Source organism: Cupriavidus sp. YAF13 (genome assembly GCF_052113425.1).
Classification (GTDB): Bacteria; Pseudomonadota; Gammaproteobacteria; order Burkholderiales; family Burkholderiaceae; genus Cupriavidus.
This window is the reverse complement of sequence record NZ_JBFRDD010000003.1, coordinates 230,687-286,781: the sequence shown is the minus strand read 5'-3', so window position 1 is coordinate 286,781 and position 56,095 is coordinate 230,687. Positions and strand designations below refer to the sequence as shown.

General features: G+C 65.9%; 53 protein-coding genes and 1 pseudogene (2 of these 54 cut by a window edge). 20 read left to right on the top strand and 34 right to left on the bottom strand.

Annotated features, from left to right (window positions below; translation table 11 throughout):
* Positions 1-161: the beginning of a hypothetical protein gene (locus AB4061_RS04750; RefSeq protein WP_441631357.1), read on the bottom strand. 898 nt of this gene lie to the left of the window's left edge; only the first 161 of its 1,059 coding nucleotides appear in the window; its start codon is at positions 159-161; the stop codon falls past the left edge of the window.
* Between the two features lie 354 nt (positions 162-515).
* Here AB4061_RS04750 and AB4061_RS04745 point away from each other — a divergent pair, with 354 nt between their 5' ends.
* A complete protein-coding gene (locus AB4061_RS04745; protein WP_441631356.1) occupies positions 516-1,577 on the top strand; it encodes a HoxN/HupN/NixA family nickel/cobalt transporter in 1,062 nt (353 codons plus the stop codon).
* A gap of 13 nt (positions 1,578-1,590) precedes the next feature.
* Positions 1,591-1,740, top strand: a pseudogene (locus tag AB4061_RS04740) (aldo/keto reductase); the annotation flags it as partial.
* 155 nt (positions 1,741-1,895) lie between these two features.
* Here the strand turns inward: AB4061_RS04740 and AB4061_RS04735 are convergent.
* The 3 genes from AB4061_RS04735 to AB4061_RS04725 all read right to left on the bottom strand — a co-directional run bounded on the left by AB4061_RS04735 (position 1,896) and on the right by AB4061_RS04725 (position 4,803).
* On the bottom strand, positions 1,896-3,260 hold the full coding sequence (locus tag AB4061_RS04735; RefSeq protein ID WP_441631354.1) for an MFS transporter: 1,365 nt from the start codon (positions 3,258-3,260) through the stop codon (positions 1,896-1,898).
* A gap of 275 nt (positions 3,261-3,535) precedes the next feature.
* The gene (locus AB4061_RS04730) at positions 3,536-3,889 is read right to left on the bottom strand and encodes a VOC family protein (protein ID WP_441631352.1); all 354 of its coding nucleotides are present in this window, start codon (positions 3,887-3,889) and stop codon (positions 3,536-3,538) included.
* Positions 3,890-3,966: 77 nt separating this feature from the next.
* Complete coding sequence (locus tag AB4061_RS04725; RefSeq protein ID WP_441631350.1) at positions 3,967-4,803, bottom strand: DUF6597 domain-containing transcriptional factor; 837 nt, start codon at positions 4,801-4,803, stop codon at positions 3,967-3,969.
* Positions 4,804-5,032: 229 nt separating this feature from the next.
* Between AB4061_RS04725 and AB4061_RS04720 the strand changes: the two genes are divergently transcribed.
* Positions 5,033-5,680, top strand: coding sequence for a metallophosphoesterase (locus AB4061_RS04720; protein ID WP_441631348.1), 648 nt, complete (start codon positions 5,033-5,035; stop codon positions 5,678-5,680).
* A 281-nt stretch (positions 5,681-5,961) separates the two neighbouring features.
* Positions 5,962-6,432, top strand: a complete 471-nt coding sequence (locus tag AB4061_RS04715; protein WP_441631346.1) for a MarR family transcriptional regulator — start codon at positions 5,962-5,964, stop codon at positions 6,430-6,432.
* 107 nt (positions 6,433-6,539) lie between these two features.
* Here AB4061_RS04715 and AB4061_RS04710 read toward each other — a convergent pair whose 3' ends face one another.
* Positions 6,540-7,457, bottom strand: coding sequence for a LysR family transcriptional regulator (locus AB4061_RS04710; RefSeq protein ID WP_441631344.1), 918 nt, complete (start codon positions 7,455-7,457; stop codon positions 6,540-6,542).
* A gap of 170 nt (positions 7,458-7,627) precedes the next feature.
* Here AB4061_RS04710 and AB4061_RS04705 point away from each other — a divergent pair, with 170 nt between their 5' ends.
* The gene (locus AB4061_RS04705; protein ID WP_441631342.1) at positions 7,628-8,608 is read left to right on the top strand and encodes a tripartite tricarboxylate transporter substrate binding protein; all 981 of its coding nucleotides are present in this window, start codon (positions 7,628-7,630) and stop codon (positions 8,606-8,608) included.
* A gap of 11 nt (positions 8,609-8,619) precedes the next feature.
* Positions 8,620-10,077: a M81 family metallopeptidase gene (locus tag AB4061_RS04700; RefSeq protein WP_441631340.1), complete on the top strand. Its 1,458-nt coding sequence runs from the start codon at positions 8,620-8,622 to the stop codon at positions 10,075-10,077.
* 105 nt (positions 10,078-10,182) lie between these two features.
* Here AB4061_RS04700 and AB4061_RS04695 read toward each other — a convergent pair whose 3' ends face one another.
* The 5 genes from AB4061_RS04695 to AB4061_RS04675 form a co-directional block, all read right to left on the bottom strand.
* Complete coding sequence (locus AB4061_RS04695) at positions 10,183-10,503, bottom strand: high-potential iron-sulfur protein (RefSeq protein WP_441631338.1); 321 nt, start codon at positions 10,501-10,503, stop codon at positions 10,183-10,185.
* 373 nt (positions 10,504-10,876) lie between these two features.
* The gene (locus AB4061_RS04690; protein WP_441631336.1) at positions 10,877-11,248 is read right to left on the bottom strand and encodes an RcnB family protein; all 372 of its coding nucleotides are present in this window, start codon (positions 11,246-11,248) and stop codon (positions 10,877-10,879) included.
* A 373-nt stretch (positions 11,249-11,621) separates the two neighbouring features.
* Positions 11,622-12,818, bottom strand: a complete 1,197-nt coding sequence (locus AB4061_RS04685; protein WP_441631334.1) for a methyl-accepting chemotaxis protein — start codon at positions 12,816-12,818, stop codon at positions 11,622-11,624.
* Between the two features lie 119 nt (positions 12,819-12,937).
* Positions 12,938-13,666 carry a FadR/GntR family transcriptional regulator gene (locus AB4061_RS04680; protein WP_441631332.1) on the bottom strand — a complete coding sequence of 243 codons (729 nt, stop codon included), beginning with the start codon at positions 13,664-13,666 and terminating at the stop codon, positions 12,938-12,940.
* 132 nt (positions 13,667-13,798) lie between these two features.
* Positions 13,799-15,121, bottom strand: coding sequence for an MFS transporter (locus tag AB4061_RS04675; RefSeq protein WP_441631481.1), 1,323 nt, complete (start codon positions 15,119-15,121; stop codon positions 13,799-13,801).
* Between the two features lie 251 nt (positions 15,122-15,372).
* Here AB4061_RS04675 and AB4061_RS04670 point away from each other — a divergent pair, with 251 nt between their 5' ends.
* The gene (locus AB4061_RS04670) at positions 15,373-15,915 is read left to right on the top strand and encodes an ureidoglycolate lyase (protein WP_441631330.1); all 543 of its coding nucleotides are present in this window, start codon (positions 15,373-15,375) and stop codon (positions 15,913-15,915) included.
* Between the two features lie 112 nt (positions 15,916-16,027).
* On the opposite strand, the gene AB4061_RS04665 is transcribed toward AB4061_RS04670, so the two are convergent.
* The 3 genes from AB4061_RS04665 to AB4061_RS04655 form a co-directional block, all read right to left on the bottom strand.
* Positions 16,028-16,984 carry a Bug family tripartite tricarboxylate transporter substrate binding protein gene (locus AB4061_RS04665; protein WP_441631328.1) on the bottom strand — a complete coding sequence of 319 codons (957 nt, stop codon included), beginning with the start codon at positions 16,982-16,984 and terminating at the stop codon, positions 16,028-16,030.
* 97 nt (positions 16,985-17,081) lie between these two features.
* Positions 17,082-17,915 (bottom strand): phosphate/phosphite/phosphonate ABC transporter substrate-binding protein, encoded by an 834-nt coding sequence (locus AB4061_RS04660; RefSeq protein ID WP_441631326.1) that lies wholly within the window; start codon positions 17,913-17,915, stop codon positions 17,082-17,084.
* Complete coding sequence (locus tag AB4061_RS04655) at positions 17,912-18,913, bottom strand: ornithine cyclodeaminase family protein (RefSeq protein ID WP_441631324.1); 1,002 nt, start codon at positions 18,911-18,913, stop codon at positions 17,912-17,914. The genes AB4061_RS04660 and AB4061_RS04655 overlap by 4 nt, the downstream gene beginning before the upstream one ends.
* A 230-nt stretch (positions 18,914-19,143) precedes the next feature.
* Between AB4061_RS04655 and AB4061_RS04650 the strand changes: the two genes are divergently transcribed.
* Positions 19,144-20,031, top strand: coding sequence for a LysR family transcriptional regulator (locus AB4061_RS04650; protein WP_183033095.1), 888 nt, complete (start codon positions 19,144-19,146; stop codon positions 20,029-20,031).
* A gap of 42 nt (positions 20,032-20,073) precedes the next feature.
* Here the strand turns inward: AB4061_RS04650 and AB4061_RS04645 are convergent, their stop codons facing one another.
* Both AB4061_RS04645 and AB4061_RS04640 read right to left on the bottom strand, forming a co-directional pair.
* Positions 20,074-21,180 carry an extracellular catalytic domain type 1 short-chain-length polyhydroxyalkanoate depolymerase gene (locus tag AB4061_RS04645; RefSeq protein ID WP_441631479.1) on the bottom strand — a complete coding sequence of 369 codons (1,107 nt, stop codon included), beginning with the start codon at positions 21,178-21,180 and terminating at the stop codon, positions 20,074-20,076.
* Between the two features lie 52 nt (positions 21,181-21,232).
* Positions 21,233-21,664 (bottom strand): CopG family transcriptional regulator, encoded by a 432-nt coding sequence (locus tag AB4061_RS04640; protein ID WP_441631477.1) that lies wholly within the window; start codon positions 21,662-21,664, stop codon positions 21,233-21,235.
* A gap of 296 nt (positions 21,665-21,960) precedes the next feature.
* Here AB4061_RS04640 and AB4061_RS04635 point away from each other — a divergent pair, with 296 nt between their 5' ends.
* On the top strand, positions 21,961-22,371 hold the full coding sequence (locus AB4061_RS04635) for a hypothetical protein (RefSeq protein WP_441631475.1): 411 nt from the start codon (positions 21,961-21,963) through the stop codon (positions 22,369-22,371).
* A 101-nt stretch (positions 22,372-22,472) separates the two neighbouring features.
* On the opposite strand, the gene AB4061_RS04630 is transcribed toward AB4061_RS04635, so the two are convergent.
* The gene (locus AB4061_RS04630) at positions 22,473-22,868 is read right to left on the bottom strand and encodes a DUF1801 domain-containing protein (protein ID WP_441631321.1); all 396 of its coding nucleotides are present in this window, start codon (positions 22,866-22,868) and stop codon (positions 22,473-22,475) included.
* A gap of 248 nt (positions 22,869-23,116) precedes the next feature.
* Between AB4061_RS04630 and AB4061_RS04625 the strand changes: the two genes are divergently transcribed.
* The 4 genes from AB4061_RS04625 to AB4061_RS04610 all read left to right on the top strand — a co-directional run bounded on the left by AB4061_RS04625 (position 23,117) and on the right by AB4061_RS04610 (position 26,797).
* Entirely contained in the window at positions 23,117-23,509 is a 393-nt protein-coding gene (locus tag AB4061_RS04625) for a DUF6331 family protein (protein WP_441631319.1), read from the top strand.
* A 180-nt stretch (positions 23,510-23,689) separates the two neighbouring features.
* Positions 23,690-24,583: an alpha/beta hydrolase gene (locus tag AB4061_RS04620; RefSeq protein ID WP_441631317.1), complete on the top strand. Its 894-nt coding sequence runs from the start codon at positions 23,690-23,692 to the stop codon at positions 24,581-24,583.
* Entirely contained in the window at positions 24,580-25,626 is a 1,047-nt protein-coding gene (locus AB4061_RS04615) for an Ldh family oxidoreductase (protein ID WP_441631315.1), read from the top strand. Before AB4061_RS04620 ends, AB4061_RS04615 begins: the two co-directional genes overlap by 4 nt.
* A gap of 307 nt (positions 25,627-25,933) precedes the next feature.
* A complete protein-coding gene (locus AB4061_RS04610; RefSeq protein ID WP_441631313.1) occupies positions 25,934-26,797 on the top strand; it encodes a helix-turn-helix transcriptional regulator in 864 nt (287 codons plus the stop codon).
* Positions 26,798-26,838: 41 nt separating this feature from the next.
* Here AB4061_RS04610 and AB4061_RS04605 read toward each other — a convergent pair whose 3' ends face one another.
* The 3 genes from AB4061_RS04605 to AB4061_RS04595 form a co-directional block, all read right to left on the bottom strand.
* Positions 26,839-27,975: an acetamidase/formamidase family protein gene (locus AB4061_RS04605; RefSeq protein WP_441631311.1), complete on the bottom strand. Its 1,137-nt coding sequence runs from the start codon at positions 27,973-27,975 to the stop codon at positions 26,839-26,841.
* 65 nt (positions 27,976-28,040) lie between these two features.
* A complete protein-coding gene (locus AB4061_RS04600; RefSeq protein WP_441631309.1) occupies positions 28,041-28,691 on the bottom strand; it encodes a c-type cytochrome in 651 nt (216 codons plus the stop codon).
* A 32-nt stretch (positions 28,692-28,723) separates the two neighbouring features.
* On the bottom strand, positions 28,724-29,770 hold the full coding sequence (locus AB4061_RS04595; protein ID WP_441631307.1) for a Bug family tripartite tricarboxylate transporter substrate binding protein: 1,047 nt from the start codon (positions 29,768-29,770) through the stop codon (positions 28,724-28,726).
* A gap of 269 nt (positions 29,771-30,039) precedes the next feature.
* Between AB4061_RS04595 and AB4061_RS04590 the strand changes: the two genes are divergently transcribed.
* On the top strand, positions 30,040-30,828 hold the full coding sequence (locus tag AB4061_RS04590; protein WP_441631305.1) for an alpha/beta fold hydrolase: 789 nt from the start codon (positions 30,040-30,042) through the stop codon (positions 30,826-30,828).
* Positions 30,829-30,901: 73 nt separating this feature from the next.
* On the opposite strand, the gene AB4061_RS04585 is transcribed toward AB4061_RS04590, so the two are convergent.
* The 10 genes from AB4061_RS04585 to AB4061_RS04540 form a co-directional block, all read right to left on the bottom strand.
* On the bottom strand, positions 30,902-31,408 hold the full coding sequence (locus AB4061_RS04585; protein ID WP_441631303.1) for a GlcG/HbpS family heme-binding protein: 507 nt from the start codon (positions 31,406-31,408) through the stop codon (positions 30,902-30,904).
* A gap of 85 nt (positions 31,409-31,493) precedes the next feature.
* Entirely contained in the window at positions 31,494-32,546 is a 1,053-nt protein-coding gene (locus AB4061_RS04580; RefSeq protein WP_441631301.1) for a porin, read from the bottom strand.
* A 294-nt stretch (positions 32,547-32,840) separates the two neighbouring features.
* A complete protein-coding gene (locus AB4061_RS04575) occupies positions 32,841-35,330 on the bottom strand; it encodes a TonB-dependent siderophore receptor (protein ID WP_441631299.1) in 2,490 nt (829 codons plus the stop codon).
* Between the two features lie 129 nt (positions 35,331-35,459).
* Complete coding sequence (locus tag AB4061_RS04570; protein ID WP_441631297.1) at positions 35,460-36,467, bottom strand: siderophore ABC transporter substrate-binding protein; 1,008 nt, start codon at positions 36,465-36,467, stop codon at positions 35,460-35,462.
* Positions 36,464-37,240 (bottom strand): iron ABC transporter ATP-binding protein, encoded by a 777-nt coding sequence (locus AB4061_RS04565; protein ID WP_441631295.1) that lies wholly within the window; start codon positions 37,238-37,240, stop codon positions 36,464-36,466. The genes AB4061_RS04570 and AB4061_RS04565 overlap by 4 nt, the downstream gene beginning before the upstream one ends.
* Complete coding sequence (locus AB4061_RS04560; protein ID WP_441631293.1) at positions 37,237-38,187, bottom strand: iron chelate uptake ABC transporter family permease subunit; 951 nt, start codon at positions 38,185-38,187, stop codon at positions 37,237-37,239. The genes AB4061_RS04565 and AB4061_RS04560 overlap by 4 nt, the downstream gene beginning before the upstream one ends.
* On the bottom strand, positions 38,184-39,125 hold the full coding sequence (locus AB4061_RS04555; protein ID WP_441631291.1) for an ABC transporter permease: 942 nt from the start codon (positions 39,123-39,125) through the stop codon (positions 38,184-38,186). Before AB4061_RS04555 ends, AB4061_RS04560 begins: the two co-directional genes overlap by 4 nt.
* Positions 39,125-40,891 carry an ABC transporter ATP-binding protein gene (locus tag AB4061_RS04550; protein WP_441631289.1) on the bottom strand — a complete coding sequence of 589 codons (1,767 nt, stop codon included), beginning with the start codon at positions 40,889-40,891 and terminating at the stop codon, positions 39,125-39,127. Before AB4061_RS04550 ends, AB4061_RS04555 begins: the two co-directional genes overlap by 1 nt.
* Positions 40,885-42,693 carry an ABC transporter ATP-binding protein gene (locus AB4061_RS04545; RefSeq protein ID WP_441631287.1) on the bottom strand — a complete coding sequence of 603 codons (1,809 nt, stop codon included), beginning with the start codon at positions 42,691-42,693 and terminating at the stop codon, positions 40,885-40,887. The genes AB4061_RS04550 and AB4061_RS04545 overlap by 7 nt, the downstream gene beginning before the upstream one ends.
* Complete coding sequence (locus AB4061_RS04540) at positions 42,690-42,857, bottom strand: hypothetical protein (RefSeq protein ID WP_441631285.1); 168 nt, start codon at positions 42,855-42,857, stop codon at positions 42,690-42,692. Before AB4061_RS04540 ends, AB4061_RS04545 begins: the two co-directional genes overlap by 4 nt.
* Positions 42,858-42,935: 78 nt before the next feature.
* Between AB4061_RS04540 and AB4061_RS04535 the strand changes: the two genes are divergently transcribed.
* A complete protein-coding gene (locus AB4061_RS04535) occupies positions 42,936-43,610 on the top strand; it encodes a TetR/AcrR family transcriptional regulator (RefSeq protein WP_441631283.1) in 675 nt (224 codons plus the stop codon).
* Positions 43,611-44,022: 412 nt separating this feature from the next.
* Positions 44,023-44,724 (top strand): response regulator transcription factor, encoded by a 702-nt coding sequence (locus tag AB4061_RS04530; RefSeq protein ID WP_441631281.1) that lies wholly within the window; start codon positions 44,023-44,025, stop codon positions 44,722-44,724.
* Positions 44,725-44,782: 58 nt separating this feature from the next.
* Here the strand turns inward: AB4061_RS04530 and AB4061_RS04525 are convergent, their stop codons facing one another.
* The 4 genes from AB4061_RS04525 to gabT form a co-directional block, all read right to left on the bottom strand.
* Positions 44,783-46,282, bottom strand: a complete 1,500-nt coding sequence (locus tag AB4061_RS04525) for an aldehyde dehydrogenase (protein ID WP_441631279.1) — start codon at positions 46,280-46,282, stop codon at positions 44,783-44,785.
* Positions 46,283-46,318: 36 nt separating this feature from the next.
* Positions 46,319-47,566 carry a Zn-dependent hydrolase gene (locus AB4061_RS04520; RefSeq protein WP_441631278.1) on the bottom strand — a complete coding sequence of 416 codons (1,248 nt, stop codon included), beginning with the start codon at positions 47,564-47,566 and terminating at the stop codon, positions 46,319-46,321.
* 26 nt (positions 47,567-47,592) lie between these two features.
* Positions 47,593-49,341: a thiamine pyrophosphate-binding protein gene (locus tag AB4061_RS04515; protein ID WP_441631276.1), complete on the bottom strand. Its 1,749-nt coding sequence runs from the start codon at positions 49,339-49,341 to the stop codon at positions 47,593-47,595.
* Positions 49,342-49,453: 112 nt separating this feature from the next.
* Positions 49,454-50,716 (bottom strand): 4-aminobutyrate--2-oxoglutarate transaminase, encoded by a 1,263-nt coding sequence (gabT, locus tag AB4061_RS04510; protein ID WP_441631275.1) that lies wholly within the window; start codon positions 50,714-50,716, stop codon positions 49,454-49,456.
* Between the two features lie 499 nt (positions 50,717-51,215).
* Here gabT and AB4061_RS04505 point away from each other — a divergent pair, with 499 nt between their 5' ends.
* From AB4061_RS04505 to AB4061_RS04490, 4 genes are all read left to right on the top strand, one after another.
* A complete protein-coding gene (locus AB4061_RS04505) occupies positions 51,216-51,965 on the top strand; it encodes a FadR/GntR family transcriptional regulator (RefSeq protein ID WP_441631273.1) in 750 nt (249 codons plus the stop codon).
* Positions 51,966-52,350: 385 nt separating this feature from the next.
* On the top strand, positions 52,351-53,703 hold the full coding sequence (locus AB4061_RS04500; RefSeq protein ID WP_441631271.1) for an MFS transporter: 1,353 nt from the start codon (positions 52,351-52,353) through the stop codon (positions 53,701-53,703).
* A 9-nt stretch (positions 53,704-53,712) separates the two neighbouring features.
* A complete protein-coding gene (locus AB4061_RS04495) occupies positions 53,713-54,369 on the top strand; it encodes an RraA family protein (RefSeq protein WP_441631269.1) in 657 nt (218 codons plus the stop codon).
* Complete coding sequence (locus AB4061_RS04490; RefSeq protein ID WP_441631267.1) at positions 54,366-55,277, top strand: HpcH/HpaI aldolase/citrate lyase family protein; 912 nt, start codon at positions 54,366-54,368, stop codon at positions 55,275-55,277. Before AB4061_RS04495 ends, AB4061_RS04490 begins: the two co-directional genes overlap by 4 nt.
* Positions 55,278-55,321: 44 nt before the next feature.
* Here the strand turns inward: AB4061_RS04490 and AB4061_RS04485 are convergent, their stop codons facing one another.
* Positions 55,322-56,095, bottom strand: the 3' portion of a protein-coding gene (locus AB4061_RS04485; RefSeq protein WP_441631265.1) for a sensor domain-containing diguanylate cyclase. The gene runs 258 nt beyond the window's last position; the window shows 774 of its 1,032 coding nt (coding positions 259-1,032); its start codon lies beyond the right edge, outside the window — the gene reads right to left on this strand; its stop codon occupies positions 55,322-55,324.

Genomic DNA, 56,095 nt, shown 5'->3' with positions numbered 1-56,095 from the left:
CCGAGGATCACGTCCTCGATGCTCGGCTGGGTGGCTGCGGTGATGGAGACGGAGTCGCCATCGCAGCCCAGGCCGGCGGTGATCCAGAGGATGTGGACTTCTTCCAGGGCGGGCGCGTGCTGTGTCTTGCGCCCATAAGGAACGGCTGTAGCTTCTGCCATGATCTACCTCGCACTGCTGACCGCGCTTTCTTGGTCTTGTCGTCAAAGACACGTGGGATCGGCACACGGCATCCACGGGTCCAGCAAGCGAGCGGAGCGGCGCCCGGGGCGGGCGCGGTAGGACAGGTTTGCTGCGTGTAATAGGAAATGGCGCCCACCGTGATGGGCCGCAAACACCTCATGAGTATAGGTCACGGATTTCGAATAGACCATGGTCCCGCCAAGCTGCGAATGGGCGCCTTGCGCACGGCGAATCCGGCTGCTGCTGCACTGCCGCAGCCTCGCGCAATCCCATGGCCGCAAGCACGGAAAGCGCCTAATGTAAGGGGTACGACACGGTGAAGGGCTCGCGCCATGAGACCCATGCTGTCCGGCCTGCTGGACGATTCCCACGATCGCCCGCGGGCCAGGATCCTCGAAATGTACGCGGTGCTGCTGGTCCTGAACCTCGGCGCATGGTGCTGGGCCTTGATCGCCTTTCACCGCTACCCGGTCCTGCTGGGCACGGCGCTGCTGGCCTACAGCCTCGGGCTGCGGCATGCGGTGGACGCCGATCATCTCGCCGCCATCGACAACGTGACGCGCAAGCTCATGCAGGAGGGCAAGAAGCCCGTGGCGGTGGGCTTCATGTTTTCGCTGGGCCACTCCACCGTGGTGATTCTGGGATCGATCGCGATTGTCCTGGCAGCGTCCGCGCTGCACACGCGCATCGGTGCCGTGCGGGAGATCGGCGGGCTCGTTGGCACCGGGATCTCGGCCGGTTTCCTGTTTGCGATTGCGCTTGCGAACGTGATGGTGCTACGTTCGGTCTATCGGGCGCTTCTGCGCAGGCGGGCCGGCGATGCCAGCGCCGCCGATGGCGCCGATGACACCGATGACGCCGACTTGCTGCCACGCAATCGCGGACTGCTTGCCCGTCTCTATCGCCCCATGTTCCGCCTGGTCACGCGGAGCTGGCATATGTATCCGCTTGGCGTCCTGTTCGGGCTTGGCTTCGATACGGCGACGGAAATCGGCGTGCTCGGGATATCGGCGGTGGAGGCATCGAAGGGGCTGCCGCTGTCGTCGATCATGGTGTTTCCCCTGCTGTTTACCGCGGGCATGGCGCTGGTGGATACCTCGGACGGAATCCTGATGCTGGGCGCCTATGGGTGGGCATATGACCAGCCGCTTCGCAAGCTCTACTACAACCTCACGGTGACCTTGCTGTCCGTGGTGATCGCCCTGGTGATCGGTGGCATCGAGGTGCTTGGCATGATGGCGCACCTCGAATCGGGCGGCCAGCTCTGGCGGGTGATCGGCACATTGAACGATCGCTTCGGTCTGGCCGGGTACTTCATCATCGGGCTCTTCCTGCTGTGCTGGGCGCTCTCCATCGCGATTCAAAGGTTCAGGCGGGTCGGCGAATCGCCGTAGACGGCGGTCCGCCAACAGCCTGCGCCGCCTGGGCACCGACTACGTCGACCTGTACCAGATCCACCGCTGGGATCCGCAAACGCCCATCGAGGAAACCCTCGAATCACCGCACGATGTGGTCAAGGCGGGCCATGCACGCCATATCGGCGCGTCCAAGCCGCACCATATCGAGGACGCCGTGGCAGCGCTCTCGCTCGGCCTCACCGCCGAGGAGATCGCCGCGCTGGAGGCGCCCTACGTGCCGCACGCGCCCGTGGGCTTCTGAGGCAGCAACGGCAGCAACGGCAATGACGGCGCCGGTGAACTACCGGCGGCCGGTCACTCGCCCGCGGGCTGCAAGGCCACCGCGCCCGGGTCGCGCGTGAGCAGCCGCAAGCCGCTGGCGATGCTGGCCACGCCCGCGAAGCCCGCGCCAATCGCCAGCGCCAGGGTGGGGCCGTGGCGGCCCGCGATGCCGAAGCTGAGCGCGACCAGCGCCGCGCCGCTCGCCTGGCCGAGCAKGCGCGCGGTGGCAATCACGCCGCTGGCGCCGCCGGCACGCTCGCGCGGCGCGCTCGACATCAGCGCCTTGAGGTTGGGCGACTGGAAGAAGCCGAAGCCCGCGCCGCAAATCGCCATGCGAATGCCGATATCCAGCGCGCTGGGATGCGCCGGCAGCAGCGCCAGCGACGCCATGCCCATGCACATCACCGCCAGCCCCACGCCGCCGAGCAAACCCGGCGGATAGCGGTCGGACAGCCGCCCGGCCAGCGGCGCCATCAACGCCACCACCGCCGACCACGGCGTCATCAGGAAGCCCGTCTCGATCGGGCTGCGCCCCAGCACGCTCTCGAAGTAGAACGGCAGCGACACAAAGGCCAGCCCCTGCGCGGCGAACGAGCAGATCGCGGTCATGGTCGAGAGCGCGAACATGGGCCGCTTGAGCAGATCGATGGGCAGCATCGGCGCGGGATGGCCGCGCTCGCGGCGCAGCAGCAGCACGAACGCCACCAGGAACAAGGCCAGCGCCGCCAGCGACTGGCCCAGCGGCGCGCGTTGCGCGCCCTCGCCCAGCGCAAAGATCAGCGAGGCGAACATCACCACGTTCAGCCCCGCCGCGACGCGGTCAAAGCGGTGCGTGCCGCGCACCGTCCGGGGCAGCGCGGGCCAGGCGATGTAGAGCGCCAGCAAGCCGATCGGCAGGTTCACGGCAAACAGCCACGGCCACGGCCCCAGCGACAGGATGATCGAGGCGACCGTGGGCCCCACCGCAAACGACACGCCAACCACCAGCGCGTTGAGCCCGACGCCACGCCCGAGYCGGTGCGGCGGAAAGATCGCGCTGATCAGCGCCGCGTTCACGCTCATGATGGCGCTGGCGCCCACGCCCTGCAGCAGCCGGGCTGCCACCAGCGTGGGCAGCGACCAGGAAAGCGCGCAGACCACCGACGCGACGATAAACAGCATCAACCCGCCGAGATACACGCGCCGGTGCCCGACGATGCCGCCCAGCGCCGCGAACGGCAGCAACGTGGCCACCATGGCGAGCTGGTAGGCGTTGATGACCCAGACGGATGCCGCCGGGGTGGCATGCAGCGAGGCGGCGATGTTGGGAAGTGCGGTGTTGGCGATTGCCGTATCGAGCGTAGCAAGTGAGACGGCCACCAGGATGGCGGCCATGCCGCGGCGCTCCAGCGACGTCATGGGCGCGTCCGCCGTGCGAGGGGGGAGATTGGATTCTGCTGTGTTCGACACTGTCTTTGCCAGTTACCGCCGCGCCCGGGAAGCCGCGCGCGATGCGCCGGCGCCCTGCCCGATTGTTTGATACATGCACCACGGCTCACCCTCCCGATGCGGGAGAGGGCATGGCAAGCCGACACAATACGGGATAACGCGAATATCTGCAGGCGACGGCGTCGCCGGCAGATAGGCAAATGACGGGAATGAACGCTAAGGCAGCGCCAGGCGACGCGCCTGCACTATGCCGCCGACCACACCGCCAGCTCGTAGCCGTCCGGGTCGCGGAAGTGGAAACGCCGCCCGCCCGGGAACGAGAAGACCGCCCGGACCACGGTGCCACCGGCAGCCTCCACGCCCTGCTGCGCCTGCGCCAGGTCATCCGCATACAGGATCACGAGCGGCCCGCCGGGGCGGACCGCTTCGCCGGTGGTGAAGCCGCCAGTCAGCCGGCCATCGCTGAACTCGCAGTATGCGGGGCCGTAGTCGGTAAAGGTCCAGCCGAAGGCTGCGCCATAGAACGCCTTGCTGCGCGCGATGTCGCTGACGTTGAACTCGATGTTGTCAATCTGCCGGTCCTGGCCTCTGGTGCCCATGGCGAACTCCCTGGTGATGGATAAGGAACATCATTTTCACCCGGATGCCGCAGCGAAGGCTTGAACAAAACGGCCAATCAAGCCTTTGGCGCGCGCAACTGGCGCAGCAGGGTCGACGCCGTCATGCCGCACAGCGATTGGATCTCCCGGCTCAGGTGGGCCTGGTCGGCGTAGCCCGCATCCGCCGCGAGCGCGGCCAGCCCAAAATCGGACCTGTCCGCCCTGCCTGCCCGTTGCGTCGACTCCAGCGCCAGCGACAACGCACGCTGGAACCGCAGGATCCGCTCCAGCGTCTTCGCGCCATAGCCGAAATGCTCGACGCTGCGGCGCCGCAGCGTGCGCTCGCCAAGGCCCAGCCGGCGCAGGAGCAGGGGAATCGTCTCGCCCGCCATGCCGGCATTGGCCTGCACCAGCGCGAAGATGGCTGCCGCCTCGCGGCTCGGGGCGTCGACGCTCAGCGCCATTTGCGCCAGCTGGCTCTGGAATACCTCCACCTCGCGCCCTGCTGCCGCGGCCTCCTCCATCCTCCCGGCAAATTCCCGCCCGCGCGGGCCCCACAGATCGGCCAGCTCGACCTGGCTCCCGACGATCTCCGACATGGGCAGGCCCAGCCAGGGCAGCGCCGCGCCCGGTTGAAAGCGCGCACCTAGCACCACCGCGCCGGGCGCCAGGTCCGGCCGGGCCGCGGTAATATCAGGCCCGACCACCAGCAGCCGGCCGGCGCGCCAGAGCACATCCACACAGCCGTCCGGCACGACGGCGATCGCACCCGCGTGGTCAGCTGGCAAGGCGCTGGTCCACACGCACCGGAAATGCGGCTGGAGCTCACGCCGGGGCTGGGCTTCGCAGTAGCGCCCGACCGTGCCTGCCAGCGCAGGAACGTCCGGCGAGTGTCGCGAATCTGGCTGTTGCATTACTCTGTGGGTCTGCGCAGGCGTTGATGGCGGTTGATGGTGATTCATGGCGATGGGTTGCGGTTCAGGCATGGCGCCAGGATTGGCATCGCCAGCTTCCTCCAAGGAGAGACGCATGAAAATTGGTTTGGTTTCGGACCTGCATCTTTCGGTCTATCCGATGGACTTTCCGAATCCCGATGTCGACGTGATGATACTGGCTGGCGACATCTAGCGCCCCCGGGAAGCCATGGCATGGGCCGCGGCCGCCACCGTGCCCACCTTGTACGTGGCTGGCAATCACGAGTTCTACGGCAGCGACCTGGCCACCGCCATGGACGCCCTGCGCGCTGGCGCGGCCGGCACGCAGGTACAGGTGCTGGAGCGCTCGGAATGGCATTACCGCGGCGTGCGCTTTCTCGGCTGCACGCTGTGGTCCGACTACCGCTTGTTCTCCTCCCCGCAGCAGCGCGCGGATGGCCTGCGCGACGCCCAGACACTGATGCGCGACTTCTCGCGCATCCGCGTCGCGCCGGATTTCGAGGAGCGCTTCACGCCCGCCACGTCGCAGGCGCTGTTCAGGGATTCGGTAGCCTGGCTGGCGCAGCGGTTCCAGGCGCCCCACGACGGCCAGACCGTCGTCATCACGCACTTCGCGCCGTCACCGCTGAGCATCAGCCCCAAGTTCGCCGGCTCGCACCTCAACGCCAGCTTCGTCTCCGACCTGCGCGAGGAAATCGCGGCATGGCAGCCTGCGCTCTGGGTGCATGGGCACACCCATGACAGCTTCGACTATCGCCTGGGCGCCACCCGCGTGGTGTGCAACCCGCGTGGCTACGCACGGGAAGGCAAGCTCGAAAACCCGGCTTTCAATCCGGGCCTTGTCATCGAACTGTAAGACAACGCCGGCCAGCAGCCGCACCGAAGTTCGCGGCGCGAACGCCGGCGTGATGCGCACCGGGCAAGCCACTTGGGACTTTCCCTTGGTTTGAGCCGTGCAATGCACTGCCAGACCTTTCGGCCCGCAGGGGCACTTCGCCATGGCAGAAGTTGTCTGCTAATGTCTGCCCCGCAGGAAATCAAGGCAGGCGACGCCCGCCCAAATCCCCTGCGCCGCCCGGGCCGGCCACGCACCGGCCCCTGGTCTGGCGGCAAGCCCGAAAGACAGGAGACAAAGCAATGCAGCCTAAGGCTCTCGAACCGACGGAATCCGTACTTCTTGCCTTGATGGACAGCGTGCGCGAATGGCAGCGTGTGCTGGACCAGACTCTGTACGATGCTGGACTCGACTATCCGAAATGGATCTTGCTGCGCGCTATCCGCCAGGAAGAGTTCGTTCGCCATGAGCCTTACCTGGGCCAGATGCTGATATCCGCGGCGCACTCGGAAAGCCTGCTGGATGCCTTGCACGCCGACGGCTGGATCGCATACGATCCCGCCGGCCAGCCGTTGATTCCCGCGCCTGCCGAGCCTAAGGTGGACCGCGTCTGGAAAGGGTTGAAGGCGCTCCACTCCGTCTCCGTGGCCCCCTTCAGCACAGAGGAACGCAACGCGCTGACGGCCTCGCTCAGGCGCATGAAGGCCACGTTGCACGACCACAGCGTGCGGCTTGGGCGCCAGGCGGAACGCCGGGTAGAACCGGCGCACTGAAAGCAAGCAAACAAACAAAAAACAAACAAGCAAAAGCGGAACCCCCGATGCTCCCTGCCGCGCCCGGCGCCGATATGCCGCCTGGCACCGGGCAAGCCCGCCTTGCCTCACTTCCCGCCACCAAACAACGGCGACGCTTCGATGCGCTCAAGCATGCCGCGTGCCGCGCTGGTCAGCGGCCGGTTGGCCCTGACGATCAGGCGCGACTGCGCGGCCTCGAAGATGGGGTTGGTGGTGCGCAACGCCACCAGCTCGCCCCTGGCGACTTCCTTCACCACGGAATTCGAGGAGGTGAAGGTCAGGCCAAGGCGGCACTCGACATAGCGCTTGAGCGTGAGGATGGAATTGGCGACGAAGCTGGGCGTGAGAACGATGTTCTCGGACAGTTCGGCCATCTGGATCAGCTGGCGCAAGCCGAATCCTGGTGCCATCAGCGCCACCGGATAACACGCCACGTCCTTCAAGGCGGGCCGTTTGCGCTGCCGCGCGAGCGGATGGCCGGGCCAGGCGATCACGCACAGCGGATGCGTGCGCGCCGTGACCACGCGAACGGCGGGGTCCGCGGGCGCGCCGAACACGACGCCGATATGCGCGTCGTCGTGCGCCACCGCACGCACGGCGTCGGAGGCACCCGCCACCTTGAGCGAGACGCGGATGCCGGGATATTGCCGGCAGAACGCGTCCACTACTCCGCTCATCAGGATGTCGACGAAGCCCTCGCTGGCCACCAGCTGGATATCCCCGCGCTGCAGGCCGTTTACTTCATCGAGCCTGGCCATCAGCGCTTGTTCGCTGGCCTGGCGGTCGCGGCAATGGTCCATCACGATGGCGGCCACCTCCGTGGGCACGATACCCCGGCCTTTGCGCTCCAGCAGCGCCACGCCTAGCTCGGTCTCCAGCAACTGGATCTGCCGGCTGACGATCGACGGCTCCACGCCAAGGCGCTCGGCCGCACCGCGCACCGACCCTGTGTTGACCGCTTCGAAGAAATACTGCAGGCGCCGCGCGCTCAGTCCGCCTTCCATGTTCCGTTCCTGTTTCCTGTTTCACGTTTCCTGACTGGCTCGAACTCCATAAATCGTTGCCAAATAGGCAACAATTTCCCGGCAAGCTTACATTGATTCGGACGACTGGAATTGCGAATAATGTGCGGGAGGCAAATCCGCGACCACGATCCCCTTCGAGCCAACAAAGCATGAGACCCTTCGCATCAATCCTGGCAGCCGCAACCCTGGGCGTGCTCTGTCACCAGACCGCGGGCGCGGCGCCGCAAGACCCCGCGTACCCGGTCAAACCCGTGAAGATCGTGGTCGGTTACGCGCCCGGCGGCTCCTCCGATGCCGTGGCGCGGCTGGTGGCCAACCGGCTGTCGGAACGGCTCGGGCAGAGCTTTGTGGTCGAGAACCGTCCTGGCGCGGCCAGCAATATCGCGGCGGCCGGCGTGGCGCGCTCGCCCAATGATGGCTACACCATCCTGCTAGGCTCCAATGCCAGCACCATCAATGTCTCGCTCTACAAGAAGCTGCCCTTCGACTTCCAGAAGGACTTCGCGCCGGTGGTGCTGCTCACGCGCTTCCCGAACATCATGGCGGTGAACCCGTCGGTGCCGGCCACGACGGTGGCGGAGTTCATCAGCTATGCCAAAGCGCATCCCAAGGGCATCTTCTTCGCGTCGTCCGGCGCTGGCTCGTCCACGCGGCTGTCGGCCGAGTTGTTCAAGATGATGGCGGGCATCCAGATGGAGCACGTGCAGTACAAGGGCAGCGCACCGGCGCTGACCGACCTGATGGCGGGCCAGGTGCAGGTGATGTTCGATACGGCGCCGTCGGTCATGCCGCTGATCAAGAGCGGCAAGCTGCGCGCGCTGGCCGTGACCAGCGCCAGCCCGCAGCCCTTCGCGCCAGAGATCCCCACCGTGGATGCGGGCGGGCTGAAGGGCTATGAAGTGGTGTCGTGGTATGCGCTGTTCCTGCCCGCTGGCACGCCGGGCAGCATCGTCGATACGCTGAACAAGGAAGTCAACGCGATCATGGCCGAGAAGGAAACCCGCGAGAAGCTCGCCGCGATGGTGGCGACGCCGGGCGGCGGCACGCCCGAGGCGCTGCGCCAATTTGTCGGCTCGGAAATCAGCAAATGGGGCGCGGTGGTCAAGGCCTCTGGCGCCACCGCTGACTAGGCTGGCAGATCATGCGCGTTTTTACCGGCTCGCTGGCCACCGAGACCAACACCTTCGCCCCGCTGCCGACCGCGCTCGATGCCTTCGTCGACCGCGGCTACTTTCCCGCAGGCACGCACCCGCCGGAGATGACCATGTTCAGCGGCCCGCTGTGGGCCGCGCGCGAACGCGGCCGCGCGCGCGGCTGGGTGGTGATCGAGGGCATGGCCGCGGGCGCGCAGCCCGGCGGCGTCACCACGCGCCAGGCCTATGAGGTGCTGCGCGATGAGCTGCTCGGCGACCTGCGCCGAGCGCTCCCCGTCGACATGGTGGTGCTGGGCCTGCACGGCGCCATGGTGGCCGATGGCTATGCGGACTGCGAGGGCGACCTGCTCACCCGCGTGCGCGCGCTGGTTGGCCCCGGCGTGGTGATCGGCGCCGAGCTGGACCCACACTGCCACCTGTCGGATGACATGGTGGCGCACGCCGACATCCTGGTGGCCTACAAGGAATATCCGCACACCGATATCCGCGAGCGGGCGCTGGAGCTGGTGGACCTATGCGCGGCGCAGGTGGCGGGACACATCGCCCCCGTAGCGGCGGTGGCCGACTGCGGGATGGTCGTCACCATCCGGACCAACCAGGAGCCGGCACGCAGCTACATCGACCGGCTGATCGCACTGGAAGGACGCGACGGCATCCTCTCGGTCTCCGTGGCACATGGCTTCCCGTGGGGCGACGTGCCCGACATGGGCACCAAGCTGCTGGTGTACGCGGATGGCGATGGCGCTGCCGCGCGCCGGCTCGCGCGGCGCCTGGCCGACGAGCTGATCCGCATGCGCGAGACCCTGACACCCGCTTACCCTGGCCCGGATGCGGCCATCGACCAGGCGCTGGCATTGGCCATGGAGCCGGGCGGCGCGCCCGTGGTCATTGCGGATGCGGCCGACAACCCCGGCGGCGGCGCGGCGGGCGATGCCACGTTCCTGCTGCACCGCCTGCGCGAGCGTGGCATCGGCAACGTGGCGGTGGGCCCCTTGTGGGATCCCATCGCTGTGCGCATTGCCTTTAGTGCCGGCGTGGGCGCGCGGCTGGCGCTGCGCATCGGCGGCAAGGTCAGCCCGATGTCCGGCGAGCCCATCGACCTGGCTTGCACCGTGAAGGCGCTGGTCCCGGACATGATCATGACGGGGCTGTCGGGCGCGCCGGCGGCGGTGGGCAACGCAGCGCTGGTTGTGGCGGATGGCATCGAGATCGTGCTGATCACGCGGCGCGCGCAGGCGCTGGACACCGATGTCTTCACGCAGCTCGGCTGCCGTCTGCCCGAAAAGACACTGATCGTCGTCAAGTCCGCGCAGCACTTCCACACCGCGTTCTCGCGGATTGCGCGCCATGTCATCTATGCGGACGCGCCAGGCTCGGTCTCGCTCGATTTGCGATCCCTGCCCTATCGGCACATTCGCCGGCCCAAGTGGCCGATCGATGCCTGAACCAAAAAGGCGGCGCACGCGCCCAGACGCGCGTGCGCCGCCTTCACGGCATCAAGCCTCCATCAGCCGCCATCAAGCCTTATTCGCGCTTTCTTCGCGCTTTCTTCAAGCTTTCTTCACCCACGCACTGCACCAGCCCTTGGTCGCGACCTGCTTGCCGGCGAACAGCGGGCAGCCGCCGCTTGCATCCGTCGCCTTGCCCTGGAAGAGCTGGCAGTTGCCGCAATGCTGGCTGGCGTCATGCTTCGGATACTTGGCCTTGTCCACCTTGGACGAATCCGCCTTGTAGCCAAGGCCGACCGCCTGCGGGTCCTTTTCATCCACCATCGGGCCGCTTCCCTGCGCCCGGGCCGGCAGGGAAACGCCCAGCGCGCCGGCCGCCGCGATGATCGGAATGCCTTTCAAGAAATGACGACGAGTTGACATCTTTAATCCTCTTTTTTCTGTGGGGGGACAAACCGGACAGGGCCGCGCCTCGTGCAGCCACGCAAGCACTGTCCGTCAATCATCGACGCGCCCATGACGGCGCGCGCCGGATACCAGCCCGGAAGCAGGCCACGCCCCAGCAAGAAACCAAGTGTCAGGCACGTCGATTCAAAGTGCGCGCAGCCGGCACCCGGAGCCGCCATCGTGGGCGGCTCCAGGCTTGTATCCCGATTGAGTTTAGACGACGTCGATTGCGTTGACGTTGCGCGTAGTCATGGAATGTGAGCGATCCATGCCCTGCGCGCGCCCGGAATCCGGCCGCCGGATCGCATGAGGCCGGATCAGGCAGGGCAATCGGGCTGGGCAAAACGTCTTAGCGGCGTCCACCCCGTCCACCCATATCCACAATCGCCCCATTTGGAGCGACCAGGTAGTAGTCCGCGCCGATGCCGACCCAGTGGTGGCCCTTCGATGGCTTCGGCAGTTCGTGCGAGCGCCAGTCATCCACCACATATTGGCGATCGCGGTACTCCGCGGGGAGCCTGTCGCCCTTATGCCACTGGCCCGGCCCGCTACGCGCGTTGTCACGGTCGTCGCCCGCCCGCTCACGGGCATCCCGGGATGGCTGGCCCTGGTACTGGTACTGGTAGCCACGGTCAGGGCCGCGGTCCGGCTGCGCAAAACTCGGGGCCGAGACCAGGAACCCGCCGGCGAGCATCACGCCCAACAGCAGTTTGCTTCTCACGGTTTTCGTCATCAGGCACTCCTTTTTATTAGCCGCTGTAGCCGCGCTGGCCGCGGTGGCCGCGGTGGCCCTTGGCAGGACAACGTCAACAAGGCCAGAAGCACGAGCGTCCACGTGAACGGCTTGTCGCCATGGACTGGCTCGCGGCTTCGATGCCCGGCTTAAGGATAGTGGCTGCGGCGCAGAATGCAGCCGAGAAGCGCCGGATCAGGCGCGCATCGTGTCTGCGCGGAGAAGAATTGAAACGCGGAGGGAGACTGGCAGGAACACGGTGGCGGTAAATGCCCGCCATCCGCGTCAGAATGACAACCCGATTTGACCAGGATGCGGCACGCAAGCCGCGCCCGCATCACAAGCCATGTGCCGCCGGCGATCAGGCGTGCGCGCCCCGCAGCATGCCGGCAAAGCGGTGTTGCCCAGGGGCGTCGTCGCCAGGGGTGGCTTCCAGCTTGAACTCGCCCACCGCGTTCTGCAGCTGGTGCGCCTGTTCCGCCAGGGCAGACGAGGCGGCGGCGGCTTGTTCCACCAGCGCGGCGTTCTGCTGCGTGACCGCATCCATTTGCATCACGGCTTGATTGACCTGCTCGATGCCGCCGCTCTGCTGCGCCGATGCCACCGAAATCTCGCCCAGGATGGTGGTGACCTGGCTGGACGCCGTCACGATCTCGCGCATGGTCTGGCCGGCATGCTCCACCCGCGCGGAGCCGTTGCGCACCTGCTCAACCGAATCGCCGATCAGGCCGCGGATTTCCTTGGCCGCCGCGGCGCTGCGCTGCGCCAGCGTGCGCACCTCGCCGGCCACCACGGCAAAGCCACGCCCTTGCTCGCCCGCGCGCGCGGCTTCCACGGCAGCGTTGAGCGCCAGGATATTGGTCTGGAACGCAATGCCCTCGATCACGTCGATGATGTCGACGACCTTCTTGGAGCTGGCGCTGATCGCCTGCATGGTTTCCACCACCTCGCCCACCACGGTGCCGCCGCGCTGCGCAATATGCGAGGCGTTGGCTGCCAGTTCATTGGCCGCGTGCGCGCGCTCGGTATTCTGCCTGACCATGGCGGTCAGCTCGCCCATGCTCGATGCGGTTTCCTGCAGCGCCGAGGCCTGCTCCTCCGTGCGCTGCGAGAGGTCGGCATTGCCGGCGGCGATCTGCTTGGAGGCGTCGGTGATGGAATCGGTCGATTCCTTGATGCGGGTCACCAGGTCGGTGAGCATGTCCTCCATCTCGCCCATGCCGGCCAGCAAGCGGCCGAACTCGCCCTTGCGCTCGGTCTCGAATTCCTTGCTGAGATCGCCGGAGGCCACGGTCTCGGCGATATAGACGGCCTCGCCTAGCGGCTCGGCGATACTGCGCGCAATGCCGTAGGTAAAGGCGGCACCCACCAGAAGCGCGACAAACCATAGGGTAAACATCAGGGTGCGCGCGCCGTCGATGGCCTGTTGCGCGCCGCCGCCGCTCGCACCAGGCAGGCGGTCCAGCCCGGCCGCGATTGCCGCGGCCATCAAGAGCAAAACCACCGCGAATCCCACGCCAAGGCGCGTACGGGTGGTCAGGTTGGCAAATGACATCATTGCTGCATCTCCCCTTTTATGTGGACTACGCCTGCTTCGTCGCCTGGATAACGGCGATGCGCGCAGAAACTTTAGGAGAAATCCAGGATGCTTCTCACGGCTCCGTCCGCAAGGCCCGCTCAGCCGGGGAGATGGCCCGGCGCCGCCCCGTCGCCCGCGCGGCTGCCCGCGGGGAAATGCACGCCGGCGCGCTGGGCCGCCCGGACGATGTGATCCGACATGGCGCGCTGGGCCAGGCTGGCGTCGCCCGCGGCCAAGGCGTCGATGATGGCGCAATGCTCGGTGTAGGTGGCATGGCGGCTGCCGCGCTGGTAGAACGGCAAGCGCTGGCTTTCCTGCATGACGTCGGTGCTGTTGCGCAGGATATCGGCGATGGCGCGGTTGCCGGCGATCGCGATGATGCGCATATGAAAATCAAAGTCCAGCCGGGCGGCCTGCGTGAAGTCGGACGCGTCGATGCAGCCCCGCATGGCCTCGGTGTTCTCGCGCAGGGCATCGATGTCTTCGGCCAGCAGCGCCGCCGCGGCCAGCCCCACGGTGAAGCCCTCCAGCGCGAAGCGCAGCTGGTAGATATCGGTCAGCGAATGCGATTTGGAAAAACGCCATGGCGGCGTCGTGCCGTCGCCGGCGTCGGCGGCCACGTACACGCCCTTGCCGGGGCGCGAGACCACCAGCCCGAGCCCCTGCAGCGTGGACAACGCCTCACGCAGCGAGGTGCGGCTGATGCCGAGCTGCTCCGACAGGTCGCGCTGCGAGGGCAACAGCGATCCGGCCGGATACTTGCCGCCCTCGATCCACTCGCGGATCAGGTTCGCGGCGTTGGCGGAGATGGCGGTAGCTGTGACCATTGGGTGCGATGAAGTCCTGCGCAGGATCGTGAAAGATGAGCGGCCGGCGCTTGCCGCCGGATCGCCGGCAAATTGTACTCGACGGCCTGCCCGGGGCACGCCCCGGGCAGCGCTGTCGCGTACCTGCCTGGCTTACTTGTTCACCAGCCGCGCCGGCACCGTATAGGTCAGCGCCGCGCCGCAAAGCAGCACGCCAGCCAGCACGAACATGGCCAGGTTGGTGCTCTGCGTCGCGTCCTTGATCAGGCCGATCATGTACGGGCTGACAAAGCCCGCCAGGTTGGCGAACGAGTTGATCATGGCGATGCCGGCAGCGGCGCCCGCGCCGGACAGCAGCGCGGTCGGCAGGCTCCAGAACAACGGCGACGTGGCCAGGCTGCCGCCCGCCGCCAGCGCCAGCGCGGCGAGCGAAAGCACCACGTTGTCGCTGAAGATCGCGCTCAGCGCCAGGCCGGCGGCGCCGCAGCAAAACGGCACGATCAGGTGCCAGCGGCGTTCGCGCATGCGGTCGGAGCTGCGGCTGACCAGGATCATCGAACACACCGCGACGGAAAACGGGATGGCCGTCAGCAGGCCGATATTCAGCGCGCCGCTCACGCCGGCCTGCCGGATCAGGGACGGCAGCCAGAACGTCAGCCCGTACTGGCCCATCACCGTGCAAAAGCAGATGCAGGCCATCTTGATGATGCGGCGGTCCGAGAACAGCTGCCGCATGCTCATGTGCCCGGCTTTGGTGGCGTTCTCGTTGGCGATGTTGCGCTCCAGCAGGTCTTTTTCGCCCTGCGTCAGCCATCGCGCCGAGCGGATGTTGTTGTCCAGGTAGGCCAGCACGGCAACGCCGACCAGCAGCGAAGGCAGCGCTTCGATCAGGAACATCCATTGCCAGCCGCGCAACCCCGCCACGCCCTGCATGGACTCCATGATGAAGCCGGAGAGCGGGCCGCCGAAGATGCCCGACACCGGGATCGCGCACATGAACAGCGCCACCATGCGCGCGCGGCGGTGCGACGGGAACCAGTAGGTCAGGTACAGGATCATGCCGGGGTAAAAGCCCGCCTCGGCCGCGCCAAGCAGGAAGCGCAGCACGTAGAACTGCGTGGTGGTCTGCACAAACACCATCGCCGCCGAAATCACGCTCCACATGATCATGATGCGCGAGATGGTCGCCTTGGCGCCGATGCGGTGCATCAGCACATTGCTCGGCACTTCAAAGAAGAAGTAACCGATGAAGAACAGGCCAGCGCCCAGCCCGTAGGCGGACTCGCTGAACCGCAGGTCGCCAAGCATATGCAGCTTGGCAAACCCCACGTTGACGCGGTCCAGGTAGGCCACGACATAACAGAGCATCAGGAACGGCAGCAGGCGCCACGCAACCTTGCGGTAGACGGCGTTTTCCTGCGCCGCCGCCGCGTGGGCGGCGGCGGGCTCGGGGGCTAGCGATGGGGCGGTGGTCAGGGACACAGCGGTTTCCTCCTCGGGTGGCTCGGCTTGTTATTTCAACTGGTATTACCAGTCTGCTTTCTTAGAGATGGCGAAGGATACGTCCCGGCGTTTGCTTGGGAAAGCGGCGTAAACCCTGTGATATTGGCGCCTTGACGCCAATCATGAGCAACCGGATACTAGCACTACTGGTATTACCAGTTGATCCACAGGGGTTGGACAAGCGCCTTCCCCGGCCACTCCTTACCCACGACAAGAGGAAAAACGTGTCTGCTCCCGACGAGACGGCGATCCAGCCCCCACTGCCATCCCAACCGCCGGTGCGCCTGCAGGTGGAGCCACTGACCGTAGCCGCATTCGCCCCGTTTGGCGATGTCATTGAAAGCGAGGGGCGCGCGCCGATGGTGATCAATGGCGGCATGACGCTGCGCTATGACGACCTTGCCGGCGTCGACGTCGACGCGCAGGGAGGCCGGGCGCTGATCAGCTTCTTCGACGCGCAGCCTTATGCGCTACCGCTCGGGATCCGCGCCATGGAGCGGCACCCGCTGGGCAGCCAGGCCTTCGTGCCCCTGGACGAAGCCGCTTTCCTCGTGGTCGTGGCGCCCGTTGGCGACCAGATCGACGAATCGGCCATCCGCGTGTTTGTCACCAACGGCAGGCAAGGCGTGAACTACAAGCGCGGCGCCTGGCATCACTCGCTGATCGTCACGCAAGGCGCGGCGCGCTTCCTGGTGGTGGACCGCGGCGGCGAGGGCCACAACTGCGACGTCACCGAGCTGCGCGGCAACTACCAGGTAGCGGGGTAAAGGCGCTGTCGCCTGCCGCGAGTGGGGTGCAGGACTGCACCGGCCTGATCCCGCCCCTCGCCCGCTGCCTGCGATTGGCGCAGCGGATCAAACTGGCGGCCTCGCAGCGCCCTCAGTCCACCGTGATCTGGCGCTTGCGAATCACGCCGGCCCAGCGCGCGCTGTCCTGCTCAATCGTGGTGGCCAGTTCCTGCGGCGTGCCGCCGCTGGGATCCATGCCAAGCGTGGCCAGCTTCTCCTTGAGCGCCGGGTTCGCCAGTACTTCAAGCACCTGATGATTGATGCGGGCGATCACCTCCCTGGGCGTGCCTGCCGGCGCCATCAGCGCATACCAGGAGACCGCCTCGAACCTGGGAAAGCCCTGCTCGGCAATGGTGGGCACGTCGGGCATCACCGCCAGGCGTTTCTGGCTGGCCACGCCGAGCGCATGGAGCTTGCCTGCCTTGACGTAGGGCAACGCCGACGAGACCTGCGCGAACATCATGGTCACCTGGCCCCCGACCAGATCGGTCATGGCCGGGCTCACGCCCTTGTAGGGAATGTGGTTGAGCTTGACCTTGGCGTCCAGCTGCAGCAATTCGCCCGCCAGGTGCGCCTGGCTGCCGGCCCCGGGCGAGGCAAAGGTCAGCTCTCCCGGTTTTTGCGCCGCCAGCTTGAGGAGATCCGCGAGGGAGGCGGCGGGAACGCTGGCGCCGACCACCAGCACGTTCTGCGCCGTCGCCAGCATCGTCACCGGCACCAGGTCCTGCGCCTTGTACGGCAGGCTGCGGAACAGCGAAGGATTGACGGCGATATTGCCCACCGGCACCACCGCCAGCGTATAGCCGTCCGGCGCGGCCTTGGCCGCCTGCTCCACGCCGATGGTGCCGGCCGCGCCCGCCTTGTTCTCCACCAATACGCTTTGGCCCCACGCCTTGGACAGCCCCTCGCCCACGACCCTGCCGAGCACGTCGGCGGGCCCGCCCGCGGGGAACGGCACGATCAGCCGCACGGGCTTGGACGGATAGGCCTGGGCGCTGGCCAGCATCGGCAGCCCGGCGGCCAGCAAGGTCATCAGGAAACGCTTCATCGACAATTCTCCACGTCAGTCGGACTATCAGGAAATCACAAAAACGGGCTCCCGGCATGGTCAGGCCGCGCGCAAGCCGCGCTCGCTGCCGTGGCGGTCATGGACGGTGCGCCCTGGCGTCAAAGGTGCCGGTCAGCGCAAAGCCCGCATGGTCGGCTTCGCTGGCGTAGCGCGCCAGCACGTCATAGTCCTGCGCGGCGACGCAAGCAAAGCGCGCCAGCCGCAGTTGCGCGAGCCAGCCCGCGCAAGCCGGGTCGCGATGCAGGTCCAGCAGCACGGCGCGCACGCGCGCCACGGCGGCGTCGCCGGCCTGCGGCGCGGCCACCAGCGGCGGGATCGGAGACGCCGGCGTCACCGCCACGCTGCGCACCTTCGCCATCAGCTCAGGGACATGCATGCGCAGCAGGTCCAGCACATAGCTGTCGACCACGCCAACCTCGGCATCGCCGCCGATCACCGCGTCGATCACCTGGCGTGGCGTGGGGGTTGGCGCCGCCGTTGGCCGGAACAGCGTGGCGGCGCCGGCGGCAGCCTTTGCCATCAGGTAGTGCCGCGGCGCGTTGAAGCCGGAATTCGATTCCGGCAACATGCAAGCCAGCCGGCCACCAAAGGCCGGCTCCAGCGTGGCGAACGCCGCATCGGCGCGCACGATGAACTCGGTGAAGTACTCTGGCCGGTCCCCATAGCGCGGCAGCGATGGCACCGGCGCGGCCAGCAGGCGATGCCGGCTTCCCGCGCTGACAAACGGGAACCCGCACATGAAGACGCAGCCGCAGTCCGGCCGCGCCCACAGCGCGCTGACCGGCGCCGGCGCGGCATGCTCGACATAGGTCCACGCCACGCCGGCCCGCTCGCCCACGTAGGCAAACAGCGCACGCCACGCCTGGGCCACCGGCGCGGCCACCGCATACATGCGCGCGTTGGCGATCATGCGTAGACGAGCTGCTGGCCAATGCCCATGCGCTCGGCCTTCTTCATGATGGCGTGGCCAAGCGCGATATCGCTCAGCGACAGGCCTCGGTGCCAGAACAGGTTGGTCTCGTCGTCGCTCTGGCGGCCCGGCTTGCGGCCCGCGACGATGTCGCCAAGCTCCGCGTGCAGCGTCTGCGCGGACAACTTGCCCGCCTCCACATGCGCGCGCAGCGAGCCGAACATGCCGCCCTTGCACTGCGTCCAGTCGTCCACCACCAGCTTGCTCATGATGTCGGTCAGCGACAGCTCCACCGCGCTCATGGTCCCATACGGCACCACGAACGCGCCCGGCTTGATCCACTCGGTCTTGAGCAGCGGCGTGGGCTTGTCCAGCCGCGACGCCTCGACCACGATGTCGGCGCCCCGCACACACGACTCCCAGTCCGGCGTGACGATGATCTTCTTGCCAAGATCCTTCTCCAGCCGCGCGGCGAACGCATCGCGGCTTTCGGGGCGGCGTGAATGCACCCGGATCTCGTCGAAGTCGAAGAGGCTGTCGAGCAGGCGCACGTTCCAGTACGACGTGCCGCGCGCGCCGATATGGCCAAGCACCTTGCTGTTGCGCCGTGCCAGGTGGCGAGCGCCCAGCGCGGTCACCGCGCCGGTGCGCGCATCGGTGATGAAGGTCGCGTCGATCATCGCCACCGGCATGCCGGTGCGGGGGTCGAACAGGTTGAGCATGGCCATCTCCGACGGCAGGCCCAGCTTGTAGTTGTCGACATAGTCGCCGACGATCTTCACGCCGGCCAGCCCCAGCGGCGCCACATAGCCCCGCAGCACATTGAAGTGGCCATTGAATGCCGGGTCTGGAATCAGGTGCACGCGCGGCTCGATCACCGTCTGCTTGTTGCCTTGCRCCAGCAGGCCCTGCTCGACCGCGTCGAGGATTTCCTTGTCGGTCATGGCGAGCTTCGCAATGTCACGGCCGTTGATGTAAGTCAGATGGATGTCGCTCATGTGTTTTCCTTGTCTCCCGCAGTGGACGTTGGGGCGATGCACCGGCATGCATCAAGATGCCCCGCGATGGGCCATGCATCCCCATCGCGGTGCCGGCGCCGAATGCGCCTGGCGCCGCCTTGGTGCGCGTGGGCAGGCGCGCTGCCAGGACCCAGTGTAGGCAGCAGCATCCTTACTGTCATATGCTTATATATCCGCGCAACTTAACATCAGGTTAATAGGTTGAAATCATGAAAATGAACCTCCGGCAGATCGAAGTGTTCCGTGCCGTGATGCTCACGGGCTCGATCAGCGGTGCGTCCAAGCTCCTGTATGTGTCGCAGCCCGCCATCAGCCGGCTGATGTCGCACACCGAGCAGCGCCTGGGGCTGGAACTGTTCCGCCGCGTGAAGGGCCGCCTGCATCCAACGCCGGAAGCCAGGCGGCTGCTGGGCGAGGTCAATGTGGTGTATGAGGGGATCGAGCGCGTGAACGAGATCGCAGAAGACCTCGCGACCAACCGCACGGGCAGCCTGCGCATTTCATGCAGCCCGAATCTCGGGCAGACGGTGCTGCCCCGCGCCATCGCCTCGTTTCGCGCCGCGCATCCGGCCGTGCGCATCGTCGTGCGCACGCAGATCCCGGGCAACATGCTGCGCGCCCTGCTCTCCGGCCAGGCCGAGCTGGCCGTGTCCAACATGCCGTTGGCGCATCCCAACCTGGAATCCCGGCTGCTGGTGAAGAACCCGATGGTGGCGCTGGTGCCCGCGGGGCACCCTTTGAGCGGGCGCAGCTACGTGCGCCCGGCGGAACTCGCCGGGGAGCCATTGATCGGCTACGGCGCGGATGTGCCGTTCGGCTTGCTGGTGCGGGAAATGTTTGGCAGCGGCTTCGATGACCTCGATATGCGCATCGAAGTGGAGCAGGCGCACGTAGCGCGCGCGCTGGCACAGGCCGGGGCCGGCATCGCGCTGGTCGATGCCATGACGGTGTTCGGGCAGGCGTGGCCCAATATCGTGGCGATTCCGATCCGGACCAAGGTCAATGCCTCGGTCCAGATCTTCAATGTCCAGTCCGAGCCGCTGTCACGGCTGTCGCTGGAGTTTGCGCAGGAACTGGTGGCGCGGATGAAGGCTTGAGGCATGCAGGGGCAATCAGGTCGGCGCACCCGTGCCGCCCGCTTACCTCTTCAGCGGATGCGCCAGGAAAAACCGCACCATCTCCGCGCTGGCATCGGGCCCGCTCGCATCGGTGTACGAGCCGTGCGTACTGCCACCCGCCCACGCGTGCGGCGCGCCATGTAGCAGCCAATACTCGGCGTCAACGCCATCGCGCGACTTCAATTGACGGCGCGTGAAGGCGCGCCCGTTCTGCCTGCTCCGGCGCTGGCTGTCCTGCTCACCGTCATGCTGGAATTCCCGCAGCAGCCGGTCGGCGTTGGACACATGCACCGTTGTATCCGCGTCTCCCTGGAAGACGATCAGCGGCCGCAACGGCGCGGCTTGCGCTTTCGCCATGTGCTGGCCCGCCAGCTGGCCGCCCTGCATCGCGGCCAGCGCCGACGGCAAGTCATGCGCGCTGGCATACGGCAAGCCGGAGTGAATCCCCGCCGCGGCATACAGGTCGGGATAAGCATGCACCATCACGGCGGCCATGGCGCCGCCAGCGGACAAGCCGGCCACGTACACGCGATCGGGATCGACCGGATGGCTGGCCATGACGTCCCGCGTGATGCCCGCGATCAGCGACGGCTCGCCCTGCTCGCGCTGCTGGTCGCCCGGCTTGAACCAGCTCCAGCACCTGGACGGGTTCGCCGTCACGGGCTGGATGGGATAAGCAACCACGAAACCGTGCTGCTTCGCCAGCGCATTCATGCGGGTACCCGCCGCGAAATCGTCGGCGTCCTGCGTGCAGCCGTGCAGCATCACCACCAGCGGCAGGCGCTTGCCCTCGAAGCCGGCGGGCACGTAGACCTTGTAGGCACGCTGGCCGGCGTGTCCGGCATGGCGCCTGGTGGTGAAGTGGCCGGTGTCCTGCACGCCGGGTTGCGGCGCATCCGCAGGGTGCGCGCGGCCTTCGCGCGCTTGCGCAGCACTCTCCTGCGCCTGGCGTGGCAGCAGCGCCTCGACAACTTGCGCAGGCTGGAAGCCGGGATTGGGGACTGCGGGCACTGCGCCGTTGCCGCGCAACGCGCGCGCAATGACCTCGGTGGCTTCCAGCGGCCCCGCGGTGCGCAGCAGCGCCATGGCTTCCTGCATGGAAGCCAGAAATTCTTCGTTCCTCTTCATCATGGTGTCCTTCTATGTGCCTTTGGCGTTGGGCTTTCCGTTGCCTGGCGGCTTAGCGGATGCGGCCGGCCAGCGCGGCCTTGACGGCGGCGGAGGCGTGGAAAGCGCCCAGCACCACGATCGACTCGATCGTGGCCAGGGCAAGCTCGGGCGTGACATCGGATGCGATGCTGGCCAGTCCCAGCACATGGATATCCAGGCGCTGGTGCGCGGCTTGCGCTGCCTCCAGGTCCTGGCGGGAGAAATGCTGCAGGCCGAGCACCAGCGCGCGCCGCGTCACGGTCTCGCTGACGGCCTGCGCGTGGATCGCAAGCTGGTTGCGGATCGCGGTGCGGATCAGGTCGGTGCGGTTTGAGTAAAAGCCTTCCTCGACCAGCAGGTCGATCTGGCCGAGATCGACCGGGCCGAGATTGATCGTGATCTTCTCGGTCTCGCCGCCTTTAGGGCGGGGTTGCGCCACAAGTGCCTTTTGCCGCTCATCCATCGTCATTTACCATCCAAATACCATCCAATGGGATGGTTATAGGATGGAACGGCCTATTATTCAAGTACGATTGCAGATTTTTGCTGCAATCGCACATGGAAGTGCAGCCTACGATATCCGGCGGAATTGCCCGCCCTGGCATGCAAGCCTTTACAGGCGGCCCATGAAATTTTTCGCCGCGCGGCAAGGTGCCGGGGGATCCGCTCTATCCTTGGGTGTGGCTTCACGCACACAGAAACAGAGAACCAGGGATCGATTGATCGAGAGGACATAGGAGCGATATGCCAGCCCCCGCAATGACAACACGCAGCAGCCTACGGCATCGCCGGGTGGCATCCTGGCTTGCCTGCGCTTGCGCAGCCCTGGCGCTATGCGCCTGCGCGCCAGACTCGGTGCGCAACTACGAGGCAAAAGGCTTCAATGCCTACCTCGACAGCGTGCAGCGAGGCTGCCCGAACATGATGATCGGAAACAACAACATCAGCGATTGGCTACGCACCGACGGTGGCCAGAACAACAGCGACTACGTGTACTGGCTCGACCAGACCTCCCGGCTTTACTACCGGCGCATCACGCCGGCGCAGTATCGCGATTCGGTCGTCGGCGCGCTCGGGCAAGGCAAATCGGATACGCGCGCGGTGGATTGCATCCTCGGCAAGCTGCCAGCGCAGCGCCCTGCCAGCCCGGCAGGGGACAAGCGGCCGTAGTTGCTGGCTGTGCTAGCTGGCTGTGCTAGCTGGCCGTGGCAGCTGGCCGTGGTAGCTGCAACGGCCAGGATGGGCGCCAGCGCATGTGGCACCGGATCCGGCTATCGGGCCGATGACCTGTTCAGGGCTGCAGCGGCGCGTATGAGCGTCTTGAAGGCATCCTCATCCATCTCGTCACCCTCATGCAAATCGATAGCGCGCCGCGTGTTGCCTTCCAGGCTGGCGTTGAATAGTCCTGAAGGGTCATCGAGCGAAGCGCCCTTGGCGAAAGTCAGCTTCACAACGCTCTTGTAGGTCTCGCCGGTGCAGATCAGTCCATCGTGAGACCAAACCGGAACGCCTCTCCACTTCCACTCCTCGGCCACCTCAGGGTCAGCCTGCTTGATGAGAGCGCGGACATGGGAGAGCGTCTTGCCCCGCCAGTCGTCCAGTTCCTGGATCCTGGCGTCGATCAGCCGCAAAGGGGATTCGTCCTGGGTCGTTGCGATCTTTTTCATAGGGATTGCACCTGATTCGGCTGTTTCACCATCTGGCTTGCATAGCCGGCTCGCCGTCGCGTGAGCGGTACCGCGCCTGAATAGGCGGCCTTGAATTTACCATACCCCGTTGGTTGTGCATCCTGCATGATCGTTGCCGACCCTACGGGGGCGTGGAGACATGGTGACATGGTTTTGTCAGCCGGTCCTGGCGCGCGGCGCTCGGCTACACTTTGCCGACTCTCCCCTTACTGGCACACGCGAAGGAAATGGCAAATCAAGGCGACATCAGCATCGGCGAAGACAAATGGATTCCGTTCATCGACCTGGAAGGGAAGTACCACGACGCGGTGGACATCGACGAGTGGCTCGCCCCTATCCTGCCCTTGCTTGACTGGCTCGAAACGGAATGCGTCGCGGGCTGTTGCGGCATTGACGCATATGGTTTCTGGCCCGATGCCATTGCCCGGGCTGCGACGCAAACCGGCCTCCCCGATCTTGCCGAGCGGATTGCACAGGTGAGAGAACGCGTCGCCAGCTCCGCCGGCGACGCGTTCCTTAGCCACAGGATGAACAACTATTTCGACAGGCAAGTCTTGCTCGCGCTGATCGACCACATCGCTGCCTGCCTTGCGTCCGGCGCGCGGGACGCGAAGGCCTGAGCGGCTGGCTGATTTCGTTCCCGCAGCCCATCCGCTGCGCGCGATCGTGCGCCGTGCTGACGGACACGCAAATCGCGCCCATCATCAAAGTCAGCGGACGATCGGGTAAGTCAGTGGATTCTTGGGCAGTCATAGAACCGCGGATTTCGTAGAACATCGTGTGTCACTAAACCTGGAGAAATGAGCGTGCACACGGATGTAACATTTGACTCCGACGGGCTCCGCCTGGCCGGATCCCTGCATTTGCCCCCAAATCTTGCCGGCGGCGAGCGACGTCCCGCCATCGCCGTGCTGCATGGGTTCGGCAGCAACAAGGATGACGGTATGGTGCAGCTGGCGACGCGCCTGTTTTCTTCGCTGGGTTATGTGGTCCTGCGCTTCGACATGCGGGGCTGCGGTAACAGCGAAGGCGAGCGCGGCAAGGTACTGTGCGAGGACCAAGTGCGCGACACGCGCAACGCGGTCAGCTACTTGCAGAGCCTTTCCGAGGTGGAGCCAGCCAAGATTGCCGTGATGGGCCACAGCTTCGGCGCGGCCGTGGCGGTCTATGCGGCTGGCGTTGACCCTCGCATCGGGGCCTGCATCTCATCGGCCGGTTGGGGCGATGGGGAAGTAAAGCTGCGTCAGCAACATGCCGGGCCGGGCGAATGGCAGCGCTTCGAGGCAATGGTGGAAGAAGGCCGTGCCCGATTGGCCATGGGCCAGTCGATGCAGGTCTCGCGCTTTGACATCGTGCCGATCCCCCCCGCGATGCGCAGCAATCTGCCTGCGGGAAGCTTCATGGCGTTCCCGTTCGAGGTGGTCGAAAGCATGCTGGGCTTTCGGCCGAACGCAGTGGTCGGTGACATTGCCCCGCGTCCGCTCCTGCTGCTGCATCCGGCGGACGATTCGGTCACCCCGACGGACCAGTCGATCGAGCTGTTCCGCAACGCCAGGATGCCGGCCGAACTGCACCTGCTCTCGGAGATCGATCATTTCATCTTCTCCGACGACAACCGGGCTGTCCTGAACCTGGTCACGGACTGGCTGGTCAAGTTCTTCCCGGTCCGCCAGGCGCCATCGGGGGCCGCATGACCGCGCGCCCCTCGACGATGATCAGTGCAGCCCGGCTGCAGACCTTCGCGCAGGCGCTACTTGCCTCGGCAGGACTGCACGAACCTGGCGCCTCACTGGTGGCGCAGTGCCTGGTGTGGGCTGACCTGCGTGGTTCTCCCGGACATGGGGTAGCGCGCATCCCGCAGTACATTGCGTGGCTGGCCTCGGGCGACATGAATGGCCGGGCACAACCGCGCCCGGTGCTCAGCCTGCCAGCGCTGACCGTGGTCGAGGGGGATCGCTGCGCCGGCGCGCTGGGCATGCGCATTGCCGCCGGGCAAGCCATTGCCGCTGCGCGCCAGGCCGGGGCCAGCCTGGTGCTCTTGCGGCAGACAACGCATACCGGCGCGCTCGGCTTTCACACCGCTCATGTGGCCAGTGCGGGCATGTTTGCCATGGCGATGGCCGCGTCGGGACCGTTGATGGCCTACCATGGCGCCTCGGTAGCAGGCGTCTCGACGGCTCCGCTGTCCATGGCCTGCCCTGGCCTCAGCGAGCCGATCGTGTTCGACATGGCTTCGGGCGCGGTTGCCTTCGGCAAACTGATGCAGGCTCGGGCAGCCGGCCGGCCGCTCGAGCCGGGCTGGGCCATCGATGCCATGGGTAACCCCACCACGGACGCCCATCAGGCGGCAACGCCGCTGCCACTGGGCGGCCCGAAAGGCTCGGGCCTCGCGCTGATGGCCGAGATCGCCTGCAGCCTGCTGACCAACCATCCGATCCTGGCACCCGCGCTGCTGGCTTCCCCTGCCGTTCATCGCCACACGCAGAACGCGTGGATGCTCGTGATCGATATCGCTCAGGTGCTGGACCCCTCCATGTTTCAAGCGCAGCTGACCGAGCTCGCGCAGGCCATCCACAATCTGCCGGCGTCTATCGAAGGCCCTCCTCGGCTGCCGGGGGAACGCGGCTACGCCGAATCCCGGGAGCGGGGCGTGAGCGGGATTGCCTTGGCGGCTGTCACTGCTGCCGCGCTGGAGGAACTTGCCAGCCAGGCGGGCATTCACGTTCCTTGGGAGTAGCATGCCCGGGAGGTCACATTCAAATGCGCGTATTCGACGCTTGGATCATCGACAGTCCCCTTCCCTTCGTCTCCGTGTAGCCCTTGCCTCACTTTTGGCCAAATCAACAGAGACTTCTCCCCCCTTGACGACTGCCAGACAGATGACATAATTCCAACTCATTGCAAACGTTTGCAAGACTGGGGGATCGAGTGGCTTGTCGGCGTGTTTTGGTCGAGCACTAGGTTGGCGCAAGGCGAGGCCTGACTCCACGGCCTGCCGCGCGTGCGCACGATTCCCCCAAGACATTGATGAGGAGACACCCTGAATGGCAAATGACCGCCAGCTACGCATCGTCCACGGCAGCTTCGGCCGTGCCACCCTCCATCGGATATCGGGGCCGCTCGTCGCGCATGCCCATGCGGAGTTCCATCTGATCTTCAAGTTTGGCGGCACAGATGCGACATTCAAGATCGACGGCCACGCGCAGACGCTGACCGACGGCTGCGCACTGCTGATCAATCCCTGGTCGACGCATGCGAAGAGCGCCAAGGAGGGCTCGCCCTCGCTGCTACTCGCCTTGCTGCTGGAGCCGGAATGGCTAGGACGCACGCTCGGCGTCGACAATCCTGCCAGCGGCCTGCGCTTTGGCAAAACGCTGGTGCGCATGGATGCGGATACCGTCGCATCATTGACAGAGTTGGGTACCTGCCTGGCCCGGGACCTGGCTGACGATTCGGCGATTGGCTCGGTAGATTGCGAGGCCGCCGTCGCGGAACTGGCACGCAGGGTGTCGGCCTGCCATCTTCAGCGGCGGTCCATGACCGAAGTGCTGGCAAACACCAGGCCGCTGGACTATCGGATCAAGCGCGCGACCGAGTACATACGCAGCCACGCGGGGGAAAATCCCAACGTGGAGACGGTCGCCAGCGCGGTGGGCATGTCCCGCAGCCGGCTCTTCCACCAATTCAAGGCGTGCATGGGCATTTCGCCGCAGCAATACCTCGACTGGATCCGGATCGGCATCGCCACACGGCTGCTGGCAGAACGGCATGCCAGCATCGGGGACGTAGCAGACCAACTCGGATTCAGCGCGCAAGGACACTTCACGCGCTTTTTCGTCCAACACTTGGGGCTTAGCCCGTCGGAGTTTCGCCGCATCGGCATGCCGGGCGGCGCACACGGCGACTGAGGCGCCCGACGCCGCCCGGCGCCCATTACCGTCAACTGCCGTCAACCGCGCAGCGAGCGCGACAGCTTGTCCTGGATCACCGCGTCGAATACCGCCTTGGGCAGCATGCCGTGCACAGTCTTGGCCGGGATCGACGTGTAGTTGCTGGCCGTCTGGTTGGAGTACTGGGTGATGCGGAATCCCGAGGTAATGCTAGCGAGCGAGTACACGTCCTGAGGATCCATGCCGGTCGCAGCACTCACCCAGTTGAGCATCTGCCGCAGGCAGGCGACCAGCGCCTCGTCGAGATTGTTGCCGAAGCCAAGAATGATCCAGTGGCTGGGCGTCTCAGCCATCGGCAAGGACAAGGGCCGCTGCTTGTGCAGGAAATACTGGATCTGCATGTCCTCCATCGCGGTTTCGATGGCGGTCTGATTGACCACACCGTCGCCTTGGGCGGCATGCGAATCGCCTGTCCAGATCATCGCGCCCGGCCGTTGGACCGGCAGGAACAGCGACGTACCCTCGACCAGCTCGCGCAACACGAGATTGCCGCCATACCGGCCGCTGAGGATAGCGCTGACCGGTTCGTCGCCGGCGGGCTGCACCGCCATCACGCCCTGGAACGGCGCCAGCTTGATGCGGATGCCCGGCGCGAACTCGGTGTACTGCCGGCTCTCGTCGAATTTGAAATAGCGCAGGTACGGCTTTGGAAAGTCGTTAGGCAGTGCACCGACCCCTTTGGGTGCGGAGTTCCATCCCCAGCCGATCGGACGCAACTTGACCATCCGGCACTCCACCACGTCGCCGGGCATCGCCCCGCGTAGTTCCACGGGCCCGACGTTCGAGTATGGCCCTTGCGGAAATCGCTTGCGCACGGGTTCGCGATCCTCGTAGCTCATGCCGTACGAGGCGCCGTTGGCCCAGTTAACCCAGGTATTGGGATACATCACGAGATCGCCCGACTCGATGCTGGCGGCCGGCGCTGCCTTGGGGTCGAGAATGCCGACGTGCACGGTGTCCGTAGCGGACTCGATGCGGTGGATCTTGCCCGGTTTGATTGCGGGGAGTGGAACTGCACCCGGTTCGGCAACCGGTGCGCCCGGCCCCGACGTCGCCTGCGCTGCTGCCCGCAGCGATGCGGCTCCCAGGCCGAGGGCACCTGCAGCCTTCAGCCAATGTCTCCTGTCGATCATCATCGTTTTTGTTCCTTTTGATTGGGCCGTCGGCGGCACCACTGCGCTGGACGGCAAGATGCAGCACATCAGCGCAGTTGCGCGACGTACTGCGCAACTGCGAGGATCTCTTCGTCCGTCATCAACGGCACAAGCAGGCTCATCAGCTTGCCGGGACCGCCACGCGTGCCGGATTTCCACGCGTGGAGCTGCCTGGCCACGTATTCCGGCTGCTGGCCGGCAATGCGCGGAAAGTCGGGCGCGATGCCTTCCCCATTTGGCCGATGGCATGTCACACAGGCCGGCAGGTGATTGGACGAATTGCCCTTCCAATAGATGGCCATGCCAGCCCCGACCAAGTGCGGCAGGGCGGCCTGTCCGCGCGCGGGTGCCTGGCGGCTAAAGTAGCGAGCCACTTCGCGCATCTCCATTTCGCTCATGCTTTGCACCACGGCAGCCATCGTGGCGTCCTGGCGCAGTGCCGGCTCGCCGGCTCCGGCCTTGAACTGCCTCAACTGCTTGAACAGGTAGTCTTCGTTCTGACCCGCCAGGCTGGGGTATTCCTTCTGCGTGCTCTGGCCGGTATTGCCGTGGCATGCCGCGCAGACTTGCTCGACGATCAGCCGCGCGGGCCGCGCTTCGCCTGCCTCCGATGCGGGCTGCGCCAGCGCAGGCACGGCCAGCGTGCACAACGCGAGCAAGCGGGCAGACAGCCGGCGGCGCTCCATGGGATGTTTCACGTTGGAATCCTCACAACAAGGCAATGCCCGATCTAGTTCAGGTAGCCGCCGGTCTTGGTGACGATCTGGTGCGCGCGCCGCGTTTCGCTGCTCAGACGGCTGGTCAGGCCGGTCACGCCGGTCTGGCTGAAGGCGGTGTCAATGCTCAGGCCGGCCAGCCTGGCGCGGATCTCGGCATCGTTCATGATGGCGCGGACCTCGCTGCGCAGCCGCTCGGTCACCGGCGCCGGCGTGCCCTTGGGGGCGAACACGCCATACCAGACGGTAATGTCGTACCCGGGAATGCTCTCGGCCACCGTCGGCACGTTGGGCAGGCCCTGGAGCCGGCTCGCGGTACCGACGGCCAGCAGCCTCAGCTTGCCGGCGTTCACATGGGGCATGTACTCCAGCAGCGGGCCCGTCGCCAGGTCGATGTGTCCGGCGATCATATCGTTGATCGTTGGGCCGCTGCCCTTGTAGGGGATATTGGTGATGTCGACACCGGCCATCGTCTTGATCATTTCGAGTGGATAGCTGGTCGGGCCACCGTAGTTGACCTTGCCAGGATTCGCCTTGGCGTAGGCAATCAGTTCGGTGACGGACTTGTATGGCGTCTGCGGATTCGTAACCAGTACAAGCGGCGACTCGCCCAGTGGCGCCACGGGTACCACGTCGCGCGTCACGTCGTAGGGCAGCTTGCGGTAGAAAGCGGCGTTGACCGCGTGGATGCTGTTCAGGATGCCGATCGTATGGCCGTCCGGCGCCGCGCGCACGAGCGCCTCCGCGCCGATATTGCCGCTGGCGCCCGGTCGGTTCTCCACCACGACAGGTTGTCCCAGCGCCTTCGACAGGCGTTGCGCCACGGCCCTGGCCAGTACATCGTTGATGCCTGCCGGCGGGAACGGCACGATGAAGACGATAGGCTTCGAAGGCTTCCAATTGGCCTGTGTGCTTGTGTCCGCTTCCGCTGCGTTGGCGGCTCCGGGCCGCAGGCCTGCGAGTGCCACGGCCAGTGCGGCGCTGATGGCCGCAGTGATGGCGGCAAATGTGGCCACCCGCTGAGGGGCGGTGAGGAACGATGGACGCTTCCGGCTTTGCATTGACTCTTGTCTCCTGGTGAATCGCGAGGCGTGGGCGATCGGGTCAGCCCAGGCTCACACTCTACGGATCTGGAAACAAGACGCTTGCCCATTTGGGGAGCCGTTTACCAATACGTCCTCCGTTCTGCGGTATCGGTATGCCGGCAAACGATCGCCTGATGCCGCGCGGCGTCTACTTACCGGATTGTCCAAGAACTTGACAGGGGCTCCGCCGACGCCGCGGTTCGTCGTGCAATATGCGGCGAAACATCGACGACCGGAGAAAACCAATGCATTACCAGCAAAACGGCACCGTGGTCACCATCGGCAACGGCCCACACCATGTCATCGCCTTGCACGGCTGGTTTGGCCATGCGCGTGGATGGGGGCCTGTTGTGGACGTGCTCGACGGTGACCGCTTCACCTACGCCTTCATCGACTATCGAGGCTATGGTGCCCGGCGAGGGATCCAGGGCAGATTCGACATGCAGGAGATCGCCGCCGACGTGCTGGCGCTTGGTGACGAATTGGGATGGCAACGTTTCTCGCTGATCGGACACTCCATGGGAGGAAAGGCCATGCAGGCTGTCGCCATGCTGGCCCCCGCACGTGTCAAGGCCATGGTCGGCGTCACGCCTGTGCCGCCGACGCGCGTGCCGTTCGACGAGCCGACACGCTCGCTGTTCGAACGTGCCGCTGACGATTTAGCGGCAAGAATTGCTATCGTGGACAATGCCACGGGCAAACGCCTGAGCCGGTACTGGGTGGAAAAATTGGTTCAAGCCTCGACGCTGCATGCCGATGCCGACGCGTTCGCCGCCTACTTCCGGGCATGGGCCGACACCGATTTCTCTGCTGAAATTGCCGGCATCCGTGTTCCCACACTGCTGCTGGTTGGTGAGCACGACCCGTCGCTGACTGCTGACGTCATGGAGCAGACGTACGGCAAAGCATTCCGCGACCTGGCCATCGACGTGATCCGCAACGCGGGACACTATCCGATGGACGAGACACCGGTGGACCTCATCACGCGGATCGAGCGCTTCCTGACGGACATCCAGGCCCGCAGCGAACGCTGACATCCTGAAGTGCCAATGCGGAGCGCCTGCCGGTGTCGACCACCAGCAGGCACCACCATAGCCCATACGCCACTCAGGGCGCCTCGGCCGCACCGATCGCGACCACGCCGCGGCGCCCGATCTCCTCGTCCATGTCCGATGGCCCCCCGCTGACGCCGACGGCCCCGACCAGGCGGCCACCGACGTAGATGCCCAGTGAACCCTGCGACGGAAAGACGGGGCCGCCATACACCAGCGAACTCATCTGGCCAAAGACGATGGGATTGGCCTGATAGCGCTTCACGAGTTCGGCGCCGGACGCGCCTCCCGTTGCCGCCGAAGCGATGGCCTTGCCGCGCGCGACATCAAAGGTCGCAAACGGGGCGCCATCCATTCTCACGCCGCTGAGAAAGTGGCCGGAAACGTCGACCACGACGATGCTGACGGCAAGTTTTCGGTCCTCGGCAAACCGTTTGGCGGCATCGGTCAGCCGCACCGCGGTGTCCGCGCCAAGGGTCTGCACCTGTACGACGGCCGCGGATGCGATCGACGCGCAGAACAGATGCAGCCCGAAGGCCACTACGAAGGTAGAGCGTTTCATGGATCCTCCTATGCATGACGAGATTACGACGCACCGGCCTCTGGCCGACGATGGCGACCGGGTGGCGTACGCTGACGTGCGCACATCAGAATAGATGGCGCATGCCCATCATGACCCCGCGCGGGTTGGACACGCTGCTTGCCGTGACCTCATTGGGGAGGTTCGAAAACGTGTAGTTGGCCCCGTTCGTGTTCCAGATCTTACTGGCGTTGGCATAGAGCGTTGTACGCTTGGACAGCGAGTACTGATAGCCGATCGACATCTGCTGGCCACGATTCGGCGTGCCGACCGATTGCTGCATGCCATATGCCACCAGCACCAGTCCGGCGCCTCCCACGGGAATAGTCGTGCCGACATGGAAACCGCGGTCCTTCAGCGTCGCCTGGCCTGGCACCCATCGTGTGGCCTGGCGGACATTGGCGAACACCTTCACCCACGGGAATTCATACGTGGCGCCGATCGCGCGCTCGTCGCGGTCGCCATTCGCTACCGCGTTGATGCTGTAGGTACGTTCATAGGCAAGGCCCAGCCAGAGCGGTCCGCGTGCATAGGTTAGCGCCAAGGCTGCCAGCCGGTCGGCATCGCGTGGCGCGCTGGTCCGCTCGGCGCCGAATGAGTAGATCGCACTGCCCTGCAGCCCGCCAAGTTCGGGACTCTCGTACCGAATGGAATTGTCCGCGCGCGCGGTCAGGCTGCTGCCCGCGGGGCCGCCGTTCTGCAGGCGACCGAGCGGGCCATACGGCGAGAAGCCAAAGGCCGACGCCTGCCCCTCGATGTAGTAGATCGGCGTGTTCTGCCGGCCAAACGTCAGCGCGCCCCAGTTGTTGCTGCTCAGGCCGACCCAGGCCTGGCGGCCAAACAGGCGTCCTCCCTGCTGGGCGGTGCCACTGTCCAGTGCAAGTCCAGTCTCCAGCGTGAATACCGTGGACAGTCCCGGCGCCAGTTCCTCCTTGCCCCGCAAGCCCCACCGCGATTGATACAGCCCGCCGTCCTCGAGCCGCGCGGCATGATTTGCCCCGGACTTGACATATTCGGTGTAGAGATCGGCTACGCCATAGATGGTTACCCCCGATTGTGCCGCCGCTATGCCCGGCATCGTTGCCACCGCCACTACCAAGAGTGTTCCCATTCTTTTCATGCGTTTCTCCTCGCTGTTCCGTCCTGTTTGACGATATGGTTCTTGCACGGTCCTTGCACCGTGCGCAGCAAGGGTATGGGTTCGCGCCGGGGGGGCGCTAACCCAATCATCCCGTCACTTGGAAAGGTGTCCGGAATGCGTGGCCCGGTGGGTCAGGAGCGCAGGCCCACGAGCAAGATGCGGAAGGCAGATGTGGAAGTCCGCGACAAGCACTGGCGGATTCGGCAAGGCAATGGAGGGCTTTGTCGCAGCAAGAAGGAGCCGTCGACAAGACGCCGGCGGTGATGATTGGCTTCAGAAGTCCATTGTGGCCGAGAGCATGAAGGTGCGCGGGGCGCCCAGGGCCAGACTGGACAACAGCGGCATTCCCCAATAGGCCTTGTTGGTCACGTTGTAGACACTGGCCCGCACGGTCAGCGGATGGCTGGAGATCTTGGTGGCATAGCGTGTGCCCAGGTCATACACGGTGTACCCCGGCACCGACAGCGAGTTGTCGGCGCTGATGTATTGCTTGGATACAGCGGTCGCATTGGCGGTCAGCGTCAAGCCCGGCACGGTGGAGGTGTCCCACTCCACGCCCAGCTTGCCTTGCAGCTTGGGCACCCCGGTTGCCTGCTTGCCCTGGTTGACGCCACCGGCGGTCTTGGTGAGCTTGGGGTCCACATAGGCGATGCCACCCATCAAGCGCACGCCGCGCAGCGGCGAGCCGAAGAAGCCCCACTCGACACCCCGGTTGCGCTGCTCTCCGCCAAAGGAAAAGACGTTGGTGGAAATGTCGGTATAGCTGCTTGGCCGCTTGATTTCATACAAGCTGACCGTGTGGGCGAATTCGCCGAGGTCGAGCTTGAGGCCCACTTCCTTCTGCTTGGTCTTGGCCGGCGGAAACAGCTCTCCCGCATTGGCGGCTGTTGCCGGCGCGGTCTGGCCCTTGCTCAGCCCTTCAATATAATTGCCGTACACGGATATATGGTCAGTGGCCTTGACCAGCAGCGCGGCCGCAGGCGTCACGGCGCTTGCGTCATAGCGGGCACTGCGCGCCCCGGTCGTGAGGCTGAAGGTATCGGTGAGCGCTTCCTGGTGACGCACGCCCAGCGTCAGTTGCACCCTGTCCTGTGCAAAAGACAGGGTGTCCGCTACGCCGTAGCTGGTCAGGCGCGTTTCCGTGTGGAGGGTCGGCGGCCAAAGCATGCCGGCGGCTGGCCCCCAGACCGGGTTGTAGATGTTGGTGGTCCAGTCCGCGCCCGGGACCGATCTGCGGCCATAGTCCCTTTCGGTGTCCGAGTAGCGCGTGACGTTTAACGCCCATTGATGCTTGACGCTGCCGGTTCGGAACTTGCCCTTCAATCCAACTTCCCCCGATGTCTTTTCAATATCGAAGGCCAGTTGACCCATGGTGGTTCGGAAGTCGCCCGCCGCGTTGAGCACCTGCGCCGATACGGCACCGTTGTACTTGTAGTTGGTCTTGCTGGTGCCGAAGGCTGCATAGGCCGTCAGTTGTTCGCTCACGTCGAATTCGCCGCGGACGATCACACCCTTGTCCTTGGTGTTGACGAAGGACCAATCCGGGTTCAGCAGGGTTTCGGGCCTGGGTGGCTTGGGCACTGCCACGCCGGGGGCCAGATTGATGCCTCGGGTCACGCCGTCCACGCGATCATCGCTGCTGTAGAGGTCGGCAGAGACGCGAGCACGCTCGCCCCGCCAGTCCAGCCCGAGGGACGCGAACCGGGTTTTCTTTTCCTGCCGGTCGACCGCCCCCTCTCCATCCCGATAGACCCCATTGAAGCGGATGCCGAACTGCTTGTTCTCACCAAAGCGCCGCCCAAGGTCCACATGTCCGCCGAACTGCGCGTTGGACATGTAGGTCGCCGTCAGTCGCGTCAGCGGCTCATCGCCCGCGCGCTTGGGCACCAGATTGACGGTGCCGCCTACCGAGCCGCCCGGAGGCATGCCGTTGAGCAGGGCCGATGGGCCTTTCAATACCTCGATGCGCTCGAACATTTCGGGGGTGGTGCGGTAGTACGGCGCCATGCCGAACAGGCCGCCGATGGAGATATCGCTGGTGTTGGAGGCGAAGCCGCGGATGGAGTAGTTCTCGCTCCAGGCGCCGGTGACGCCGTTGCTGAACACCGTGGGATCGGTGGCGGCAATCACGCCGGTAATGTCCTTGGCCTGCCGGTCTTCGATGAACTTGTCCGTATAGCTGATGGTGGAAAACGGCGTTTCCATGAAATCCTTGTCGCCCAGCAGCCCCACGCGGCTGCCGGACGCCACCTGCCCGCCGGCGTAGGCGTCGATCGCTGAGCTCGCCTGTACCGTCACCACCGGCAACGTCACCCCRCTCTCTGCGGCTGGGCTTTGCGTCGGTTGGGCCGTCCGGCTTAGCGTGTAGCGGCCGTTGGCCTCGCGCACTGCCTGCAGTCCGTACCCGCCTAGCAGTTCGGTGAAGCCCTCGCGCACGCTGTAGCTGCCGGACAGCCCCTGGCTGATCTTGCCTTGGAGCAGGCTCTCATCCACGGTCAGTGCGACACCCGCCGCAGCGGCATAGGCATTGAGCGCCTCGCCCAGCGGGCCGGCCGGCACGTTGAAGCGGCTCCGGGCATCCACTGCCTGGCCGGTGCTTTGTGCAAGTGCCGGCGTGGCGGCCAGGGCCAGGGCGCCCGCGCTCAGCCCCAGCAGCAGCACCGTCGGCACGGCGGCAGCGGTGGCGCGGTTCAGGGCAAAGGCGGGATGGGGGCGCACCGCCTGCTGTGCAGGTCGCGCGATGCGAGGGTGACGTTTGGTCATGACAAGCTCTTTTCCGTTGATTCAGTTGAGATTGGGTTGGTTCTCAGCACGTCTTGCGAGTGAGAAAGTGATAACGAATACGAATCATTACGTTTTTGGCTTGGGGCTAGCGACAAGCCCCGGAACAAATCAGTGCTGATAGCCCTTGATGACGTCGTCGATCACGAGCTTCAAGGAGGTCGGGCTGGCGGCGGTGACGTACCAAGCTTCAGCATCGACGAAGACCACACGGCCGTTCTTCCAGGCGTTGGTCTGGCGCAGCAGCGGGTTGCCCATGCTCCCGGCATCCATGACCGGACGGCGCTCCATCACGGCCGTCCGGTCCACCACGAAGAGGATGTCGGGGTTGGCCTGCTGGATGAATTCGCTGGAAATCGGCTGGCCATGCAGGCCGGTCTCGGCAGTCGGGCTAGCCGGTTTCACGCCCAGGGCATTGAAGACGAACCCGTAACGGGAATGCACGCCAAAGGAACTGAAGGCGCCGTTGTTGTGCAGAACGACAAGCGCCTTCTCGAGACGGCCCTGGGTCGTGCGCCTGGCCTCCTCGACCTTGGCGTCCAGCTCAGCCGCTTTCTGGCGGGCGAGGCCTTCCTTGCCAAAGATTCGCCCCAGGGTCATGAGGTGGTCCTTGATGACCTCGATGTGCTTGGCCTGGCTATCCCGGTAGTCCACATCGAAGTGAATCGTCGGAGCGATCTCGCTCAATTCCTTGTAGTGGTTCGCCTGGAGCGAGGTCATCAGGATCAGTTCAGGCCTGGCCGCATGAACCCGCTCCAGATTGGGCTGAACGATCGAGCCCAGATCCTGAACGTCCGGAGCGTCCTTGTACCTGGCGAGGAAGTGCGGGACGAAATCCTTCGGCATGCCGACGACAGGGACACCCAGTTGGTCGAGGAAATCGACTTCATTCATGTCGAGGGCGACCGCGCGTTGCGGAAGGCGCTCGACGACGGTCGTTCCCAGCTTGTGCTGAACCGTGACGGGCGCGAACGCTTCCTGCGGGGACCGGCCGGCAGAAGCGGGCTGTGCGGCTGCCCCTGGCGGTTCGGCTGGTTTCTGGCCGCACCCCTGCACCGCGACGGTCGCGGCCATCAGCAGGGCTAACGCCCAACGCCTGTTTCTGTGATTCCGGGTCATTTCAGTTCTCCTGATGGATTGAAGTAGTTGCACACGCATCCTCGATCGCTGCGCACGATCTCGAAGTCCAGTCCATACAGTTCCTGCAGCCGTGTCTCGGTCACGGCCTCCACGACGGGGCCGCAGAAGCGGACCATTCCGCCCTTCAATGCGACGATGTGATCCGAGTAGTTGGCAGCGAAATTGATGTCATGGATCACCAGGATCACGGTGCGCCCGTGTTCGTCACACAGGCGGCGAAGCGCGCGCATGATCTGCACGGCATGCTTCATGTCGAGGTTGTTGAGTGGCTCGTCCAGCAGCAGAACGTTCGTCTGCTGGGCAATGGTCATCGCCAGGAAAGCCATCTGGCGCTGCCCTCCGCTGAGTTCGTCGATGTAGGCTCCGCGCAGTGCTTCCAGCGACAGGAACGCGATGGCCTCGTCGATCGCGTCGTGGTCCTCGGGGGTAAGCGCGCCGCGGCTGTAGGGGAAGCGCCCGAACGCGACGAGTTCCTCGACCGTCAGGCGCAGGTTGAAGTCCGGCGCCTGGCGCAAGGTGGCGACGTGCTTAGCGTATTCGCTGATGCGGATGCTGGAAACCTTGCGATCCCCGATCAGGATGTCGCCCTGGGTCGGCTCCAGCAGGCGCGCGATCGTCAGCAGCAGCGTCGTTTTGCCTGCGCCGTTGGGGCCGATGAGAGAAGTCACGCGCTGCGCCGGGAATTGCGCGCTGACGCCGGATAGGACGGTCTTGGCGCCGTAGGCCTTGTGAAGGTTGTGAACGGTGATCATGCGGTGCCTCGGGTGCGAACCATCAGCGCGAGGAAATACGCGCCACACACCAGGTTGACGAGAATGCTGACGGTGGTCTTGTAGTTGAAAACGTGTTCGACCAGGAGCTGGGCCACGATGAAGATGCCGATGGCGATCGCGCAGCCTATGGGCAGCGTGACCCGATGCCTGGAAGTCCGGGCCATCGCATAGGCGATGTTCGCCACGAAGATCCCCATGAAGGCCGTGGGCCCGAGCAGGCTGGTCGAGACCGCCACGAGAGCCGCGATCAGCGCGAAGTAGAGCCTCACGTACCGCTGGTAGTCGACCCCAAGGGAAATGGCCTGGTCGCGGCCCAGCGAGAGCACGTCGAGGATCGGCAGGGTCTTCAGCCCTGGCAGGCACACGGCCGCGACCAGAAGAGCCGAATAGAGCAACTGCTCGGGTTGTGCCCTGTTGAAGGATGCGTAGCCAAAGCCCTGGAGAACGGCGAACTCGCCCGGGCTGATCCTGAGCTGGACGAATTGCGTGACAGTGCCGATCACCATGGTCAGCACGAGTCCCAGCAGCAGCAGGAAATACACGTTGTACCTGCCGTTGCGCAAAAGCCACCGATGGATGGCCCACGAATAGGCGAGCATCAACAGGATGCAGAGGAAGAAGTTGCCGCTCTGGCCGAGTACCACCTGGCCATGCGTGCCCATGGCCAGGATCAGCAGCGCCTGCAACAGCAGATAGACCGCCTCGTACCCCATGATCGCCGGCGTCAGAATCCGGTTGCCCGCGATGGTCTGGAACGTGATCGAGGAGAAGGCGACGCAGATGCCGCCGATGACGATGGCGGCCAGCCGGGCGAGCCGTTTGGGAATGACGTAGTCGAGGTCGAATCCGGACCGCACGAGGACGAAAGCCGCGGCCAAGGCGATGACCACCATCCAGAGGGCATATCGGGGGGCAGCGCGCCTCATTGCTTCCTCCAGATGATGAGCACCAGGAACAGCACGCCGCCCACGCCGCCTGCGGTCAGGCCGATGGGCACCTCGAACGGGTAGATGAGCAGGCGGCCGAGAATGTCGCAGGCCAGCAGCAGCGACGCGCCGCCCAGAGCGACGATGGGCAGCGTGCGGCCTAGGTTGTCGCCGTAATGCAGCGCGACCAGGTTGGGGATGACCAGCCCGACGAAGGGGATCGCGCCGGCGGTGATGACCGTGGCGGACACGGTGACCGCCACCAGCATCAGGCCCAGCGCCGCCGTTGCCGAATAGCTCAGCCCCAGGCTGGTGGCCATGCCTTCGCCCATGCCGAGCACCGTGAAGCGGTGCGCATACAGGTAGGTGAGCGCGACGATCGGCAGGATCAGGTAGATGATCTCGTAGTTGCCCTGGACGACCTTGGAGAAATCGCCGAGCAGCCAGCCCTGCATGCTCTGCAGGATGTTGTAGCGGTAGGCGTAGAACTCGGCCACGGCACTCAGCACGCTGCCGTACATGAGGCCGATGACCGGCACGAGAACGGTGTTCTTGAACTTGATGCGGCGGATGATCGCCACATAGACCAGGCTCGCGGCGAAGCAGAAGACCAGCGCGAACAGCATCCGGCCCATCGTGCCGGCGGCGGGCGCCAGCGTCATCGACACCAGGATGCCGAGCTTGGCCGCATCCAGTCCGCCCGAGGTGGCCGGTTCGACGAACCTGTTGCGCACGATCTGCTGAAGGATCACGCCGCAGACGGACAGGCCTGCGCCGGTCAGGACAAGCGCCGTCAAGCGGGGCAGGCGGCTGGCTGTCACCGTCAGCCAGGCATCGCCCGACAGCGAGAACACCTGCGACCATGCCATCTGCCGGGCGCCGACCAGCAGCGAGGCGCCGCAGAGGATGGCAAACAACCCAAACCAACGTGCGCGCATCAGCAGCGGTCTCCGTTCGACGCCGCCGCGATACGCCAGCCTCTGGCGGCCCGGCGCTGGGCCAGGAAGTGCGCGTAGCGCCCCTGGCTCGCGCGCAACGGCGCGGGCGAACCCTGCTCGACGACCTTGCCGCCATCGAGCACCACGATCTGGTCGGCCATTGCCACCGTCGAGAGTTGGTGCGCGATGACGATCAGCGTGCGCTTGCCGCGCAGACGCGCCAGCGCCTCGGCGATGGCGGCCTGGTTCTCCGCATCCAGCGCGGCGGTGGCTTCGTCCACCAGCAGGATGGGCGCGTCCTTGATCAGCGCGCGGGCGATGGCGATGCGTTGGCGCTCGCCGCCCGACAGGCGTGCGCCGCCTTCGCCGACCGGGGTGTCGATGCCCTGCGGCAGGCGCTCGATGATCTCGGCCACGCCGGCCTGCCGCGCAGCCTCCATGATCTCGCCATCGGTGGCATTGGGCTTGCCGATGCGGATGTTGTCGGCAATGCTGCCCGCAAACAGGTAGTTGTCCTGGAAGATCTGACTGATCTGGCCGGCCAACTGCGCGTTGGACATCTGCCGCACGTCCACGCCACCGACAAGTACGCTGCCCTGGCTCACATCGAAGAAGCGCGCGATCAGCCGCACCAGAGTGGTCTTGCCCGACCCGGAGGCGCCAATCAGCGCGGTCATGCTGCCCGGCTCGATGCGCAGGTTCACGCCCTTCAGCACATCGGGCTGATCCGGTGCGTAGCGGAAGCTCACCTCGCGCAGCGCGATCGACGCATCACGCGGTGCCTGCGGCTGGTCCGGTTCCGGCAAGGGCTTGACCGCAAGGATCTCGCGCGCCGCGTCGAGCTGGCCGCGCGCGCCGCGCAGGACCTCGCCATAGCCGGCCACGTCCAGCAGCGGATCGATGTAGCGGTTGGCCAGCAGCAGCGCCACGATGACGGCAACGACCGAGTCCGCTTCCCGCGCACCGCCCAGGTAAGCGTTGAGCCACGACACGGCGGCGATCAGCAACGCGGCGAAGACGGCCTGCACGACCCAGGCGTTGAGCGCCGTGGACGCCGCCGACTGACAGATCAGCCGCGTGCCGGCGTGGCGTTGCTGGTCGATGGCCTGTTCAAGCAAGCGCGTGCTGCCGCCTCCACCGTTGAACGCGCGCAGTACCGACTGGGCCTGGGCGAACTCGACCATGCGCTGGCTGCTGTGGGCGAAGTGGCGATGGAAGGTGTGGTCGGCGCGCCGGCCCAGGCGAGCGGCGAAAAGGAACGCGCCGATCAAGATCGGCAGCGCCACCAGCGCGATCAGGCCCATCAGCCAGTGCCGCGCGAACAGCGCGGCCACGATCACCATCGGTGTCACGGCGCCGCTGATTACCGGCGTGAGCACGTGTGCGGGAAGCTGGGCCACTGCCATCATGCCGTTTGTGATGACATGGCCAAGCCGGGCGCTGTTCTCCGGGGTGAACCAGCCGACGGGCAGGCGCGCAACGTGGTCGCCGATCCGCTGGCGCGCGCCCTGCAGGACGGCAACACCCACGCGCACGCCGGCCTTCTCCACCTTGCGCCGCCAACCCCAGCTGGCCGTCATGCCGGCCAGCAGCACAATGAGCCACAGCGCCGCGCCGCGCGTATCGCCGGCCAGAAGGCGGCTGAGAATGGGCACCAGCGTGGTGATGGTCAGCCCGCTGAGCAGGCCATAGAACACGGCCATCCAGGCGTAGCGGCGGAAGACGGGCGCATCGTCGCCCAGCAGTTGAATGAAGGTTTTCAGCATGACGGCACCGCCAGCTCCTGGGGTTCTTCATGGCCGCCCAGCGTCCATAGCCGCGCATAGCGGCCTTTGCGCGCGATCAGCTCGGCGTGGCGGCCTTGCTCGTGGATCGTGCCGTTCTCGATCACGATGATGTGGTCGGCGTGCATCACCGTGTCGAGCCGGTGTGCAATGATCAGCAGCGTGCGGCCTTGCGCGAAGCGCGACAGCGCGTCCTGGATCGCCACCTCGTTCTCGGCGTCGGCGGCCGCGGTGGCTTCGTCGAGCACGAGCACGGACGGATCGAGCAGCACGGCACGCGCGATGCTCACGCGTTGCTGCTCGCCACCGGAGAGCAGCGCGTCCTCGCCTATCATCGAGTCGTAGCCGCGCGGCAGGCCCAGGATGCGCTCATGAATGTTCGCGGCGCGCGCGGCGTCCTCGATCTCCTGCTGGCTGGCCGAGGGCCGGCCCAGCGCGATGTTCTCGCGTAGGCTGGCATGGATGAGGCGCACCTCCTGCAGCACGAAACCGATGCGCTGGTACAAATCCGAAGTCTCGATATGCCTCAAATCCACGCCGCCGAGCGTGATGCGCCCGTCGGTCGGGTCGAAGAAACGCAGCAGCAGCCGGGCCAGGGTCGATTTGCCAGCACCGGACGCGCCGACGATGGCGGTCACCGTGCCGGGCTTGAGGGTGAAGCTGATGTCCGACAGCACCATGTTCTGCGCGTCGTAGGCGTAGCCGACGTGCTCGACGCGGATTTCGGTGCCCGTGGGCAACTGCCGCCTGTCGGGCGCCGGCTGCTCCAGCACAGGCGTCTCCAGCAGCGCCTGCACGCGCTGGGCGGCACCGGTGGCATGGTTCAGGTCATGGGTGATGTAGTGCAGCAGCAGCAACGGCGCGGAGATGCCCGGTGCCACCAGAGCGAACGGCAGCACGTCCACCGGGGCGATCCAGCCCAGGCTCACGAACAGCGTGCCGAAAACCAGCACCACGCCCAGCACCGCCACCGGCGCGATCATCGCGTTGGCGTTGGCCATCGAGCCCACGAGGGGACGGGTGAAACCGACGAAGGCCTGGGCGAAGGCATCGACTGCCTCGCGGTAGCCGCCGTGCGCCTTGCCGCTGGCGCCGAAGGACTTGACCACGGGAATGCCGTTGACGAACTCGACCACCGCGTTGTTGATGCGTCCCAGCCCGCCGACGAACTCCTTTATGTTCGCCCCGCTGGCCTTCATGGCCCTGCCGAAGAACAGGAAAAAACCCGGGAACGGCAAGATCGAGACGATGGCCATGCGCCAGTCCATCGCGAACAGGTAGATGAGCGAGATCAGGATGGCGCCCATCGCGCGCCCCAGCGTCGTATAGAAATGCGCGGTCAGGCTGTGCAGCGTGCCGATGTCGTCCTGCATGGCCTGCTTGACCTCGCCCGATGCGCGGCTGGTGAACCAGCCCAGCGGCACGCGGGCCAGCCGCTGCGTGGCCGCCAGGCGCAGGTGATGGGTGATGCGGTTGTCGGCCAGGTGGGCGGTCAGTTCCCCGGCGGACACCAGCGTCATGCCGACGAACAGGCTCACCACGCTGGCAATGACGGTCCACCAGACTTCGCCCTGCACTTGCGCCCGTGCCGCCGCCGCGATGTCGGTGCCGCCGAGGACGAGCTTTGCGATATGCGCGATGCCGGCCAGCGGCACCAGCGTGAGCATGGCGCCCACGCCAGCCAGTACTGCGGCGACGATCAGTTGCCCACGAATGGGGTTCAATACCCGGCTGATCGGGCCAGGTCCCTTGGGAATGGCCGCAGCCGCGTCACGCGTGTTCATGAAAAAGAAGCGTCCAGAGATTCAGAAAGATGGGATGGCTCTCCCCCTGTCTTGCGGACGAGAAGGCGAGCCCCCATCCACGCAGGCCGCTCGGCGGCATCGATCTCGCGCAGAATGGCGGCTGAGGGGTTGCTGCCTGCCAAGGCACTCGATGGATCGGTCATGGATGACTCCAGGGAATCGAAATGATAATTAGTTGCATGACTATAAACTAATTGACGAATGGCTGGCAAGGCGGCTACATGGCTATCACCACCGATCAAGGAACAAACATGAATTCGCCACAACAACCTTCGGCGCGCGGGCGCCCTCGTACCATCACGCGCGAACGGATCGCCGACGCGGGCATCGAGATCGGCTTGCCGAACATCACCTTCGTCGGCGTCGCCGCCGCACTCGGGGTCAGCCATATGGCGCTCTACAAGCACGTGCCGAGCCTTGAGGAACTCAAGCGCCTGGTCGCCGAGGAGATCTTCAGCCGCTGGCAGATTCCGCAGGCTTGCGGCAAGGGGCGTAGTGGATTGAAGGATTACCTGATCGTGTTCACCACATCGGTACGGGAGTTCGTCAAGGCACACCCTGGGCTGACGCCGTACGTGATCCGCAGGTTGGCTGCGACACAGCCCATGCTCGCCAAGATCGACGGGCACCAGAGCCATATCGCGCGTGCCTACGGCATTTCAAAGGAACAGGCACGCTGGCTGCTTGCGACGGTCGCATTCCACTGCATTGCCGTGGCCGACACGGTGTATTCGGTAGCAGGCCGGGAACCCCTTGTGGAGGCGGACCGCGCGGCGGAAGAAGCCGAGATGGAGGCGGAGCTTGTTCAGGGCATGCACGCGCTCATCGTCGGCGCGCTTGCCATGCTGGAGGAAGACGCCCAGCGTGACGGTTCGGCCTTGCGGATCAAGTCATAGGCGTGACGAAACGCCAGGCCCACGCTGGTTGACTTCCGACGCGGAGGTCGACGAGAGGGGCGAATGCCGGCAAAGCATGGCGCGCATATTGATGTTTCATCCATGCCACATGCCCACTTGATTTCAAGCACAATCCGAACCTAATATCCTCCGAGATACAAAACATTACGTATGCGGGCAGGCTCTACGACGCACAGAGCCGTCCTGGCGGGTCCGCCAGGGCAGGGTCGGAAACCCGGGGATTGCAAAACCTGAGCAAGCGCTGGTCGGCGCTGGTCGGTGCTGGCAGTGTCGTGCCATCCCCGCGGGTTCAGCCTGTCTCCGTTGCACTTGCATTTGCATTTGCGCTTGTACGGGGAGTTACGGCATGAACGTGGTGCTCGTTGAAAGCCATCCATTGCTCCGGATTGCAATGCTCGCTCTGCTGGAGGGTATTGCAGGCATCGTGCAAGTCGTTGCCATCGACCCGGGGGAAAACCCTGAGCATTCGCATGCCGGCGGCAACGTTGACCTGATCGTCTTTGGCATGCCCGCCGATGCTGACACGGGCTGGCATTGGCTCGGCCAGGCACGCAAGCTATGGGCCGCGCCGCGCGTGCTGCTGCTCTGCGATGCCGTGCCGCTGCAGCTGCCGCAAGGCGAGATCACCGAAGGCTTCAGCGGCTGCCTGCCAAAATCCGCCCCGCTCGACGTGCTCAGGACCGCCATCCAGCGTATCGCCACCCGTCAGCCGGAGCGCGCGGGCGCAAGCCAGCTTTCACTGTTCCCCGCTTTGCCCACCGCCGCGCTGTCAACGCGGCCCGCCGCCGGGACCCAGCGCTTGACACAAGAGGCAACGCAACTGGGCTTGACGCAACGCCAGTACGACGTGCTGGCACTGCTCTCCCGAGGGCATGGGTTCAAGACCGTAGGCCGCCTGCTGAATATCTCGGCGCCGACGGTCAAGACGCATGCCCGCGCCATGTACAGGCATCTCCAGGCGGCTGGCAAGGAAGAGGCCGCCTACAAGGCACGGCAACAGGGCTTTAGCCTGGCGTGGCCGGTTGGCGGTGTGCCGGCGTTGACGCTGGCACACCGCCCCGCCCCCGCCGCCCGGCAAATGGAACTGCTCTGAGGGGCTGACCGGCGTTGGCCGGCACTGACCGGCACTCACCGGCCAACGCCTTGCCTGGTCACGCCAGGCTGATCCACGTGGTCTTCAGGTCCGTGTACTTGTCCAGCGCATGCAGTGACTTGTCCCGCCCTGAGCCCGACTGCTTCACGCCGCCAAACGGCACCGTCACGTCGCTGTCCATATAGCAGTTGACCCACACCAGCCCCGCCTGCAGCTTGCGCGAAACCCGGTGGGCGCGGGACAGGTTGGAGGTCCAGAGTCCCGAACCCAGTCCGTAGGGCGAATCGTTGGCCATGCGGATGGCCTCTTCCTCGGACTCGAAGCGGGTCACCGCCAGCACTGGGCCAAAGATCTCTTCGCGCACGATGGTGAGCGACTGCGTGGGGCACTCGAAGATGGTGGGCTGCATGTAGAAGCCGCCACTGTCCGTGCGCGCGCGCTTGCCGCCGGCGCGCAGGCGGGCGCCTTCGTCCTCGCCGCTCTTCACATAGGACATCACCCGCTGCAGCTGCGCGCCGTCGACAATGGCGCCCATGGCGGTGGCGGGATCGAGCGGGTCGCCCGGCTGCATGCGCGCCGCGTGCGCTTCCAGCTTCTCCATGAACGCGTCATAGATGCCGCTTTGCACATAGAGGCGCGAGCCGGCGATGCAGATCTCGCCCTGGTTGCTGAAGATGCCGATGGCGGCGGCCTGCGCCGCGCGGTCCAGGTCGGGGCAGTCGTCAAAGACGAGATGCGGGGACTTGCCGCCGCACTCGAGCCAGACGCGCTTGAGGTTGGACTGGCCCGAGTACTCCATGAAGCGCTTGCCGGTGGCGGTGGAGCCGGTAAAGGCAATGCAGTCCACGTCGGGATGGCGGCCAAGGGCCTGCCCGGCAGCGGCGCCGAGACCTGGCACCACATTGAAGACGCCCGCCGGGATGCCCGCTTCTTCGGCGAGCTCCGCCAGCCGCAGCGCGGTGAGCGGGGACTGCTCCGCGGGCTTGAGCACCACGCTGTTGCCGGTGGCCAGCGCGGGCGCGACCTTCCAGCTGGCCATTAGCAGCGGGTAGTTCCAGGGCACGACCGCCGCCACCACGCCCAGCGGCTCGCGCGTGATGGTGGCCAGCACGTCGGGGCCCGTCGGCGCGATCTCGTCGTAGATCTTGTCGATGGCTTCGGCGTACCAGGCGTAGGTGCGGCCGGCTTCGGGGATGTCGTATTGCAGCGTCTCGGCAATGGGCTTGCCCATGTCGAGCGTTTCCAGCAGCGCGAGCTCTTCGCGATGCGTGTCGATCAGGTGCGACAGCCTTAGCAGCGTGGCTTTCCTGGCGCTGCGCGGCATGTCCGACCAGACCCCGGACTGAAACGCCTTGCGCGCCGCGGCTACCGCGCGGTTGACGTCCTGCGCGCCGCAGGCCGCAACCCTGGCGAGCACCTTGCCGGTGGCAGGGTTGATGGTCTCGAAGGTGGCGCCGTCGGCGGCGTCAGCCCAGCGGCCATCGATATAGGCTTGCGAACGGATCGACACCGTTGCGGCCCGCGTGCGCCAATAGGCGAGATCTCTTAAGTCACTCATCGTGGATTCCTGGCATGCATTGGGGTTTCGGCCCGTTTAGGCGCTCGCGTTCGCCTGCGCCACCATGGCGCCAAGCAGCACATTGGCCCCGGCTTCCAGATGCTCCGGCTTGGCGTCTTCGATTTCGTTGTGGCTGATGCCGTCCTTACACGGCACGAAGATCATCGCGGCGGGCGCCACGCCGGCGATATAGACCGCGTCATGGCCTGCGCCCGTGACGATGTCCTGATGGCTGTAGCCTCGCGCGGCGGCTTCCTGGCGCACGTGGCCGATCAGCTCGGGCGCGAATGGCGTGGGCGCGAAGTACTGCACGTCTTGCACCACCACATCCAGGGCCGCGCCGGTGGTGGTGCCATCCGCGACGGCGGCGCAAGCCGCGCGAAAGCGCGCATCCATCCCGGCAAGCCGCGCCGGGTCGAGGTGGCGCAGGTCGACCGTGAACGTCACCGCCCCGGGAATGACATTGCGCGACGACGGATGGACCTTGACCACGCCCACCGTGCCGCGTCCGTGCGGCGCGAAGTCGTTGGCGATGCGGATCACTTCTTGCATCAGGAACGTGGCGCCATAGAGCGCGTCCTTGCGCAGCGGCATCGGCGTGGGGCCGGCGTGCGCCTCCATGCCGGTCACGGTGACGTCGTACCAGCGCAGGCCCAGCGATCCGGTCACCACGCCGATCACCTTGTCCTCGGCCTCGAGCACCGGCCCCTGTTCGATATGGGCTTCGAAGTAGGCGCCGACCTTGCGTCCAACTTCCGCGTCGCCGGCATAGCCGATGGCCGCCAGTTCATCCGCCACCCGCTTGCCCGCCACGTCGGTGGCCGACAGCGCCGTCTGCAGCGGAAAGACGCCGGCAAACACGCCGGAACCCATCATCACCGGGACAAAACGCGAGCCTTCTTCATTGGTCCAGATGGCCACTTCGAGCGGGGCCTCGGTGGTGATGCCGTGATCGTTCAGGGTGCGCATGACCTCCAGGCCGGCCAGCACGCCATAGCAGCCGTCGAACTTGCCGCCGGTGGGCTGCGTGTCGATATGGCTGCCGGTCATGACCGGGGCCAGCGCGTTGTTGCGCCCTGCCCGGCGGGCAAAGATATTGCCGACCTGGTCGACCGTCACGCTCAGTCCGGCTGCGCGCATCCAACCGGTCACCAGGTCTCGCCCCTGCCCATCCAGCGCCGTCAGCGCCAGGCGCGCATTGCCGCCCTTGGGCGTGGCGCCGATCGCGGCGAGGTCCATCAGCGACTGCCACAGGCGCTCGCCATTGATTGCCAGCATGTTCATGTTCTCTCTCTTTGCCGTCGTGGCCATTACGCCGCGTCCGCTTGCCGGGCGAGTGCGTCCGCTTGCCGGGCGAGTGCGTCCGAGCGGATCTGCGACAAGGTCATGCCCGGCGCGATGCCGTCCGCGTCATAGCGCAGCTCCAGCAAGGCGGGCAGCTGCTGGGTGTTGGCGAACACAAGGGCGCGCGCAAAAGCGGGACCGAACGCTTCATCGCTGGCGACAATCTCGCCATACCCGCCATAGGCGCGGATCAGTTCGCTGAACTCCGGATTGTCGAAGCCAAGCGCCACGGTGCGGCCCGGGAACTCGCGCTCCTGGTGCGCGCGGATGGTGCCCCAGATGCCATTGTTGAAGACCAGCACGACGATGCCGACGCGGTACTGCATGGCAACGCCGAGTTCCTGCAGGTTCATCTGGAAGCAACCATCGCCCGCATAGCAGATCACGGTGCGAGCGGGGTTCTCGAGCTTGGCGGCAATGGCCGCCGGCAGGCCATAGCCCATCGATCCCACGGTCGGCGCCAGGCTGGTGCCGACGCCCTTGAAGCGGTAGTAGGCATGGGGGTACAAGGCGTAGTTGCCCGCGCCAACGGTAATGCAGGTGTCCTCCGGCACGTTGTCCCGGACGTGGCAGGCGGCCACGTTGAGGTTGAGCGCGCCCGGCGCGGCCTTGGGTTCCTGCTCGGCCAGGTACACCTGGTGGGCGTCGTGCCCGGCGTTGCGCGCGCCCGGGGAACGCGACGGGGAGAGCTCGCTCGCCGCGGCGGCAAACGAGACCACGTCCGCGGCGATCGGCAGCGTGGGATGAAACACGCGGCCAAGCTCATTGGCGTCGGGGTACACGTGGACCAGCCTCTGCTTCGGCAGCGGGCTCTGCACCACCGTATAGCCCTCGCTGGTGGCCTCGCCCATGCGCGTGCCCACCGCGATCAGCAGGTCGCTCTCCTGTACGCGCTTGCGCAGCGATTCGGGCATGGCCCAGCCCACGTGCCCGGCAAAGTTCGGATGATGGTTGTCGAAGCACTCCAGGCGGCGCCAGGCCACCCCGACCGGCAGCGCGAAGCGCTCGGCAAACCCTTCCATCTGCCGCGAGGCCTCCGGGGTCCAGCCCGATCCGCCCAGCAGCAGGAACGGGCGCTCCGCCTGCTCGATCAGCTCCGCCAGCGAGGCCATGGCGCCAGGCGTCGGCGCGCTGTGGGCACGCCGGTAGCGCGGCACATCGGCCACCGTTGCCTTGCCCCATAACGTGTCTTCCGGCAGCGCCAGCACGACCGGGCCGGGCCGTCCGCTGGTGGCCACCGCGAAGGCGCGCGCGATGAACTCGGGAATGCGGTCGGTGCGGTCGATCTGCGCCACCCATTTGGTCATCTGGCCAAACATGCGGCGGTAGTCGACCTCCTGGAACGCTTCACGCTCGTAGAAATCGTTGCCGACCTGGCCAACGAACAAGATCATGGGGGTCGAATCCTGGTAGGCAGTGTGCACGGCGATGCTGGCGTTGGTGGCGCCGGGGCCGCGCGTGACAAAGCAGATGCCGGGCTCGCCGGTCAGCTTGCCTTGCGCCTCGGCCATATAGCCCGCCCCGCTTTCCTGCCGGCAGACGATGGGCTGGATCTTGTCCTGATGGTCGTACAGCGCGTCGATGCAAGGCAGGTAGCTTTCGCCCGGCACCAGGAAGACGCGCTTCACGCCCTGGATAATCAGTTGGTCGATCAGGATCTGGCCGCCGTTGCGCTCTGCGCGCGCCGGCAATGCTTGCGGCGATTGCTTGTTCATGGTCGTGAATTCCGTTTTTGCGATCGCCGCCCGCTTCAGCTTGCGTGCGGCGATCCTTCGAAGTCTTGAATGCGAGGTTTGCGGGCCTGGGCTTGGGCTTGGGCTTGGGCAGTTACTGCAGGAGCGCGGCCTCCAGGATGCCCAGCCCTTCGTCCATCACGGCGTCAGGAATGGTCAGCGGGAACAGGAAGCGCACCACGTTGCCGTAGACGCCGCAGGAGAGCAGCAGCAGGCCGCGCTCCAGCGCGCGGTCTTGCACTTGCCGCGTGAATTCGGGATTGGGGCGGCCGTCGGCCTTGCGGAATTCCACGGCAATCATGGCGCCCAGGCCGCGGACCTCGCCGATCTCCGGCACGCGCGATTTCAGGCCAGCCAGCTTGTCCTGCAGCCGCTGGCCGAGCGCGGCGCCGCGCTCGATCAGCTTCTCGCTCTCCAGCACGTCCAGCACCGCCAGCGCCGAGGCCACCGCCAGCGGGTTGCCAGCGTAGGTGCCGCCCAGCCCGCCGGGGGCCGGCGCGTCCATGATCTCGGCCCGGCCGCAAACGGCCGACAAAGGCATGCCGCCGGCCAGGCTCTTGGCCATGGTGGTCAGGTCCGGCGTGACGCCGTAGTGCTCCATGGCGAAGAGCTTGCCGGTGCGGCCGAAGCCGGTCTGCACTTCATCAGCCACCAGCAGGATGCCGTGCTCGTCGCAGATGCCGCGCAGCGCGCGCACGAACTCGGCGGGCGCCACGTTGAAACCGCCCTCGCCCTGGACCGGCTCGAAGATGATGGCCGCGACCCGCTTCGGGTCCACATCCGCCTTGAACAGCTGGTGCAGGGCGTTGATCGAATCCTGCACGCTCACGCCATGCAACCCGTACGGGTACGGCGCGTGGAACACGTCGCCCGGGAACGGGCCGAACCCCACCTTGTACGGCACGACCTTGCCGGTCAGCGCCATGCCCATCATGGTGCGGCCGTGGAAGCCGCCGGAGAAGGCAATGACGCCGGGGCGCCCGGTGGCCGCACGGGCAATCTTGATGGCGTTCTCGACGGCCTCGGCGCCGGTGGTGAAAAACGCGGTCTTCTTGGCGAACGCGCCGGGCGCGCGGGCGTTGATCTTCTCGGCCAGCTCGATATAGCTGGCGTAGGGCACGATCTGGTAGGCGGTGTGCGTGAAGCGCTCCATCTGTGCCTGCATGGCTTGCACCAGGCGCGGATGGCGGTGACCGGTATTGAGCACCGCGATGCCGGCCGCGAAGTCGATGTAGCGGTTGCCTTCGACATCCCACAGCTCCGAGTTCTCGGCGCGCTCGGCATAGAAGTTGCACATCACACCAACGCCACGGGGCGTGGCGGCATCTTTGCGGCGTACCAGGTCTGCGTTCTTCATTGCGTGCTCCATTGCATTGGTGTCCTGCTGTCTTGTCTGGATCTGGGCGGCCGGCGCCACGAGGGGCCGGCCGGGAAACCGGGGGAAAGCGCTTCGGGTCAGGCTTCGGGTCAGACCAGTGCGACCCTCCGGATGGCGCTAAAGCCGCTTTTTGTGTCACGGGCGTTATAACTCAACCGGTGGCCGGACCAATTCTATGGCCTTCGCGGAAAAATTGCCAAATTTTTTGATTTTTTGACTGGGTGGTCCGTCCAATTGAGGGCGATGTCTTCACGTTTTGCCCAGGACGCGTGCTGCGATGTGCGGAAAAGACGACCGATGGAATCCGGAGCACGTGGCCGGTTTGCTGCCAATCCGAGGCCGTATTGGCCGGACCACTCCCGCTGGCACCCCTCAGGCAGCCCGGAACGCCGGGAGAAACCCGCCCTGCCCCTTGAACAGACACCGGGTTTTGCTGTATTGATCAGACCATCAGTCAATTTGCAGCGGCCTTGCCTTCATGTCCTTACTTCAAGCGGTTTCAGCGCAGCGCCTTTACCGGCTGATCGCCGACCAGATTGCCAAGAAAATCAGCGCAGGCGAGTTCGCCCCCGGCGAGCGCCTGCCGGCGGAGCGCGAGCTGGCCGAGCAGCTCAACGTCGCACGCTCGACGTTGCGCGAAGCATTGATCGCGCTCGAGATCGGCGGCTATATCGAGGTGCGCGTCGGCAGCGGCGTATTCGTGCTGGAACCCAAGGAGAGCGGGCAGGCGGCGGCCCATGGCGCCGCGCCCGATCCGGCGGCCGAGATCGATGCCCGCCTGGGCGCGGCGCTGGAAGCCAGCCCGTTCGAGCTGATCGAGACGCGCACGCTGTTCGAGCCGGAGTGCGCGGCGCTGGCCGCTCAGCAAGGCACGCCGGAGCAGATCACCGCCATCGAGGAGGCGCACCGGACGATGAACCCCGACCAGTCGCCGGAAGCCGGTGACTTCGCGCACGACCGAGCCTTCCACCAGGCGATCGCCGATGCTTGCGGCAATGCGGCGCTGGCGTCGGTGGTCACGCACGTATGGGATCTGTGCGAGGCCAGCCCCCTGTATAAGCGGCTCGACAAACACTTTGTGGATGCGTCTGCCTGGCGCGCGGCGGTTGGCGAGCACGACCGCATCGTCAGCGCGATCGTGGCGCGGGACCCCATCCGGGCGCGCCACGCCATGTCGTTCCACCTGCTGGCAATTGTGTCGCGCCTGTCCGAGGACATCGCCGAATAGGCCAGACAAAGCTTGCCGGGCCCGGGCAATCCGGGTCCGGGCGCACATCGCTGGTGCAAGCCTGGCCCCAGCGCGGCTCCTCCAGCCGCCCACTTTCGCACCAATTCCACGCGCAGATCCCGATAAAAAGTGTCATTAAGTCACTTTTTATACTGGCACGTGGCTTGCGTTAACGAAGCTGAAGTGGTGAAATTCGCCGCAACAGGCCGGACCACCCGCCCACCAGACCTAGAACAACTACCTATTACGCTTAATTTCTCAGTCATCTACGCTTGATTGGCCGGACCACCAGAACAAAAGCATTCAAAGCATCACTCCGCATCACCCCGCATCGGCCCCCTTACCTCACGCGTGCCCAAGCCCGCCCGCATTACTGGAAAGCCTTATGAACCCCGATCACGTCCCCACCCACCAGCCCGAAGCCGGGCAAGCGCCCCGGAACATGAAGAAGATTGCCGCGGCCAGCGTCATCGGCACCACGGTCGAGTGGTATGACCTGTTCATCTTCGCCACGGCCTCGGCCCTGGTCTTCAACAAGGTCTTCTTCCCGGCCTTCGATCCGCTCACCGGCACGCTGCTCGCCTTCGGCACCTTCGCATCGGCCTACGTGGCCCGCATCCTTGGCGCCGCGCTGTTCGGCCACTTCGGCGACAAGGTCGGCCGCAAGTCCATGCTGCTGATCTCGCTCATCATGATGGGCTCGGCCACCTTTGCCATCGGGCTGCTGCCGGACTACCGCTCGATCGGCATCTGGGCGCCCATCCTGTTGCTCACCTTGCGCGTGATACAGGGCCTGGCCCTGGGCGGCGAGTGGGGCGGCGCGGTGCTGATGGCGGTGGAACATGCCCCGGCCGACAAGCGCGGCCTGTACGGATCGTGGGTGCAGATCGGCGTGCCCGCCGGCACGCTGATCGCCAACCTGGCGTTCCTGCTCTGCAATGCCGTGCTATCGAATGAGGCGCTGTTGTCCTGGGGCTGGCGCATTCCGTTCCTGGCCAGCGTATTGCTGGTGGGCGTGGGCATGTACATCCGCCTGAACACCTCGGAAACGCCGTCGTTCAGCAAGGTCAAGGCCACCGCCGCGCAAGTGAAGATTCCGCTGGCGGAAGTGCTGACAAAATCGTGGAAGCAAGTCCTGCTGGGCGGCATCGCGACAATGTCGACCGGCACGGCCTTCAACCTGATCGTGGCGTTCGGGCTGACGTACGGCACGCAGACGCTTGGCTTCTCCCGCAACCAGATGCTCACCATCGCGCTGATCTCATGTGCGCTGTGCGTCGTGCTGCTGCCGCTGTTTGGCCTACTGTCGGACAAGGTGGGCCGCAAGCCGGTGATCATCGGCGGCATCATCGCCGAGGCGCTGCTCGCCTTTCCGCTGTTCTGGCTGCTGGACACCAAGGTGTTCTCGTTCGCCCTGCTCGGCTACCTGCTGATGATGAGCGCCTTCGCGGCCAACTACGGCCCGATCGCCACATTCCTGGCGGAGCTGTTCGGCACCAAGGTGCGTTACTCGGGCCTGTCGATCAGCTACATGCTGTCCGGGCTGCTGGGGAGCGCCGCCACGCCGATCATCACCACCGCGCTGCTGTCCGCCACGGGCCGCGGCTCGTCCGTTGCCTGGTACATGATCGGCTCCGCGCTGATCTCCGCCGCTGCGCTGTTGCTGCTGGCCGAGACGCTCAGGAGGCATGCCCCGGCGGCGGCCTCCGGGGTGGATGCCACCGCCTCGCTGTCCTGAGTGCCGGCCATGCAAGCCAGACTTGACCCGGCGCTGCTGCGCCAGCTTGAACGCGTGAGCTTCCCCACGCTCGGGCACTTCCTTGAAGACGGTTTTGCCAGCCACGAGATCCGCGCGCTCGCGCCCGGCGTGAAGGTCGTTGGCCGTGCCGTCACGCTGCGCCTGGCCACGCCCAACGCCATTGCCGTGAACCGGGCGCTAGCCAGCCTCACGGCCGGCGATGTGCTGGTGATCGACGCCTGCGGCGACCATGCGCATGCCCCCGTTGGCGCCGTCACCGGCACCGCGGCCTTGTGCGCCGGCGCCAGGGGAATCATCGTCGACGGCGTGGTGACGGACATCCTGGAGTTGCGCGCCATGGGGATGCCGGTGTTCGCGCGCGGCACCAGCGTCCTGACCACCAAGCGCATCGACGACGGCGGCAGCGCCGTCAATGCGCCGGTGATCTGCGGCGGCGCCACCGTCAACCCGGGCGACATCGTGCTGGCGGATGACAACGGCGTGCTGTTCCTGGCACCGGACGTCGCCGCCGGCATCATCGGCCAGGCACTGGCTTCCGATGAAGCCGAACCGGCGATCCTGGCCCGCCTGCAGGCAGGTGAGCCGGCCAGTGCCGTGCTGTACCAGGGCGATTGCCACGCGCCCGCAACAAGAGAAACGCCATGAGCGCCCAAGCGACAAGACGGCCGCCAGGGCTGCGGCGCAGCTGGTTGTTCGTGCCCGGCCTGGACCCCGTGCGCCAGCACGCCGCCCTGGAGAGCGGCCCGGATGTGGTGGTCGCCGACCTGGAGGAGTTCACCAGCCCCGCGGACCGTCCCGCGGCGCGCGCGCGGATCGCCGCCTTGATGGGCGAATGCCGGGCGCGCGGCATTGTGGGCGCCGTGCGCGTCAACAAGCTGGATGGCGATGGGCTGGATGACCTGCGCGGCGTGCTGCCAGGCGCGCCCGCGGCGATCCTGCTGCCGCACACCGAGTCGGGCGCGCAGATCCTGGCGCTCGACCAGCGGATCACCGGCCTTGAGCGCGAGCTTGGCCTGCCGCATGGCCACACCGAGATCGTGCCGACGCTGGAATCCGCGCGGGGCATCGTTGCCGCGCCAGCCATCCTGTCGGCCAGCCCGCGCGTGAGTGCCTGCCTGCTGGCGGCGGAAGACCTGAGCGCGGATCTCGATGCGGTGCGCGGCCCGGACGGCGTCGAGCTGCATCATGTGCGCGCGCGCTTCCTGGTGGACTGCATTGCCGCAGGCTGCGTGCCGATCGACTGTCCGTTCAACTACCAGGATGCCGCGGCGCTGGCTGAGGACCTCGCCTGGGCCCGGCGGATCGGGCTGAAGGCAAAATGCACCGTGTTCCCGCATCAGGTCGCCGCGATACACGCGGCGCTGACACCATCGGCGCAGCAGGTCGCGCAGGCGCAAGACAGGGTTCGCAGGTATGAGGCAGTGCGCGACGGCAAGCCCGCGCAGGGCCCGCGTATCGATTCCCCGGACTACAACACGGCACGCCGGGTGCTGGCGCGCCATGCCGGGTTCGTGCAATGGGCGCAGGCCGCCGGAGGCACGGCGGCCGCATAGCGAGTTAGCGAGTTAGCGAGTTAGCCGGTTAGCCAGTTGCCCATCTAGATGATGACCACCTTGTTCCTGCCGTCGGCCTTCGCCATATAGAGCGCGCGGTCCGCAAGCGCGAACCCCTCGCGGGCCCCGGGCTCGACGGCGCCCTTCTTGCGCGCCAGCGATGCGCCGATGCTCAGCGTCACGCTGCCGAACGGCGAGCCGCGGTGATCGATCTTCAAGCGCTCCACGCTCAGGCGCAGGTCTTCCAGCGCCGCCTCCAGCACCAACCGTGGCGCGCCGCACAGAAGCAGGCCGAACTCTTCCCCGCCCAGGCGCCCGGCGATCATGCGGTGCGCGTCCGCGATCGATTGCAGCACCGACGCGACCTCACGCAAGCAGGTGTCGCCCGCCGGATGCCCGTAGGTGTCGTTGTATCGCTTGAACCAGTCGACGTCGACCATGACCGCGCCGATTTCCTCTCCCTCCGCGGTTTCATGCCATCTGCGGCGAACGCTCTCCAGCATGGCGCGGCGGTTGAACAGTTGCGTGAGCGGATCGATCGCGGTGGCAGTGCGCAGCTTCAGGTCGTTCTCGACCATGGCACGCAGGTGCCTGAATACCTCGCACTGCGCCAGGGTGATGCGGTGCGGCGCCGAATCCATCGCGCAGAGCGCGCCGACGACCGTGCCGCAGGGCGCCTTGATCGGGATCGCTGCGTAAAAACGCACGAAGGGGAAGCATCTGACCAGCATGCATTCGCTAAAGCGCGGATCGGCCAGGGCGTCTTCCAGCACGAACAGGTCGCCGTGCCGCGCCACATGATCGCAGAGCGAGTGCTT

Coding starts and splice junctions, on each gene's coding strand:
- AB4061_RS04545 (WP_441631287.1), bottom strand. CDS start 42,693: ATGAACACGCGTGACGCGGCTGCGGCCATTCCCAAGGGACCTGGCCCG.
- AB4061_RS04590 (WP_441631305.1), top strand. CDS start 30,040: ATGCATTACCAGCAAAACGGCACCGTGGTCACCATCGGCAACGGCCCA.
- AB4061_RS04585 (WP_441631303.1), bottom strand. CDS start 31,408: ATGAAACGCTCTACCTTCGTAGTGGCCTTCGGGCTGCATCTGTTCTGC.
- AB4061_RS04700 (WP_441631340.1), top strand. CDS start 8,620: ATGCGCGTTTTTACCGGCTCGCTGGCCACCGAGACCAACACCTTCGCC.
- AB4061_RS04745 (WP_441631356.1), top strand. CDS start 516: ATGAGACCCATGCTGTCCGGCCTGCTGGACGATTCCCACGATCGCCCG.
- AB4061_RS04715 (WP_441631346.1), top strand. CDS start 5,962: ATGCAGCCTAAGGCTCTCGAACCGACGGAATCCGTACTTCTTGCCTTG.
- AB4061_RS04680 (WP_441631332.1), bottom strand. CDS start 13,666: ATGGTCACAGCTACCGCCATCTCCGCCAACGCCGCGAACCTGATCCGC.
- AB4061_RS04635 (WP_441631475.1), top strand. CDS start 21,961: ATGACAACACGCAGCAGCCTACGGCATCGCCGGGTGGCATCCTGGCTT.
- gabT (WP_441631275.1), bottom strand. CDS start 50,716: ATGAAGAACGCAGACCTGGTACGCCGCAAAGATGCCGCCACGCCCCGT.
- AB4061_RS04620 (WP_441631317.1), top strand. CDS start 23,690: ATGAGCGTGCACACGGATGTAACATTTGACTCCGACGGGCTCCGCCTG.
- AB4061_RS04615 (WP_441631315.1), top strand. CDS start 24,580: ATGACCGCGCGCCCCTCGACGATGATCAGTGCAGCCCGGCTGCAGACC.
- AB4061_RS04540 (WP_441631285.1), bottom strand. CDS start 42,857: ATGACCGATCCATCGAGTGCCTTGGCAGGCAGCAACCCCTCAGCCGCC.
- AB4061_RS04560 (WP_441631293.1), bottom strand. CDS start 38,187: ATGAGGCGCGCTGCCCCCCGATATGCCCTCTGGATGGTGGTCATCGCC.
- AB4061_RS04550 (WP_441631289.1), bottom strand. CDS start 40,891: ATGCTGAAAACCTTCATTCAACTGCTGGGCGACGATGCGCCCGTCTTC.
- AB4061_RS04515 (WP_441631276.1), bottom strand. CDS start 49,341: ATGAACAAGCAATCGCCGCAAGCATTGCCGGCGCGCGCAGAGCGCAAC.
- AB4061_RS04580 (WP_441631301.1), bottom strand. CDS start 32,546: ATGAAAAGAATGGGAACACTCTTGGTAGTGGCGGTGGCAACGATGCCG.
- AB4061_RS04660 (WP_441631326.1), bottom strand. CDS start 17,915: ATGATCGCCAACGCGCGCATGTATGCGGTGGCCGCGCCGGTGGCCCAG.
- AB4061_RS04535 (WP_441631283.1), top strand. CDS start 42,936: ATGGCTATCACCACCGATCAAGGAACAAACATGAATTCGCCACAACAA.
- AB4061_RS04705 (WP_441631342.1), top strand. CDS start 7,628: ATGAGACCCTTCGCATCAATCCTGGCAGCCGCAACCCTGGGCGTGCTC.
- AB4061_RS04505 (WP_441631273.1), top strand. CDS start 51,216: ATGTCCTTACTTCAAGCGGTTTCAGCGCAGCGCCTTTACCGGCTGATC.
- AB4061_RS04695 (WP_441631338.1), bottom strand. CDS start 10,503: ATGTCAACTCGTCGTCATTTCTTGAAAGGCATTCCGATCATCGCGGCG.
- AB4061_RS04605 (WP_441631311.1), bottom strand. CDS start 27,975: ATGATGATCGACAGGAGACATTGGCTGAAGGCTGCAGGTGCCCTCGGC.
- AB4061_RS04725 (WP_441631350.1), bottom strand. CDS start 4,803: ATGCAACAGCCAGATTCGCGACACTCGCCGGACGTTCCTGCGCTGGCA.
- AB4061_RS04555 (WP_441631291.1), bottom strand. CDS start 39,125: ATGCGCGCACGTTGGTTTGGGTTGTTTGCCATCCTCTGCGGCGCCTCG.
- AB4061_RS04665 (WP_441631328.1), bottom strand. CDS start 16,984: ATGAAGCGTTTCCTGATGACCTTGCTGGCCGCCGGGCTGCCGATGCTG.
- AB4061_RS04565 (WP_441631295.1), bottom strand. CDS start 37,240: ATGATCACCGTTCACAACCTTCACAAGGCCTACGGCGCCAAGACCGTC.
- AB4061_RS04630 (WP_441631321.1), bottom strand. CDS start 22,868: ATGAAAAAGATCGCAACGACCCAGGACGAATCCCCTTTGCGGCTGATC.
- AB4061_RS04650 (WP_183033095.1), top strand. CDS start 19,144: ATGAAAATGAACCTCCGGCAGATCGAAGTGTTCCGTGCCGTGATGCTC.
- AB4061_RS04640 (WP_441631477.1), bottom strand. CDS start 21,664: ATGGATGAGCGGCAAAAGGCACTTGTGGCGCAACCCCGCCCTAAAGGC.
- AB4061_RS04495 (WP_441631269.1), top strand. CDS start 53,713: ATGCAAGCCAGACTTGACCCGGCGCTGCTGCGCCAGCTTGAACGCGTG.
- AB4061_RS04720 (WP_441631348.1), top strand. CDS start 5,033: ATGGCATGGGCCGCGGCCGCCACCGTGCCCACCTTGTACGTGGCTGGC.
- AB4061_RS04645 (WP_441631479.1), bottom strand. CDS start 21,180: ATGAAGAGGAACGAAGAATTTCTGGCTTCCATGCAGGAAGCCATGGCG.
- AB4061_RS04685 (WP_441631334.1), bottom strand. CDS start 12,818: ATGATGTCATTTGCCAACCTGACCACCCGTACGCGCCTTGGCGTGGGA.
- AB4061_RS04625 (WP_441631319.1), top strand. CDS start 23,117: ATGGCAAATCAAGGCGACATCAGCATCGGCGAAGACAAATGGATTCCG.
- AB4061_RS04530 (WP_441631281.1), top strand. CDS start 44,023: ATGCTCGCTCTGCTGGAGGGTATTGCAGGCATCGTGCAAGTCGTTGCC.
- AB4061_RS04710 (WP_441631344.1), bottom strand. CDS start 7,457: ATGGAAGGCGGACTGAGCGCGCGGCGCCTGCAGTATTTCTTCGAAGCG.
- AB4061_RS04610 (WP_441631313.1), top strand. CDS start 25,934: ATGGCAAATGACCGCCAGCTACGCATCGTCCACGGCAGCTTCGGCCGT.
- AB4061_RS04595 (WP_441631307.1), bottom strand. CDS start 29,770: ATGCAAAGCCGGAAGCGTCCATCGTTCCTCACCGCCCCTCAGCGGGTG.
- AB4061_RS04570 (WP_441631297.1), bottom strand. CDS start 36,467: ATGACCCGGAATCACAGAAACAGGCGTTGGGCGTTAGCCCTGCTGATG.
- AB4061_RS04520 (WP_441631278.1), bottom strand. CDS start 47,566: ATGAACATGCTGGCAATCAATGGCGAGCGCCTGTGGCAGTCGCTGATG.
- AB4061_RS04490 (WP_441631267.1), top strand. CDS start 54,366: ATGAGCGCCCAAGCGACAAGACGGCCGCCAGGGCTGCGGCGCAGCTGG.
- AB4061_RS04525 (WP_441631279.1), bottom strand. CDS start 46,282: ATGAGTGACTTAAGAGATCTCGCCTATTGGCGCACGCGGGCCGCAACG.
- AB4061_RS04730 (WP_441631352.1), bottom strand. CDS start 3,889: ATGGGCACCAGAGGCCAGGACCGGCAGATTGACAACATCGAGTTCAAC.
- AB4061_RS04500 (WP_441631271.1), top strand. CDS start 52,351: ATGAACCCCGATCACGTCCCCACCCACCAGCCCGAAGCCGGGCAAGCG.